47 protein-coding genes, 1 pseudogene and 1 riboswitch are annotated in these 49,746 nt (G+C 51.5%); of the genes and pseudogenes, 15 read left to right on the plus strand and 33 right to left on the minus strand.

The genetic code is table 11. The features are described from left to right. From ACJAZW_RS06540 to ACJAZW_RS06565, 6 genes and pseudogenes are all read right to left on the minus strand, one after another. Positions 1-540: pseudogene (locus tag ACJAZW_RS06540) on the minus strand (glycine dehydrogenase); the annotation flags it as partial. A 19-nt stretch (positions 541-559) separates the two neighbouring features. Next, positions 560-931: a glycine cleavage system protein GcvH gene (gene gcvH, locus ACJAZW_RS06545; RefSeq protein ID WP_415156269.1), complete on the minus strand. Its 372-nt coding sequence runs from the start codon at positions 929-931 to the stop codon at positions 560-562. 27 nt (positions 932-958) lie between these two features. Continuing rightward, positions 959-2,095 carry a glycine cleavage system aminomethyltransferase GcvT gene (gcvT, locus tag ACJAZW_RS06550; RefSeq protein WP_415156271.1) on the minus strand — a complete coding sequence of 379 codons (1,137 nt, stop codon included), beginning with the start codon at positions 2,093-2,095 and terminating at the stop codon, positions 959-961. 160 nt (positions 2,096-2,255) lie between these two features. Continuing rightward, positions 2,256-2,341: riboswitch (glycine riboswitch) on the minus strand. Positions 2,342-2,384: 43 nt separating this feature from the next. Next, complete coding sequence (locus tag ACJAZW_RS06555) at positions 2,385-2,960, minus strand: hypothetical protein (protein ID WP_415156273.1); 576 nt, start codon at positions 2,958-2,960, stop codon at positions 2,385-2,387. 26 nt (positions 2,961-2,986) lie between these two features. Continuing rightward, positions 2,987-3,499: a redoxin family protein gene (locus ACJAZW_RS06560; RefSeq protein WP_415156275.1), complete on the minus strand. Its 513-nt coding sequence runs from the start codon at positions 3,497-3,499 to the stop codon at positions 2,987-2,989. 44 nt (positions 3,500-3,543) lie between these two features. After that, positions 3,544-4,404 (minus strand): protein-disulfide reductase DsbD domain-containing protein, encoded by an 861-nt coding sequence (locus tag ACJAZW_RS06565; RefSeq protein WP_415156277.1) that lies wholly within the window; start codon positions 4,402-4,404, stop codon positions 3,544-3,546. A gap of 125 nt (positions 4,405-4,529) precedes the next feature. Here ACJAZW_RS06565 and ACJAZW_RS06570 point away from each other — a divergent pair, with 125 nt between their 5' ends. Further along, the gene (locus ACJAZW_RS06570) at positions 4,530-5,111 is read left to right on the plus strand and encodes a YqgE/AlgH family protein (protein ID WP_415156279.1); all 582 of its coding nucleotides are present in this window, start codon (positions 4,530-4,532) and stop codon (positions 5,109-5,111) included. Between the two features lie 2 nt (positions 5,112-5,113). Here the strand turns inward: ACJAZW_RS06570 and ACJAZW_RS06575 are convergent, their stop codons facing one another. The 11 genes from ACJAZW_RS06575 to coxB all read right to left on the minus strand — a co-directional run bounded on the left by ACJAZW_RS06575 (position 5,114) and on the right by coxB (position 17,524). Then, a complete protein-coding gene (locus tag ACJAZW_RS06575) occupies positions 5,114-8,029 on the minus strand; it encodes an EAL domain-containing protein (RefSeq protein ID WP_415156281.1) in 2,916 nt (971 codons plus the stop codon). A 74-nt stretch (positions 8,030-8,103) separates the two neighbouring features. Next, entirely contained in the window at positions 8,104-8,709 is a 606-nt protein-coding gene (locus ACJAZW_RS06580; protein ID WP_415156283.1) for a GNAT family N-acetyltransferase, read from the minus strand. 18 nt (positions 8,710-8,727) lie between these two features. Continuing rightward, positions 8,728-9,990: a M16 family metallopeptidase gene (locus tag ACJAZW_RS06585; protein WP_415156285.1), complete on the minus strand. Its 1,263-nt coding sequence runs from the start codon at positions 9,988-9,990 to the stop codon at positions 8,728-8,730. Between the two features lies 1 nt (position 9,991). Then, on the minus strand, positions 9,992-11,395 hold the full coding sequence (gene thrC, locus ACJAZW_RS06590) for a threonine synthase (RefSeq protein WP_415156287.1): 1,404 nt from the start codon (positions 11,393-11,395) through the stop codon (positions 9,992-9,994). A gap of 31 nt (positions 11,396-11,426) precedes the next feature. After that, positions 11,427-12,206, minus strand: coding sequence for an SURF1 family protein (locus tag ACJAZW_RS06595; RefSeq protein WP_415156289.1), 780 nt, complete (start codon positions 12,204-12,206; stop codon positions 11,427-11,429). Positions 12,207-12,278: 72 nt separating this feature from the next. Next, entirely contained in the window at positions 12,279-13,115 is an 837-nt protein-coding gene (locus tag ACJAZW_RS06600) for a cytochrome c oxidase subunit 3 (protein WP_415156291.1), read from the minus strand. Between the two features lie 17 nt (positions 13,116-13,132). Beyond that, a complete protein-coding gene (locus tag ACJAZW_RS06605) occupies positions 13,133-13,678 on the minus strand; it encodes a cytochrome c oxidase assembly protein (protein WP_415156293.1) in 546 nt (181 codons plus the stop codon). Positions 13,679-13,688: 10 nt separating this feature from the next. Further along, positions 13,689-13,844 (minus strand): hypothetical protein, encoded by a 156-nt coding sequence (locus ACJAZW_RS06610; RefSeq protein WP_415156295.1) that lies wholly within the window; start codon positions 13,842-13,844, stop codon positions 13,689-13,691. Beyond that, on the minus strand, positions 13,844-14,776 hold the full coding sequence (locus tag ACJAZW_RS06615) for a heme o synthase (protein ID WP_415156297.1): 933 nt from the start codon (positions 14,774-14,776) through the stop codon (positions 13,844-13,846). Before ACJAZW_RS06615 ends, ACJAZW_RS06610 begins: the two co-directional genes overlap by 1 nt. 70 nt (positions 14,777-14,846) lie before the next feature. Next, on the minus strand, positions 14,847-16,502 hold the full coding sequence (gene ctaD / locus ACJAZW_RS06620; protein ID WP_415156299.1) for a cytochrome c oxidase subunit I: 1,656 nt from the start codon (positions 16,500-16,502) through the stop codon (positions 14,847-14,849). A 77-nt stretch (positions 16,503-16,579) separates the two neighbouring features. Then, positions 16,580-17,524, minus strand: coding sequence for a cytochrome c oxidase subunit II (gene coxB, locus ACJAZW_RS06625; RefSeq protein WP_415156301.1), 945 nt, complete (start codon positions 17,522-17,524; stop codon positions 16,580-16,582). Between the two features lie 514 nt (positions 17,525-18,038). Between coxB and ACJAZW_RS06630 the strand changes: the two genes are divergently transcribed. Then, entirely contained in the window at positions 18,039-18,383 is a 345-nt protein-coding gene (locus ACJAZW_RS06630) for an invasion associated locus B family protein (protein WP_415156361.1), read from the plus strand. A 128-nt stretch (positions 18,384-18,511) separates the two neighbouring features. Beyond that, entirely contained in the window at positions 18,512-19,894 is a 1,383-nt protein-coding gene (locus ACJAZW_RS06635; protein WP_415156303.1) for an MATE family efflux transporter, read from the plus strand. A gap of 70 nt (positions 19,895-19,964) precedes the next feature. Here ACJAZW_RS06635 and ACJAZW_RS06640 read toward each other — a convergent pair whose 3' ends face one another. Continuing rightward, a complete protein-coding gene (locus tag ACJAZW_RS06640) occupies positions 19,965-20,234 on the minus strand; it encodes a hypothetical protein (protein ID WP_415156305.1) in 270 nt (89 codons plus the stop codon). 131 nt (positions 20,235-20,365) lie between these two features. Here ACJAZW_RS06640 and ACJAZW_RS06645 point away from each other — a divergent pair, with 131 nt between their 5' ends. Beyond that, a complete protein-coding gene (locus ACJAZW_RS06645) occupies positions 20,366-21,238 on the plus strand; it encodes a LysR substrate-binding domain-containing protein (protein WP_415156307.1) in 873 nt (290 codons plus the stop codon). On the opposite strand, the gene ACJAZW_RS06650 is transcribed toward ACJAZW_RS06645, so the two are convergent. Further along, positions 21,235-21,915 (minus strand): DUF4386 domain-containing protein, encoded by a 681-nt coding sequence (locus ACJAZW_RS06650; RefSeq protein WP_415156309.1) that lies wholly within the window; start codon positions 21,913-21,915, stop codon positions 21,235-21,237. The genes ACJAZW_RS06645 and ACJAZW_RS06650 overlap by 4 nt on opposite strands. A 100-nt stretch (positions 21,916-22,015) precedes the next feature. On the opposite strand from ACJAZW_RS06650, the gene ACJAZW_RS06655 reads away from it, so the two are divergent. Next, entirely contained in the window at positions 22,016-22,903 is an 888-nt protein-coding gene (locus tag ACJAZW_RS06655; protein WP_415156311.1) for a LysR family transcriptional regulator, read from the plus strand. On the opposite strand, the gene ACJAZW_RS06660 is transcribed toward ACJAZW_RS06655, so the two are convergent. Both ACJAZW_RS06660 and ACJAZW_RS06665 read right to left on the minus strand, forming a co-directional pair. Continuing rightward, complete coding sequence (locus tag ACJAZW_RS06660) at positions 22,900-24,270, minus strand: glutamate--cysteine ligase (protein ID WP_415156313.1); 1,371 nt, start codon at positions 24,268-24,270, stop codon at positions 22,900-22,902. The two genes, ACJAZW_RS06655 and ACJAZW_RS06660, sit on opposite strands and share 4 nt — an antisense overlap. A gap of 90 nt (positions 24,271-24,360) precedes the next feature. After that, the gene (locus ACJAZW_RS06665) at positions 24,361-25,113 is read right to left on the minus strand and encodes a 16S rRNA (uracil(1498)-N(3))-methyltransferase (protein WP_415156315.1); all 753 of its coding nucleotides are present in this window, start codon (positions 25,111-25,113) and stop codon (positions 24,361-24,363) included. Between the two features lie 72 nt (positions 25,114-25,185). Between ACJAZW_RS06665 and ubiA the strand changes: the two genes are divergently transcribed. Then, positions 25,186-26,115: a 4-hydroxybenzoate octaprenyltransferase gene (gene ubiA, locus ACJAZW_RS06670; RefSeq protein WP_415156317.1), complete on the plus strand. Its 930-nt coding sequence runs from the start codon at positions 25,186-25,188 to the stop codon at positions 26,113-26,115. A gap of 41 nt (positions 26,116-26,156) precedes the next feature. Here ubiA and ACJAZW_RS06675 read toward each other — a convergent pair whose 3' ends face one another. Next, complete coding sequence (locus ACJAZW_RS06675) at positions 26,157-26,666, minus strand: DUF6101 family protein (protein ID WP_415156319.1); 510 nt, start codon at positions 26,664-26,666, stop codon at positions 26,157-26,159. Positions 26,667-26,911: 245 nt separating this feature from the next. On the opposite strand from ACJAZW_RS06675, the gene ACJAZW_RS06680 reads away from it, so the two are divergent. Genes ACJAZW_RS06680 through ACJAZW_RS06690 form a run of 3 tightly spaced genes read left to right on the plus strand, consistent with a single transcriptional unit; the run spans position 26,912 to position 28,707 of the window. Continuing rightward, positions 26,912-27,724 carry a 3'(2'),5'-bisphosphate nucleotidase CysQ gene (locus ACJAZW_RS06680; protein ID WP_415156321.1) on the plus strand — a complete coding sequence of 271 codons (813 nt, stop codon included), beginning with the start codon at positions 26,912-26,914 and terminating at the stop codon, positions 27,722-27,724. 29 nt (positions 27,725-27,753) lie between these two features. Beyond that, complete coding sequence (locus ACJAZW_RS06685) at positions 27,754-27,984, plus strand: DUF4170 domain-containing protein (protein ID WP_415156323.1); 231 nt, start codon at positions 27,754-27,756, stop codon at positions 27,982-27,984. Between the two features lie 6 nt (positions 27,985-27,990). Next, positions 27,991-28,707 (plus strand): lysophospholipid acyltransferase family protein, encoded by a 717-nt coding sequence (locus tag ACJAZW_RS06690; RefSeq protein ID WP_415156325.1) that lies wholly within the window; start codon positions 27,991-27,993, stop codon positions 28,705-28,707. On the opposite strand, the gene ACJAZW_RS06695 is transcribed toward ACJAZW_RS06690, so the two are convergent. The 3 genes from ACJAZW_RS06695 to xseA are packed head-to-tail and all read right to left on the minus strand — an operon-like array spanning position 28,704 to position 31,605. Beyond that, a complete protein-coding gene (locus ACJAZW_RS06695; protein WP_415156327.1) occupies positions 28,704-29,840 on the minus strand; it encodes a hypothetical protein in 1,137 nt (378 codons plus the stop codon). The genes ACJAZW_RS06690 and ACJAZW_RS06695 overlap by 4 nt on opposite strands. Positions 29,841-29,852: 12 nt before the next feature. Then, complete coding sequence (locus tag ACJAZW_RS06700) at positions 29,853-30,068, minus strand: DUF2093 domain-containing protein (protein ID WP_415156329.1); 216 nt, start codon at positions 30,066-30,068, stop codon at positions 29,853-29,855. A gap of 46 nt (positions 30,069-30,114) precedes the next feature. Continuing rightward, the gene (gene xseA, locus ACJAZW_RS06705) at positions 30,115-31,605 is read right to left on the minus strand and encodes an exodeoxyribonuclease VII large subunit (protein WP_415156331.1); all 1,491 of its coding nucleotides are present in this window, start codon (positions 31,603-31,605) and stop codon (positions 30,115-30,117) included. A 105-nt stretch (positions 31,606-31,710) separates the two neighbouring features. Here xseA and purD point away from each other — a divergent pair, with 105 nt between their 5' ends. The 4 genes from purD (at position 31,711) to ACJAZW_RS06725 (ending at position 36,594) form a co-directional block, all read left to right on the plus strand. Next, positions 31,711-32,979: a phosphoribosylamine--glycine ligase gene (gene purD / locus ACJAZW_RS06710; protein ID WP_415156333.1), complete on the plus strand. Its 1,269-nt coding sequence runs from the start codon at positions 31,711-31,713 to the stop codon at positions 32,977-32,979. A 151-nt stretch (positions 32,980-33,130) separates the two neighbouring features. Next, entirely contained in the window at positions 33,131-34,780 is a 1,650-nt protein-coding gene (locus ACJAZW_RS06715; protein ID WP_415156335.1) for an AMP-binding protein, read from the plus strand. After that, positions 34,770-35,546 carry an enoyl-CoA hydratase-related protein gene (locus tag ACJAZW_RS06720; RefSeq protein WP_415156337.1) on the plus strand — a complete coding sequence of 259 codons (777 nt, stop codon included), beginning with the start codon at positions 34,770-34,772 and terminating at the stop codon, positions 35,544-35,546. The genes ACJAZW_RS06715 and ACJAZW_RS06720 overlap by 11 nt, the downstream gene beginning before the upstream one ends. A gap of 175 nt (positions 35,547-35,721) precedes the next feature. Then, positions 35,722-36,594 (plus strand): patatin-like phospholipase family protein, encoded by an 873-nt coding sequence (locus ACJAZW_RS06725; RefSeq protein ID WP_415156339.1) that lies wholly within the window; start codon positions 35,722-35,724, stop codon positions 36,592-36,594. On the opposite strand, the gene ACJAZW_RS06730 is transcribed toward ACJAZW_RS06725, so the two are convergent. Continuing rightward, positions 36,557-37,012, minus strand: a complete 456-nt coding sequence (locus ACJAZW_RS06730) for a nucleoside deaminase (RefSeq protein WP_415156341.1) — start codon at positions 37,010-37,012, stop codon at positions 36,557-36,559. The two genes, ACJAZW_RS06725 and ACJAZW_RS06730, sit on opposite strands and share 38 nt — an antisense overlap. 100 nt (positions 37,013-37,112) lie before the next feature. Here ACJAZW_RS06730 and mutL point away from each other — a divergent pair, with 100 nt between their 5' ends. Both mutL and ACJAZW_RS06740 read left to right on the plus strand, forming a co-directional pair. Further along, positions 37,113-38,963, plus strand: coding sequence for a DNA mismatch repair endonuclease MutL (gene mutL, locus ACJAZW_RS06735; protein WP_415156343.1), 1,851 nt, complete (start codon positions 37,113-37,115; stop codon positions 38,961-38,963). Positions 38,964-39,248: 285 nt separating this feature from the next. Beyond that, positions 39,249-39,740, plus strand: coding sequence for a GFA family protein (locus tag ACJAZW_RS06740; protein WP_415156345.1), 492 nt, complete (start codon positions 39,249-39,251; stop codon positions 39,738-39,740). A gap of 311 nt (positions 39,741-40,051) precedes the next feature. On the opposite strand, the gene ACJAZW_RS06745 is transcribed toward ACJAZW_RS06740, so the two are convergent. The 7 genes from ACJAZW_RS06745 to ACJAZW_RS06775 form a co-directional block, all read right to left on the minus strand. After that, positions 40,052-43,510 carry a chromosome segregation SMC family protein gene (locus ACJAZW_RS06745; RefSeq protein WP_415156347.1) on the minus strand — a complete coding sequence of 1,153 codons (3,459 nt, stop codon included), beginning with the start codon at positions 43,508-43,510 and terminating at the stop codon, positions 40,052-40,054. A gap of 30 nt (positions 43,511-43,540) precedes the next feature. Next, positions 43,541-44,233: a DsbA family protein gene (locus ACJAZW_RS06750; RefSeq protein WP_415156349.1), complete on the minus strand. Its 693-nt coding sequence runs from the start codon at positions 44,231-44,233 to the stop codon at positions 43,541-43,543. A gap of 106 nt (positions 44,234-44,339) precedes the next feature. Next, positions 44,340-44,894: a 16S rRNA (guanine(966)-N(2))-methyltransferase RsmD gene (gene rsmD, locus ACJAZW_RS06755; RefSeq protein WP_415156351.1), complete on the minus strand. Its 555-nt coding sequence runs from the start codon at positions 44,892-44,894 to the stop codon at positions 44,340-44,342. A 21-nt stretch (positions 44,895-44,915) separates the two neighbouring features. Continuing rightward, positions 44,916-46,619: a pseudouridine synthase gene (locus ACJAZW_RS06760; RefSeq protein WP_415156353.1), complete on the minus strand. Its 1,704-nt coding sequence runs from the start codon at positions 46,617-46,619 to the stop codon at positions 44,916-44,918. 45 nt (positions 46,620-46,664) lie between these two features. Then, on the minus strand, positions 46,665-47,291 hold the full coding sequence (locus tag ACJAZW_RS06765; RefSeq protein ID WP_415156355.1) for a hypothetical protein: 627 nt from the start codon (positions 47,289-47,291) through the stop codon (positions 46,665-46,667). 81 nt (positions 47,292-47,372) lie between these two features. Then, a complete protein-coding gene (gene lspA / locus ACJAZW_RS06770) occupies positions 47,373-47,846 on the minus strand; it encodes a signal peptidase II (protein ID WP_415156357.1) in 474 nt (157 codons plus the stop codon). A 4-nt stretch (positions 47,847-47,850) separates the two neighbouring features. After that, the coding region (locus tag ACJAZW_RS06775; RefSeq protein WP_415156359.1) for an isoleucine--tRNA ligase at positions 47,851-49,746 on the minus strand (1,896 nt) is incomplete at its 5' end.

The following is a 49,746-nucleotide window of genomic DNA, read 5'->3' on the forward strand; positions in this document are numbered from 1 at the left end:
AAAGCCTTCATCGTCGCCCATATAGGTCGCAACGGTGTCGCGATATTGGGGGTGAAGGCCACCAGATATCACAATGCCCGGGCGACGTTTCAAACGACGTGCCATCAACACGGCTTCAACCGTGGCGGTCGAGCCGTCATACATTGAAGCGTTTGCCACTTCCATGCCGGTTAGGTTGGCCACTTGTGTTTGAAACTCAAACAGCATTTGCAGCGTACCTTGAGAAATCTCAGGTTGGTACGGCGTATAGGCGGTCAAAAACTCAGAGCGTTGGATCAAGTGATCCACGCTGGCTGGCACGTGGTGACGATATGCGCCAGCGCCGACAAAAAACGGGCCATCACCTGCCGCGCGGTTTTTATTGGCGAAGCGACGAATAGTCGCCTCAACCACAAATTCGGGCTGATGGTCAGGCAAGTCAATCTTGGCGTTGTTAAACACCTTGTTTGGCACTTTTGCGAACAGTTCGTCGGACGACTGGATGCCAATGGCATCCATCATCACTTTTCTGTCTCTGTTTGAATGCGGCAGGTAGCGCATAGAATGTCCCTTAGAAAAATTAAGCGTCTGTGTGGGCTTTGTAAGCGTCTTCGCTCATCAAGCCTTCAAGGTCACCAGCATCATCAATTTCGATTTTGAAGAACCAGCCATCAACGTCTGGGCTTGAATTCACAAGACCCGGCTCTTCAGCAAGTTTTTCATTTACCGCGATCACTGTGCCAGAAACTGGTGCGTAGATTTCCGAAGCCGCTTTAACTGATTCAACAACTGCAACTTCGTCACCTTTGGCAAACTTTGCGCCAACTTCAGGCACGTCCACAAACACGACATCGCCGAGCTGGTTTTGTGCATAGTCGGAAATGCCAACTGTGCCAGTTGAGCCTTCAACTTTGATATATTCGTGGTCTTCTGTGTAATGTGTACCGCTCATTTGGTCCCCCTTGTTCCGATATCTGTTTTACAAACGCACATAGTTTGCTGGTGTAAATGGAAGTTTTTCGACAACGCCAATGACCGCTTTACCGCGCACCATGGCTGTTATTTCTGTGCCCAATTTGGCAAATTCTGCAGGCACATAAGCAAAGGCAACCGGCGCGCCGATAGTTGGGCCAAATGTGCCCGACGTCACCACGCCAATTTTGTTGCCGTTAGCGTCAACAATCTCTGCGCCTTCACGTACCGGCAAACGGCCCGTAAAACGAACGCCTGCGCGTTTTTCAGTTGCACCGTCTTTGATGATTTTTTGAATTGTTGATGCGCCGGGAAACCCACCTTCGACACGACGACCTTTACCAATGGCAAAGATCAAGCCAGCGCTAATCGGATCACGTTGATCGTCCATATCGTGGCCGTACAAGCATAGTCCTGCCTCAAGGCGAAGGCTATCACGTGCGCCAAGTCCGGCTGGTTCAACTTCATCATTGCTGACGAGCAATTCAGCGAGTTTTACAGCGTCCTTAGCCGCAACAGACAATTCAAAACCATCTTCGCCCGTATAACCAGAGCGCGACGCATAAACGTTGATGCCTTCGATTTTTGTCGCACCAGCATTCATGAAACTTAGCTTTGAAGGGAGATCGCAATAGCGGGCCAACACTTCAGCCGCTTTTGGGCCTTGCAAAGCCATCAGCGCTTTGTCCCAAAAGGTTTCGACTTTGATGCTTGGATCAAGGTTGGCGCGCAAAATTGCCACGTCATGGTCTTTGCGACCTGCGTTAAAGACAATCATCAACACACCGTCGGTGCCCGCTTCAATCGGGCGTGTGACGATCAAATCATCTTCGATGCCGCCTTGGTCGTTAAGCAAAAGCGTGTAGCGCATTTCACCCGGGTTCAAACCAACCAGATCACCCGGCATCAAGCTTTCAAGGGCTTGCGCGGTGGTTTCATGGTCTGGACCGGTTACAATGACCTGCCCCATGTGTGAAACGTCAAAAAGGCTCGCAGCAGAGCGAGTGTGCTCATGCTCGGCAATGACGCCCTTATATTGTACTGGCATTGAGTAGCCAGCAAATCCAACCATGCGACCGCCCCATGCAATATGGGTGTCGTTAAGTGGTGTGGATAGAAGATTTTCGTTTGAAGCCCCAGCCATCAAATCCCTCATTAAACTCGACAAAAGGTACCAGCGCGACCTACCAGTGTCGCCTTGGCGCCCCCTCTGTCGGATTACCTGAGAGATTTCCCGGGGGATATTTTCCCGGCTACGTCCTTCGGTGGGAACTAGGGTGACCTGTTCCGCTTTCCAGAGTTTTGTTTGCTTAGCGGTCCTTTTGCCTGAGAGTTTCCGGGGCGGTTGCTCCTTCGGCGCTGGAAGACCAGTCTCTCCCGCTAATGCAGCGCCAAATTAGCTTTCAATTTGGCGTAGGTCAATCAGTTTGAGCTTATCCCTTTGGATCAAACCCAACCCAAATGATAATTTCTTCGCCGCCAACATAGGGAATTGCTACATTTTCGACGACTTTGATGAATTCTTCGGCCTGACTTGGCGGTGTAATTGTGATGGGGATATCATACTTTTGCGAGAAGACAGACAGCCCATCGCGCTCTACGGCGAACCGAAGCGGTACATTAACCGTGTCATTGCTTCCCTTTGGCCCCGTTAGCAAACGGCCAACCACGCCCATTTTAACGGTGATCAAGCCGTTGGACACCAAGCAGTTTCGCGATTGTTTATCAATGACGGCTTGGTAGCGCAATTCTTTCGCATTGCCTATTTGGCCCTTGGTGTAAACACCAAAAGATTCACCGCCAGAGCGAACGCGAATCTGAGGACATTCGCTGGCAACAATTGGAAAAGCGGTGGGGGCAGAATTGGCGATTTCAGTTTGTGTCGCAGATTTGTTTTGCAGTTGGTTGGTATTATTATTGCCGCCGGCGAACGACCCAATACAGGCGCTCAATGACAAGGACGCGGTTGCCACAACCGCTATTGCTCTGCCTATTTTCAATGACAACATTCTAACACTCACTCTTTTATTCACAATCACGCAGACTGCGCCGCATTCATTTTTTCAATCGCCTGCAAAAGATTGTCCGCGCCCGTTTGCGCGGTCGAACCTTTAGCTGTTTCGACAAACACGTCAGCAACTACCCCGTTTTTAACGATATAGGCCAACCTTGCAAAACGTGTCCCCATGCCACCCGCTCTGGCATCAATCTCAGAGCGCACCGCAATCGCCAATTCGGCGTTGCCATCAGCAATCATGTCAATTTTACCCAATGCCCCCGTTTGCTCTGCCCATACGGACATCACAAAGTGATCGTTGACCGATAAACAGGCTACACGGTTTATACCCAATTTTGCAAATTTTTCTGCATTGGCAATGTAGCCTGGAAGATGATTATTGTGACAAGTAGTCGAAAATGCGGCAGGCACACAGAACAATACACTTGTGCCATTTGCTGCATATTGAGCGAAATCGACATCCTTGGCCCCTAAGGGGGTAATAAGTTTGATCGAAATTGAGGGCAGTTTGTCGCCAATCGCCAGAGGCATAGTTTGAACTCACTTTTACAAAGGCAATCGCGCCAGGATATTTTTTACTTAAAGACCAACCCACCATCGACCTTTAACAATACTTCAACTTGGACCAATTTGGTAAAAGGCCCCTCAGCGCTGTCATAGGTGAGACGTATATTTTGATTGACCAGCGTCGATAGATCATAATTGACCAAACTAGCAACAGTCATAGTTCCCAATTCTGGTCCAGATTGAGGCATATCGAACAAAAGCGCTGTTTTAGGTAAATCCAATATTAACGTTGCGTTGCTCAACGGATCCGCAGAAGCAGCAAGGACCAATTTATCAAGTTCAGCACTATATCCAACCCGCGCAAACGGTGCGCCTGAACGATCGTCCAGAACCGGTACATAGGCATAGGCTGCTGTCACCCGGAAAGCGTGGCCCGCAGAAGGCTTGTTTAGATCGATTTCCAATTGCCCATTCCACAGCACAGGCACACAAATGTCTGAACATATGCCAAGGACTAGCCGGGCATTCAAAATCGCGCTCTTATCAAGATCAGCAAGCGTGATTTTAAGTGGAATGGTCAGGTCACCCTCAAACACGTAATCCATGACCCCATAATCAAGTGTTCGCTTCGGAATGGGCCATTGCAATAAACTGGTGTTGATATTTGTTGAGCCATCCCAACTTGCCGTCAGCGGAATGCCCGATTCACCGGGGATGCGCCAGTAGGTTTTCCAACCTGGCTCCATACGCAGCTGAATGGCGGCGTCCACATACCCTTGTTTGGAAAGCTGGTTGGATGAGATCAGCCGCAATTGGGCACCCGGCGCCACATCTTCCCAAGCTGTCTCACCTGCAAAGACAGTTTGTGCAGAATTGAGCAACAATAATAGGCCCAATAGGGCGAAGTAGCAGGAATAACGAGTGTTCATGGGCTCTTGATAACTTGTTTAGATTAAAAACAAAAGCTTAACGCGATCAGCTTTTGGTGATCGAAAGTTTACCTCTTGCGCGTAATCTGAAAAAGTCGAAACTTGAACATTGTAGGAGTTTTCAAGTGAGTTTTTCTCTTCGTGGCCAGTTTTTGGTCGCCATGCCAGATATGCAAGACGAGCGGTTCGCCCATACCGTTGTCTATATCTGTTCGCATAGCGAGGAGGATGGCGCGATGGGATTGGTGGTCAATAAGCTGATGCCGGACCTGCACTTCGCAGACCTGATGGCGCAGTTTGACATCAAGATTGAAGAAGACGACGCGCCAGAAAACTCAGCCTATGATCAACCGATTGTTGTGGGTGGACCGGTCGAAACCAGCCGTGGATTTGTGTTGCACACGGCCGATTTCGTAACGCCTGAGAATTCGGTCAACATCTCAGGAGAGCTTTGCCTTTCCACTACCATGGATGTGCTTAAATCTATCGCTGATGGGCACGGACCTTCACACGCACTGTTGGCTTTGGGCTATTGCGGGTGGGAACCCGGGCAGTTGGAAAATGAAATTTTTGACAATGGATGGCTTACGACACCAGCGTCCACCGATTTGATATTCACAACACCAATGGACAAACGCTACACACAAGCGCTGAAAAATGCTGGCATCGATATTGCATTTCTGTCAAGCACCGCTGGCCACGCCTAAACCTACTCGACCTTGGTGATAAAGCTCAACTTCGAGTTGCGCTTCAATAGCTGAACAATTTCTGGTCCAGTCACCGGCTTTGAAAAAGCAAAACCTTGCACATAGCGACATTCAAGCGACTTCAGCCGCTCCACTTCTTCAGGCGTTTCCGCGCCTTCCGCGATAACTTTCATGTCGAGTTCTTTTGCCAGATTTATCACAGCCCGCATGATGGGCATTTGGGTTTGCGATATGCCGTGACGTTCTTCCATTTGAACGAATGTCGATGGAATTTTGACAAAATCGAACGGGAAGCGGTGCAAATAGGACAAAGAAGAGTGCCCAACACCAAAGTCATCGAGCGCCAGCCGAAAACCCATGCCTTTGAGCGCATCAAGAATGTAGGCCGATTGCTCGGGGCTTGCCATTACTTGGCTTTCGGTCACCTCCAAAAGCATTCTTTCAACCAGCTCGCCATGGGCAGAAATCAGCGTACGCATCTCATTGAGCAGGTTTTCATTTCCCAACTGCTGCGCTGATAGGTTTAGCGACACAAAAAACTTCTCAGGTAGCTCCGTTGCATTCATCCACGAGCGCAATTGGATCGCCGTTTGTTCGATGACAACTTGACCAAGCCGTTCGATCAACCCACTGCGTTCGGCAAGCGGGATAAATTCTTCCGGGCTAATGGCCCCCCGATTTGGATGGTTCCACCGCATCAGAGCTTCAGCACCCGCCAGCTCGCCGTTTGCCAAATCGATGATAGGTTGGAAATGCATTTGCAATTCACGCTGATCGATTGCCCGTTCAAGATCAACATCTAAGGTACTTTGCGAAACGCCCAATTCGCTGGTGTTTGCACGATAGGCTTCAATTCGATCACCGCCCATGCGTTTTGCATACATCATGGCCAATTCGGCATTGCGCAAAACATTATCGGACGAGTTGGGCTTGTTGTCGTAAATCGTCACGCCAATCGAAGCGGAAATTGACAGCTCGTCGCTACCAAACTTGATCGGCTCGCGGATCGATTTGCGCATTTGTTCGGCAAACGATGCGATTTTTGTTGCACTCTGCTCTGAAACCAACACCACCGCAAACTGGTCTCCATTGATACGTGCCAATGTGTCCAGCGGACGCATCAAGCGCGCAAGACGGCGCGAAATAGCCAACAGCACCGAGTCAGCCGCCACATTGCCGATACGCTCATCAAGATTGGTAAACCCATCTATATCGATCAAAAATACCGCGGGCTTGTTTTCTTTTTCTTCACGCGAGCGAACAAGGGCGCGTGCCAAGCGATCCAGCAGCAATTGTTTGTTGGGCAATCCTGAAAGGCTATCGTGCACCGCGTCGTGCATCAATCGATCACGCGCGCTGCGCTCGTCGGTTACGTCTTGTAACGTGCCAACGCACCGTGTCACGTCGCCATTGCTGCCCAACACGGGTTTTACACGAAGGCGGAAATTTCGATAACTGCCATCATGGGTGATAATCCGGAAATCGCTCGATACTTTGCCGCGCTTCAACTCAACAAGGGTGTCCAATGCTGTGCGGAAACGGTCACGATCTTCTGGGTGCACGCGGTCAAGCCACCCTTTGATCGCGCCTTGAAGATGTTCGTTGGATTCGCCAAGACGCACCGCAAGCGATTCTGAAACAGTAACCCGATCTCGATCAATATTCCAATCAAAGACAAAGTCTCCAGAGCCGATCAAGGCGAGCGCTTGGCGCTCAACATCGGTCACTTGTCCGACCGACACCTGCCCGTCGGTAAAGGCGTGCTGAATTGCGGTGAAGCCCAACAGCATGACGATGAGCACAAGCCCGCCAGCGACCGCAGATTGCGCAATATCATTGCTTATGCCGCCCGAGACCACCATGTAGGCAAAGACCAACCACGCCACGGTGATGATCCATGTGGGCACGATCATAATGGCGCGGTCGTAGCCGCGAATGGCCAAAAATCCAACCACTAGAATGCCAAACAAACCCACTACAGCAAGAATGGTGCGGGCGATGCCAATGGACAATACCGGTAGGAAGAAGGACAGCACCATCAAGGCGGCAAGCGCCACGCCGATCGCCAACGCCAAATGCATAAATCGCAGGTGCCAACGGTGCAAATTGAGGTAGATAAACAGATATCCGAACAGGGTTGTTGCTATGGCCGCCTCAGCGGTGGCGCGGGACGTGCGCAATTGATCCGGGGACAGTTCAAATATTATGCCGATCAAGCCAAAATCAACCAGCAAATAGAACAGTACCGCCCACGCAAACATGGCAATTGCGGGGAACATGCCGCGCCCCTTGACCACGAACATGATCGTTAGGAATACCGCTAACAGACTAGAAATGCCCAACAACGTACCCCGGAACAGGGTGAACGAGTTCACATAGTCGCGGTAAGCGGCGGGCTCCCACATATAGAGCTCGGGAACAATTGCGCCCTCCAGCTCCATGATCAAAGTGACCGTGGCACCGGGATCTACCGTGATGGAGAATACGTCGGCTTCCCTATCGTCAATGCGCTCTGGCCGAAAGCCTTGGCTCGGGGTGATAACATTTATGCGTTTGCCGCCCAAATCTGGTGAAAACACACCCGAGCCTGGCAACCGGAAGTGCGGGGCGACCAAAAGCCGTTCCAATTGCACATCGTTTTGGTTGGTAATGGCGATCAGCGCCCAATTGGGATTTGTGCCTTGCTCAGTTGCCTGCACTTCAATTCGGCGCACGATGCCTTCTGCGTCGGGTGCGGTGGACAATTGCACACGCCCATCGCTGCCGTCGCGGTGCTCTAACGCTGCTGACAGATCAAGTGCGCCAACATTTTCGGGGATGGCAACCGTTTCAAGCGCCCATGCATTTGCCGAAGCAGCGGCAAACATAATTTGCACGACCAACACCAAAATTGCGCGCTGCAACCGCTCAAAACGCATATTACTACTCCCAGTGATCTTTTTCGTAGCGAGAAACAGCCTCAGCATCAACCAGATAAGTCCGATAAATACAATTAACTGGCAGCTCTATTGCTTTCAAATCGTTCTTTTGTAAGGCCAAACAACAAATGATCTTGCCATTTTCCATCTATTTTCAAATAGCCCTCAGCATGCCCTTCATGCATAAATCCGTTCTTTTCTAACACCCGTATTGACCGCTGGTTGCCCAACAAGCACGCCGCATTGGCGCGGTGCAAATCCAGCTGATCAAAAACAAAAGGTAAAGTCATGCCCAAAGCTTGTGTCATGGTGCCTTTGTTCGCGTTTGTTTCGCCCATCCAATAGCCGATATTGACGGACTGCGCGACGCGGCGACGTATGTCTGACAGGTTTATGCCACCGACCAGTTTGGTGTCCCCGCCACTGACTTCGTGGATAAAGAGGGCGAAAGCTGAGCCATCTATCGCTGCGCGTTCGGCCTGACGCACCCGCTCACGAAATGATGACAGGGTGAGTTCTGTTTCACTCCATTTGGGTTCAAACGGCGTCAAATAGCTTCGGCTTTCATCGCGCAATGTGCGCCATAGTTCAAAATCGTCAAGTGTTGGTGTGCGCAGCAACAAAGTCTTGCTGGTCAATTCGACGGGCTGTCCTTTGCCAAAAAGGGTGCGCAACACCATAACGTTCCTTGCAGTGAGCTAAAACTTAAGTTGAGCCTCGATCTTGTCATAGTCTGCCAGATTCGACATGGGGCCAATACCGGCGACGACGGGTTTTGCACCATTGAACAATTGTGCAGCAACTTCCATCACCCGTGATGCATCAATATTGTTGATGCGCTCAACGGTTTCTTCAAGCGGAATGGGGCGACCCCACAAAAGCTGTTGGCGCGCCAACTGGCCTGCGCGCGACGAAGGGCGCTCCAACGACATCAACAGCCCGGCGCGGATTTGATTGCGCACCCGGACCACTTCTTCTTCAGTTATGTTAAGCGTTGCTTGCTTAAGCTCGTCAAGAACAACCGGCACCAATTCGCCAAGATCATCGTCGCCCGTTGCGGCTGATACGCCAAAAATTCCACTATCTGCAAAAGCCCAGTGGAAGGCATAAATTGAGTAGCAAAGCCCGCGTTTTTCGCGCACTTCTTGGAACAAGCGGGAACTCATGCCACCACCCAAAATGCTGGCCAAAATCTGGCTGGCATAAAATCCATCCGAATGGTAGGCGCGCCCTTCAACACCAATCAAAACATGGGCTTGTTCGTGGTCACGGTCTAGGCGGATATCACCACCATCAAAACGCGCAGCGACAGGTTCTGGTGCGCCGGTTGCTTTCAGGCCGTCGAATTTTTTCGCTGCGATATCAACCAACTGATCATGGTTGACGTTGCCGGCCGCAGCCATAACCATTGAATCACCAACATAGGTGCGTTCCATATAGTTTCGGATCGCATCTGGCGTAAAATTTTCAACAGATTCAACTGTGCCTAAAATGGATCGGCCAATCGGTTGATCCTGATAGGCGACGTCTTGGAAGAGGTCGTAAACATAGTCGTCGGGCGCATCATGGCTGGCACCGATCTCTTGCACGATCACATGTTTTTCGCGTTGTAGCTCTTCTGCGCTGAACAGCGAGTTTTGTAAAATGTCAGAAAGAATGTCAGCGGCTAGACCGACATCTTCCTTTAAGATACGAGAAAAATATCCGGTATTTTCCACGCTCGTTGCGGCATTAACATCGCCGCCGACATTTTCAATTTCTTCGGCAATTTGGCGTGACGAACGGGTGTGTGTTCCCTTAAACGCCATATGTTCCAACAGATGCGAAATGCCGTGTTCTTCTTTGGTTTCACAACGCGAACCGGCTTTGGCCCAGACGCCGACTGATGCGCTTTCAAGGCTTGGCATTGAATGGGTAATGACGGTCATACCGTTATCAAGAGTGGTTGAACGAACTGGCAAATTATTGTTCCTTATTGGCGCGGGCATGAGTTTTGATAAACCCTTCAACCGCGGATTGAGAATTCTCCAAGACCTCAAAACGCTCTTCGCGTTCGTAAAGATCAGATAGCCAAGCTGGTAGCGGAGCATCTACGCCCGTTGCAGACTTAACTGCTGCCGGGAACTTGGCTGGATGCGCTGTAGACAAGGTCACCATCGGTGTCGTTGCATCAGCGCGTTCAAGAGCAACTTTGTAGGCGACCGCTGTGTGCGGGTCCATGAGATATCCGGCATTGTCGAGCACGTTTTGTTGAACCGCTGCGGTTTGCGCCTGATCTGAGGTGCCAGCGGTAAATTTTGCTTTGATCGATTTTAGGGCTTTTTCGGAAAGCGCAAAGCTGCCGGATTGCTTTAAGCCATCCATTTGCGCTTTGGTTTCTTCTGCGTTGCGATCATTGGCTTCAAACAATAAGCGCTCAAAGTTCGAGGATATTTGAATGTCCATCGATGGGCTGGTGGTGGCGCAAACGCCGTCCATCTCGTAGCGACCAGTGTCCATCGTGCGGCGCAGAATATCGTTCTCGTTGGTGGCGATGATCAATTGTTTGATCGGTAGGCCCATCTTTTGCGCCACAAAGCCAGCGAATACATCACCAAAATTGCCCGTTGGTACAGTAAAGCTCACTTCGCGATGTGGTGCACCGAGCGCTACCGCTGAGGTGAAGTAATAAACAACCTGCGCAACGATGCGGCCCCAATTGATGGAGTTAACACCAGAAAGGTTCACGCCGTCACTGAAATGGTGGTTGTTGAACATATCTTTGACGATGGTTTGGCAATCATCAAAGTTTCCTTCAAGCGCGATATTATGCACATTCTTGTCAAGCACGGTGGTCATTTGTCGCTGCTGCACCGGCGACACCATGCCTTTTGGGTGCAAAATGAAGATGTCTGTGTTGTCGCGTCCTCTAAATGCTTCAATCGCTGCAGAACCGGTATCGCCAGACGTCGCCCCAACAATGGTGGCGCGTTGATCGCGCTCACCCAAAATGTGATCCATCACCCGGGCCAAAAACTGCATCGCTACGTCTTTAAACGCCAATGTGGGGCCGTGAAACAGTTCAAGGACAAAGTGTCCCTCGTCTGTTTGCACCAATGGAGCTACCGCTGAATGGCGGAAGGTGCCGTAGGCTTCATTGAGCATTTGGCGCAACTTATCCGCTGGGATTTCCCCATCAACAAAGGGCGAAATCACCTCAAACGCGACATCGGCGAAAGGCTTGTTGGCCATCGCGCCAATTTGCGTATGATCGATTTGTGGCCACGTTTGGGGCAGATAAAGTCCACCATCTCGCGCAAGCCCCGCAAGGACAGCGTCACAAAATCCCAAGCGCGGCGCGAGGCCGCGTGTGCTGATATAATGCATTATTCAATCCGTGAAATTAGTCGAGCGCACACTAGTGCGCACTTTGATCAGTTGCAAGTTTTTGAATTTTCTTGCGGCGCACGAGCCAGAATATCAGTAAAATCGGGGTCATTGCCGCCAATGCAAACCACGTCAAAGCATATTCGAGATGTTTGTTGGAAAATTCAATCTCACCGATCAGCACAGGCTGTGGCAATCCGATCTGCTCAGCTGGCTGCCAATTGACATAGAATGGTGCAACGTCTCCATAGTCTTTGAATAGAATCGTCGTTAGGCGTTTTGGGTTGATGACCCAATCAACATTTTTTGCCAAATCCGGCTCAAGGGTTGCGGCCCCGACACGCGCGGGTCTACGCAAGACGCCAACAATTTCCATTTGGCCCTTTGGTGCCACACTATAGCCAGCGTTGAAGGCCAACTCCTGGGGGACAAAACCACGGTTGATATAAACCACGCCGCCATCGGTCAGCTCAAAAGGCGTGACAATCCAATATCCTGGCCCGCTATATCGACCTCTTTTCATGGGCAACGAGATGAATATCCGCGCCTCGCCACGCTCTCTAAACTGCCCACTGAGTAAAACTGGCTGGAAATCAATTGTTTGCGGGTCGAGTGTGGCCCAAGTCGATGCGGCGGGTATTTGCACGGGCACATTGCCTGCACGTTGTGTGGCGGATGCGATCAATTGTTCTTTCCAGCCCAACCGCTCCATCTGCCAAAAACCAAGCACTGCAAACAACAAAGCAGCGCCCAACATTACGGCGACAAAGAAGGCGGTACCCAGAGCTGAATTGCGTTTGGTGGCAGACATTGATGAATTTCCATTTTAGCAAACAAAAAAGGCGCGGGAGGTCTCCCGCGCCTTAAAATCAAATTTATCGGCTCAACCGTGAGCTCCGGCAACGCCCCATGAGCCCCATACATAGATGGCGGCAAACAGGAACAACCAAATCACATCCACAAAGTGCCAATACCAGGCGGCAAACTCGAAACCAAGATGCTGTTTGGGTGTGAAGTGACCGTTCATTGCGCGGAACAAGCAGACCAACAAGAATATAGTTCCCACAAGAACGTGGAAGCCATGGAAGCCTGTGGCCATGAAGAAGGTTGCGCCATAAATGTTGCCTGAGAAACTAAAGCCAGCTGCCCCATATTCAAGCACTTGAACAAAGGTGAATATAGCGCCCAGGATACAAGTTAAGACCAAGCCCCATTTAAGCCCTTCGCGGTCGTTCTCTAGCAAAGCATGGTGCGCCCAAGTCACCGTCATGCCCGAGGTGACCAACAAAAGTGTGTTGAAAATCGGCAGGTGCCAGGGATTGAACAGTTCGACGCCGGTAGGTGGCCAATTGCCGCCCGTTGCCGCGATCCGGCCGATTTGTTGGGCCTCGTCATAATAGAAAAACATATCAAAATATGCCCAGAACCATGCGACAAAGAACATCACTTCTGAGGCGATAAACAAGATCATGCCATAACGGTGGTGCAGTTGCACAACCGGCGTGTGATCGCCAGCGTGCGATTCTTTGATCACATCGCTCCACCAGCCAAACATTGTATAGAGCACACCTGTGAGGCCAATGAGGAAGACCCACGGCACGTCCGCGCGCATCCAGTAGATACCGCCGACCGCCATAATAAATGCAGAAATCGAACCGATAAATGGCCATGGGCTTGGATCGACCAAGTGATAATCATGATTTTTAGCGTGTGCCGCCATTAAGCTTCTCCCAATCTTTACGAAGCATAGAATGCGTAAAAGAGCGTGACTTGCTTGATCGTATCAAGCTCTTTGTCTAAATCCAACTCCGGGTCCAAATAATAGACAACCGGCATTTCCTTAACTTCACCCGGTGCCAAAACTTGCTCGGTGAAGCAAAAACATTCAATCTTGTTGAAATATGATCCCGCAATGGCCGGGGCCACATTAAAGGCCGCTGTTGTTGCCAACGGCTTATCGCTTAAGTTCGTTGCGGTATATACTATCTTTACCTTCGAACCGATTTTGTCGATCGACATTTTTGCCGGCTTCACGTCAAGCGCCAAACTCGCGTCAACGCTGGCGGTAAAGCGCACAGCCATTTCACGATCAATAATGCTGACAGCGTTATCATCTGTGCGCTTCGTGGTACCGCCATAGCCGGTGACCTGGCAAAAAATCTGATATAATGGCACTGCGGCATAGGCCATGCCCACCATGCCAGCCACAACGAGCAGCAGCGCAATCGCAACTCGTTTGTTGCGAACATCTTTTGTTGGAGCTGTCAGGTTTAGATTGGCCACGTGCGGAACCCTACAAAGGCCGTTGGAGGATGGCTGGGCCGATCTTCACAATGGTTACGGCGTAGAACAGAATAGCAAGTGCGCCAAGCACAACCGCCAGCGCAATCGAACGTCTGCGGCGACGCTTTTTCAGCTCTTCGGTTTGCTCAGGTGTGAGTTCTGACATTATGTTATGCTCCCAAGCAATTTGGTTGCGCCAATATCGGCAGCTAATACAAGAAAAATCGCGAACAAATAGACCAGCGAAAAAGCAAACAATTTACGTGCCGCTTTTTTCATTTCGACCAAGTCTTTTTGCCGCCACAGCTTTGTCGCATAAAACACAAAGCCAGCGCTCAAGAGAGCTGCTGCAACACCATAAGCGATGCTGGCAAAACCGATAATTGTCGGCGCGAGCGCAATAGCGGCAAGCAATAGCGAGTAAATGAATATCTGATTTTGCGTGGCGCGTTCACCGGCGACATTTGGCAACATGGGGATGCCTGCCTCTTGGTAGTCGCCTTTTTTATACAGCGCCAAAGCCCAGAAGTGCGGAGGAGTCCACAAAAAGATAATCAAAAACAGAATGACACTTTCAACGGTAATTGTGCCGGTAACCGCAGCCCAGCCGATCATTGGCGGGAATGAACCTGCCGCTCCGCCAATGACAATGTTTTGCGGTGTCCAACGCTTGAGCCACATTGTGTAGATCACGGCGTAAAAGAAAATCGTGAAGGCCAACAATCCGCCAGCAACCCAATTGACCAACAGCCCCAGCGTAAACACTGAAAACGTGGAAAGAATCAGCCCAAAAGCCAACGCCTCTTGCTTGGTGACGCGACCGGATGGAATTGGGCGGGTGATGGTGCGACTCATGATGGCGTCAATGTCAGCATCGTACCACATGTTCAGTGCACCCGAGGCCCCTGCCCCAATAGCAATGCACAAGATGGCGGTAAAGCCAATCAGGGGATGAATTGTGCCCGGCGCAACCAACAACCCCACAATCGCTGTGAAAATCACAAGCGACATAACGCGCGGTTTGAGCAGCGCAAAATAGTCTTCTACATCCGCAGAAGAATAAAGAGGCCGTTCATTTTCGTCGCTGACAACTGCCATTATTGGATCATGCCTTGATCTGTTTTAAAATCCCGCCGCACGATTGCGCGACGGGAGGAACTCACATTCACTACTTAATTTTTGGTAGTGTTTCGAACTGGTGGAAAGGTGGTGGTGAAGGCAATGTCCACTCCAGAGTGGTTGCACCTTCGCCCCATGGATTATCCCCAGCTGGACGTTTTTTAATGACTGCTTCAACGATGGTGATCAAGAAAATGATCACCGCGATCATGGTCACGACATAGCCCCAAGACGAGACTTGGTTCCACCAAGCAAACGCTTCAGGATAGTCGATGTAACGCCTTGGCATGCCGTTCAACCCCAGGAAGTGCTGCGGGAAGAAGATCAGGTTCACACCAATAAACATCACCCAGAAGTGTATGGTTGCTAGTGTTTCTGAGTACATGTGGCCGAACATTTTTGGATACCAATAATACCAAGCCGCAAAGATCGAGAACACCGCACCAAGTGAGAGCACATAATGGAAGTGCGCAACCACATAATAGGTGTCGTGCAATGAACGGTCAGCACCAGCATTTGCCAAAACAACACCTGTCACGCCACCAACGGTGAACAAGAAGATGAAGCCGATGGCCCACTGCATTGGTGGACGGAATGACAAAGAGCCACCCCACATGGTTGCAATCCACGAGAAGATTTTTACGCCCGTTGGCACCGCAATCACCATCGTGGCGAACACGAAGTAACGTTGCGTATCAAGCGAAATGCCCGAAGTGTACATGTGGTGCGCCCACACGATAAAGCCAACGAAGCCAATCGCCACCATCGCGTAAACCATCGCCAAGTAACCAAATACTGGTTTCTTTGAGAAGGTTGCCACGATCTGCGAGACGATACCGAAGCCTGGTAGGATCATGATGTACACTTCAGGGTGACCAAAGAACCAGAACAAGTGCTGGAACAAGATCGGATCACCCCCGCCTTCAGGCGAGAAGAATGACGTGCCAAAGTTGCGGTCTGTCAAAAGCATGGTGATCGCACCAGCCAATACAGGCAATGAAAGCAACAACAAAAACGCCGTGACAAGAATTGACCATGGGAACAATGGCATTTTGTGTAACGTCATGCCCGGCGCGCGCATGTTGAAAATCGTTGTGATAAAGTTGATGGCACCAAGGATTGACGACGCACCAGCAAGGTGAAGCGACAGGATCGCAAAATCCATCGCTGGGCCAGGCTGTCCGGTTATCGATAATGGTGGGTAAACGGTCCAACCGCCCCCTGTCCCCATGCCGCCCGGAGGGCCTTCAAAGAACATGGACATCAACAAGAGGATAAAGGCGGGTGGCAACAACCAGAAGGAAATGTTGTTCATACGCGGGAACGCCATATCAGGCGCACCAATCATCAACGGAACGAACCAGTTCGAGTAGCCCCCGATCAATGCAGGCATCACAACGAAAAACACCATGATCAGACCGTGGGCCGTGGTGAATACGTTATACATGTGCTTGCCAGCGTCTAGTGCAGCAGCACTTTGCCATTCAGCGCCATAAACGATTGATGCAAGTCCGGGGAATATTTGAATGCCCGGCTCGGCCAGTTCCCAGCGCATAAAGCCTGAGAGAGCCCCACCAATAATCCCCGCGAAAATGGCAAAGAAAAGGTACATTGTACCAATATCTTTGTGGTTTGTTGAATATACATAGCGCTTCCAACCCGTCGGGTTTGCGTGCGCGCCTTGGTCAGCAGTTGCGGTTGCCATTTGCTTTCCTTGCCTCTTTCCCATTCAACTCTTGGTCCGTATAGAACCCAGAGCCCCTAAATCTTTAATTTGATGCTCTAGTTCAAGCTTGCCAATGTGGTGTTTGCGACTTCAACGTCATCTTCGGTTTTTAGCTTATCAGACCAAGCTTTGAATTCTTCTTTAGACACAACGCGCACAGCGATTGGCATGAAGGCGTGATCTTTTCCGCAAAGTTCTGAGCATTGACCGTAATACATGCCTTCTTTGCGGGCATTGAACCAAGTCTCGTTGATGCGGCCCGGCACTGCATCGGTTTTAATACCGAATGCAGGTACTGCAAATGCATGGATAACGTCTGTTGCTGTAACCAAAACGCGCACGGTTGTGTTCACTGGAACGACAAGTTCATTGTCAACAGCAAGCAATTTCGGCTGGTTCGGCTTCCACTCAAGGCGACCTTTAGTGTTGCCGTCTGTGTCTTCCTTCAACATGTAGGAATCATAGGTTGCATCATTCAGGTCGTTATATGTGTATGTCCAAGACCATTGAACACCAGTGACCGTTACGGTCACTTCAGGCGCTGGTATTTTTTCACCATTTTCGCGCGAGAAGATTGAACTGCCCAAATATTTGCGTTCGCCATCTGGTGTTGTCATTTGATCGGTCAAAACGCCAAATGAGGGAATTGCGATCACAATCAAGATCAAAATCGGCACCACAGTCCAAACGATTTCGACCAAAGTATTGTGCGTAAAGCGCGCCGGCTTTGGATTTGATTTTTCATTGTAGCGCAACATGACCCAGATCAATAACCCAGTGACAAAAATCACTATGATCGTAATGATTGGCATCAACAGGCCGTTGTGAAACGCTGTTATGCTGTCCATGATGGTGGTTACCGATGGCTGAAAGCCAATCGCACCGTCCGTCGGTTGCCCAGTAATTCGCTCCCCAGCTTCTTGAGAAAAAGCGGCGACGGGCATAGCCCAAGCGATGAATATTGATGTGACTTTTGCCAGACGTGCAAGAAGTTTGCTCACGTCAGTCTCCCTTTGCGACATGTTTAACGCCTAATTGTTGAGCATACGCATAAGTGGAGTACACTCCGCTTGTCAAATCGCCTATCCCCAAATTCGGCAGAATCTCATTGTTGACGTAAATCATATCCGAACAATTTGCGCAATTCCAATTGCGCCTTATCGGTGCGACAATTTCCCGTAAGTGTACAAAAATGTATCGTTTTTGAGTGTTTATGCTCAAATATGCACTTGAGCCACGATGATGCCGCAATCCCAATATCAAGAATTAAACGTGTGAAACGCCTTGGCCAAATTGACTATTGGCTTTGTAACGCGCAAAAACGTGTCAAATCTGAATTATTAGCCTCGGGGAATCATTTTGCTCGCTCGTATTGTCGCTCTCATATCGCTTATTAGCTTCTTTGCACTGGCAAATGGCGCTGCATTCTCCCAAGGCATCTTGAAATCTCGGCATGGCGATTGGGAATTGACGTGCGAAAATCCACCGGGTGCAAAGTTTGAGCAATGCGCACTGGTGCAAATTGTGTCCGATGACTCGCAGTCTGGATTGAAACTCAATATCTATGTGATCAAAACCGCTGACGCGAAATACACGCTGCTGCGCGTATGGGCACCGCTTGGTGTGTTGTTGACCAAGGATTTGGGCGTGAAGATTGGCGAACAAGAAATGGTTTGGATGCCGTGGGTACGTTGTTTACCAAGCGGCTGCGTTGCAGAAGTTGCGCTAGATGATGCCAGTCTTGAACAATTGCGGAGCAACAAAAGTGCTTTGTTTGTCATCTTCAAAACCCCTGAAGAGGGGATCGGCATTCCGATTTCGCTTGTTGGACTGGGTGAAGGCTACGATACCCTTCCATAATCTCACAATCTGCTATTCTCGTTTTAGTGATCCTTTGATGACTTGATTTTTTGGTTTCAAAAGACCATTTAGAGTGCCTGATCAGATCGGGCGGACATTTGTGTGGCCTGAATTTAGAAAGCCAAACTATGTCCAAGCCGAGCACCAGCGGCATGAAAGCTACGTTTACACAAGGTTCAACCATGCGCCATGTGGTTATTATGACGACCACATCGGCAATTGGCTTGATGGCCATATTTTTCGTCGACGCGATCACCTTGTTCTACATTTCTCAACTCAACGACACGGCGCAAACTGCAGCCGTTGGTCGGGCTAGCTATGTGTTGAGCTTTGTTATGGGCCTGTCCATTGGCTTTATGATCGGCGCATCTGCGATGGTGGCGCGAACAATTGGCGCAGGTGACGAAGAAAAGTCCCGTTCCTACGCAGGAACCTCGCTAATATCGGCCTTCGCGTTTGGGGTAATTGTCGCCATAATTGGTTACTTGATGACGGATTGGTTGATGAGTTTGCTAAAGGCCGAGGGCCCGGCCTTGGACTATGCCCGCCAATATTTGTACATCGTATTGCCAAGCATGCCGTTTTTGAGCGTTGGCATGGTCACCATGGGATTGTTGCGGTCAAAAGGCGACGCAAAACGGTCGATGTATTTACCTTTGGTCGGCGGCGCGCTGACAGCGGCGTTGGACCCGATTTTCATTTTCGTATTCGGGTGGGAAGTCATTGGCGCTGCAACTGTTTCTTCGATCATGCGGGTCACATTTGCCGGCTTGGGTCTGTATTTTGTGATTGGCACACACAATATGGTTGCGTTGCCGACGCGCGAACGGTTCGTGCGCGACTTGCACAATATTCTCAAAATTGCGCTCCCCACGGTGGCCACCAACCTTGCAGCGCCCGTTGGCGCCTTTTTGATCGCTCAAGCGATTGCAAACTATGGCGATGCGGCAATCGCTGGCCAATCCGTGGTTGACCGACTGATCCCACTGACATTTGGTGTAATCTTCTCACTGTCGGGGGCCATTGGCCCGATAATTGGCCAGAATTTTGGCGCAAATTTAATGACCCGCGTGCGCAGCACCCTACTTGATGGGATCGTATTCAATCTGGTCTATGTGACGCTGGCGTGGAGTGCGTTGTACTTTGCCCAAGACTACATCGTGTCAACTTACAACGCTACAGGCGAAATGGAGAGGGTGATCAGGCTTTTCTGCACGATCATGGCCGGTTCGTTCTTCTTCAACGGCTTTTTGTTCATATCGAACGCTGCTTTCAACAATTTGGGCAGGCCCCTCTATGCAACATTGTTCAATTGGTTGCGCCAGACTGTCGGCGTTATCCCCTTTGTATATTTTGGCGCACAATGGGGCGGCCTTGATGGCATATTTTGGGGTGTGGCGGCAGGTTCTGTTGTGTTTGGCGTCGTACCGGTTATTGCCGCGCTTGCGTTGATCAAGAAACTTACTGTCCAAAACGATCAAGGCATCGAAGCGGTCCCAATCGCCTCATAAAAAAAGCCGAACCGACAGGCAAAATCTGCATGTGGGCTCGGCAAAGTTTAGGGGGGTAGAAAATACTGCGCTAGAGTTTGCTCGCACGTTTGCGGGCAATTGTTAGCCGCCAAAGTGCCTGGTCGTGGCCGACTTCCACCATTTCATGAACATCGGCTTTGGTCAGCCCTATGTCAGCCAATTGGTCGGCATTCAGCGCATTCAAAACGCTAAATGTCTGCTGCTGGCGAATTGAACGCAATACGCGCTCTGCAAAAAGTGAAAAGTTTGTCGCCAGTGTCCGCAGCTGAGAATTAGAAAAGCTGAAGCCTGTACGACGGCTTGTTGAAACAAACGCCATATCAAATCTCCAAAGATGTGTGAAATGCCAAAAAATGCGGCAAAGATCGTTTACAAGACAGAAGATATTGACAAACCCGACATTCGTCTAACAAATAGAAATCATAAGTACGATCAATTTTGGTGATGATAATGGCGACGCCCCTCGACTTGGATCAATTACAAACTTTTGCGGTTATTGCGGATTGTGGCAGTTTCACGGAAGCGGCAAAACGCGTCTTTAAGACCCAGAGTGCGGTTTCGATGCAAATCAAACGGCTTGAAGAGAGATTGGGCACCCGATTGTTGGTGCGCGATGGCCGCCGGGTCACGGTGACCCACGCTGGGGAAACGCTGTATCACCGTGCGCGGCGCATGCTGCAAATCAACGCCGACATAGTTGACCTATTTTCAAAAGAGGATTTGTCCGGCACCATCCATATCGGCATTCCCGATGATTATGCGGTGCGGGTTTTGCCGTTGCTATTGTCCTCGTTTCAGCAATCCCACCCAAAAATCCAAATTGATGTAAAATGCCAGCCATCAGAGGAATTGCTGGATGGCGTGCGGACCGGCAAATTTGACATGATCATTTTCACCCAAGGCACCAGCCAGAAATTTGGCGAATTGCTGCGCTCGGAGCCCATGCATTGGATGGTGGGTAAAGATTCAAAGGCGCATGAGTGCACCCCCCTGCCGATCGCGTGCGGCAACAAAGATTGTTGTTGGCGTTTGTCCGCTGAAGACGCATTAAACGATGCTGGCGTTGATTTCCGGATTGCCTACACGTCGTCCAATGCCACCGCGATCACCAGCGCTGTCAATGCCGGGCTTGCCGTGGGGGTGTTGTGCGAAAGTTCGATTACTTCGGACATGCGTATCTTGGGGGCAAAAGACGGTATGCCGCCATTGCCCGATGCTGATATTGCAATGCTGCGGGCGAGCAATGCCTATGGCGGCATTTATAATGCGCTCGCCGAGCATATCAAAGGGAGCTTGGAAATGGTGATTGAGAATGCAGCCTAAGCTGTGCTTTTTGCGTTCACATGGCTATAATCGAAGCCTTTAATTATCAGCCATAAGCTAAGGGCAAGCTCAAATAGACCGCCTGGCAGTGAAAGTGTTACGCCAAATCCGCTGCCGTAAAACTCTGAAACTGTGCCAATCACAAAGACGCAATATCCGACCATCCCCCAAACGGGCAGCCAAGTGGGCACCAGTTTTGTGCGCAACAACACGATGCACATCAAAAATCCGCCAACGCCCCAAATAGTCATACCCGCCTGATAAAGGTAGAAATTGCCTTTGTGCAGCAGCGCTACGTGCTCGATAGTTTGCTCTGGGCCAAATGTTTGGTTGCCACTTAAGGGCAAAGCCAGTGCAAGCATTGCGCCGCCAACAAGCAGAGCAGTTGTGGCGATGCCGGCGAACGCCAGATAAGCCACATGCAAGAATCGACAGAAGGGCTGCAAGATTTTAAACATGATCACCGCCAGCGTCATGTTTGCGATAGTGTGAACGATCACGGTCAAAATGATCGAACTGACAAAAATTGTGCTTCCAGCCTCAATAACGGCAATCGGATCTGGCGCAGTAAACATCCCATCCAGCAGGGCTGTGCCAACTCCATAGGCTAAAAACGTAGAGATGAAGGCGAGACCGTAAGTTCTTGCAGCGACGATATCGTTTGTTTGGTAGGTCATAGCTTTCGTTTCCTTGCATGAGCAATTGTTGTGCTGCACATACCACCCACCTCCCCTCAACGTAATTGACGAATTTTCTTGATCTGATATGCATTAATGCATGGAATGGAAATCGACGAAATTTGATTGGAACCGGGCGCGAGCGTTTTTGATCGCCGCCGAAGAAGGCTCACTTTCAGCCGCGGCGCGGGCGATGGGCGTGGCACAACCAACGCTTGGCAGACAAGTTGAGGCTTTGGAGGCCGAACTTAGCCTCACCCTATTCGAGCGCGATGGTAGGGGCATACAACTTACTCCCTCTGGGATGGCGCTGCTCGAACATGCGCGAGAAATGAACGCTGCCGCCAATCGCTTTTCACTTTGTGCATATGGCCAATCCCAAACCATTGCAGGCAAAGTCTGTATCGCCGCCGCTGAGACACACGCAGCGGTGGTCCTGCCGCCGATTATTGCCAAGCTGCGGCAGTTAGAGCCCGGCATTGAGATAGAAATCGTCGTCTCGAACCATGCGAGTGATTTGCAACGTCGGGAAGCTGACATTGCTATCCGCAACTTCCGTCCATCGGAACCTGACCTTTACGCCAAAAAAGTGCGCGACATGCACACGCAGCTCTACGCCTCCCCCGTCTATTTAGAGCGGATCGGCCACCCGACAACAGCCATGGATCTGTCCAACGCAGATTTCATCAGTTTGGATCACGCAAATATGGTGATGCAAGGTTTGAACGCTGTCGGGTTCAATCTGACCGAAAAGAATTTCCCGGTGCTGACACAGAGCTATTTGGTGATGTGGGAATTGGTGAAACACGGGGTGGGAATCGGCGTTTTGGATGCTGCGATTGGCGACCTCGATCCACAAGTGCAAAGGGTTTTACCAGATTTCAAACCCCTAAAATTCCCGGTTTGGTTGGTTGCACATAGAGAACTCAAAACCAGTCGGCGAATCCGACGGGTTTTCGACTTTTTGGCTGAAGAGCTTGCTGATTAAAACAAGTGCTCGGTGAAGATTCTGTCGATATCACCGCCCCAAATGGAGCGATATGCTTCGAGCATCACTTCGGCCGGGCATTTTTCCAGTTTAAGTGCACGTTCAACCGGATGAAGGAATACGCCTTCGTCAAAGCCTTCCCAGTTTTTCCGGCTTCGCGCAGCCAAACCAGCGCGGGAAATCTCGAGCATGTCGCGGGCAACTTCGCCGACTTTTCGCCCTGCAATTTCCGCCTGGAATGCCGTTTTTGCAACATCGACACGCAGTTGATCGCGTTGTTCTTCTGTCCAATGTTTAACCAAATCCCACGCAGCATCCAAGGATGTTTGGTCGTAAAGCACACCCACCCAAAGCGCTGGCATGGCACAAATGCCTTCCCATGGGCCTGAATCTGCGCCGCGCATTTCCAAGAAACTTTTCAATCTAACTTCGGGGAAAATGGTCGTCAGATGATCTTCCCAATCGGCTTTTGTTGGCAATTCACCCGGGCGTTGTGGCAATTTTCCGTCCAGGAAGGCACGGAAACTTTCGCCCGCGCAATTGATATACTCATCGTCGCGGATGATAAAATACATTGGCACATCAAGTGCATAGTCAACATAGCGCTCAAAGCCCATACCGTCTTCAAAAGCGAAAGGCAGCATGCCGGTGCGGTCTTTGTCTGTGTTTTGCCAGATATGGCTGCGATAAGATAAGTATCCAGATGGTTTGCCATCAACAAATGGCGAGTTGGCAAAAATCGCTGTGGTGATGGGCTGCAATGCAAGGCTTGTGCGCAGCTTTTTCACCATGTCTTGTTCTGACGAAAAATCAAGATTGACCTGAACTGTGCACGAGCGGAACATCATTGATGTGCCCAGCGTTCCCACTTTTTCCATATAGGGTTTCATGATGGCATAGCGAGACTTTGGCATCATCGGCATGTCGTCAAGTGACCATGTTGGTGCAACACCCAATCCCAAAAATTCAAGCCCCATATCGTCCGTGATGGAGCGCAGCATTTTTAGGTGATTGCCGGTTTCCATGCAGGTGTCGTGCAAAGTCTCCAGCGGAGCGCCGGATAATTCCAACTGTCCGCCCGGCTCCAGCGAAACTGAACCGCCATCTACTGGATCTTTAAGGCCTATAATATTGCCCTTGTCCATTAATGGCGTCCAGTTTGTTTTTTCCTGAACGGCTTCAAGAATCGCTTTGATTCCGCGATCACCTTCATAAGGCACTGGCAGGCGCCGTTTGCGGCCAAATACAAATTTTTCGTGCTCTGTGCCAATACGCCAGTCTTCTTTTGGCCGCACACCTTTAGACAGGGCTTCGATCAAATCCGCTTTAGATTCGATCAATGGGCTGGCGACAGGTGAAGCTGACATAAAAAATCCGTTTGTTATGAACGGGCGTCAACCCGAATTTATCCAAATGTGCGCCCGACAATAGCGCGCAAAATTTATGTTTCAATCCTTTTATCGTAAATCACCGATATTTGATTGAATGATGGCTAATGCCGCAACCGCAGCCGTATCTGCGCGCAATATGCGTGGCCCAAGGCTAATCGGCACACAAAACTCTTGGCTGAGTAAGAGTTCACGTTCGGCGCCCGAAAATCCACCTTCAGGCCCTATCAGCAAAGCGATTGGCCGGTCTTTGATGTCCAGCAACCTTTGCGACGCGCCCTCTGCGGGCGCGCTTTCATCCGCAAATACCAGTTTGCGACCTTGGTGAACTTGTTCCCATTGCTCAATCAGTTGCACCAGTGATAACTGGTCATGCACTTTTGGCACATTAAGAACTTCACATTGTTCTGCGGCTTCAATCGCGTGTGTGCGCATCTTGTCGATCTTTAGCGCACCAACTAACTGTGTATGTTGAGTGATGACGGGCTGTAGGTGACCGACCCCCATCTCAGTGGCTTTTTGCACCATATAGTCTAGCCGTGCAGACTTTAATGGCGCGAACATATACCATAGATCAGGCGCGGGCGTTTGAGCTGCGAGCACTTTAATGGCCGCAACGGTTGCACCTTTGCGGTGTGCTTCGGCAATCTCTGCCAAAAATGCACCATCTCGACCATTAAAAAGAACAATTTGGTCGCCTTGCTTTTTGCGCATAACATTGAGCAAATAATTTGTTTGCGGCTGATCCAATTTGAACGGCTTGCCGACACGAAGATCGACTTCGATAAATAAGCGATTTAAATTCTTGTGATGACGGGGCATAGCATTCACGCTTGATTGACAAAAGTTCAACGCCTATTAGCGTTCCTATTAGCTGATACAGAAAATGTGATTATGAGTGAACAAAAATCTGATCGTGTTGCCGATGCTGCAGCGAAAAACTGGGTAGACTTGTTTGCACCTCGTGCATTGCGACCCTATTTACGCATGGCGCGGCTGGACCGGCCAATCGGCTTTTGGCTGCTATTTTGGCCTTGCGCCTTTGGTCTTGCACTTGCCGCGGTTGCGCGGCCACAAACCGGATTTTCGTGGTATTATCTGGCACTGTTTTTTGTCGGCGCGGTGGCCATGCGCGGTGCTGGTTGTACGCTGAACGATATTGTTGACCGCGATATCGACGATAAAGTTGAACGCACCCGCTCCCGTCCGATCCCCTCTGGGCAAGTTAGCGTTAAACAAGCGGTTGTTTTTCTGGTCATTCAATGCCTAATTGGTCTTGTTGTGCTGCTGCAATTCAATGATTTCACCAAACTTTTGGGCATTTCTTCGCTCATTCTGGTGGTGATTTACCCGTTTATGAAGCGTATCACCTATTGGCCGCAGCTATTTTTGGGGCTTGCGTTCAATTGGGGAGCATTGATGGGGTGGGCGGCCATGTTTGGCACCCTGCACTATCCGGCCTATTGGCTTTATGCAGGGTCGATTTTGTGGACCATTGGATATGACACGATTTACGCCCTGCAAGACCGCGAAGACGATGTGCTGATTGGGGTCAAATCCACCGCACGATTGTTTGGCAAATATGCGCGTGAAATCACTGCTGCATTCTATGTTGGTGCATTGATTTTGTGGTGGTTTGCTGTGGATGGTGCGGGGGTTGGCAAAATATTTCTTTATGCTGCCTGGGCTGTTCCGTTGTTGCTGGCGTGGCAAATTGCAACGCTAAAACCGGACCAAGGCTTGAACTGCCTCGTCCGGTTTAAAGCAAATCATTGGGTCGGGCTGGCACTGGCACTTAGCTTATTCATCGAATATAGGTTTTGAATTTGGAGTTTCAAAACCTCGACCCAAAGTGCTGTAATACTCTAGCCTGATACTAAACCCAATTTACGTTTATTCAAGAATTGTGGGCGACGGTTCGCCTGCTGAGCGAGTTGACGACGGTTTGTTTGGTTGCCCAATAGAACACCACCAACATGCTGGGTGTAAGGCACCAAATCGCCGTTCCCGGCCCGGATAAACAAAGGCAAGAGGAGTTTTTTGCCCCAGTTTTGCCATTCAGCAACCACAGCGTGGTTACCTTCTTCTTCAAACACCCGATAATTCAAATCGCTGTCTGAATGAACCAACTCAATCGAACTCGTCAGAATGCCCTCGTCCGAGATGGTTGTTGCAATCGCAACCCCCACATACTCAGAAACGGGAACCTTCATTTTGATAGGGACACCACTTTTGGACAATGTTTTGCGGACCGTTACAGTCTTCACATCTTCTTTAGGTGCGTTATCATTAGCCGGTCGGAGTGCAGGCAGGTTTTGCCCGTTCTTTCCGCTCAGGATCACATTGGACCCTTTAACTGTTGTGCCTTGCAGCATGTTCTTGTGCCTTCCTGTTAACTCGAGAGCTGTTTTTAATTTTTCGCTTCTCGTTGTTGAGGCTTAACCTACAGAAGAGTTTCTCCAATCCGCTTAAAAAATGCGGTTAAATTTTCGTTGTTTCAAAGAGGGTTAGCAGGTTATGACCGGGTATAACGGCTGATTAACCGAAACGGCATGCTTGCGCCTTATATAAAGGTCACATATCAGTCTCACCGGGCACTATTGCCCTTAAGGAGCCATGGATGCCGCACGAAGTCGCGCTCGAATTTGAAGATGATTTGGAATTAATCCGCAGCGCGGCGGTAAGCGCTGGTATCATCGCGACTGGTTTTTTTCGCCAAGACGTAAAAACCTGGACGAAAGAAAATGCCTCCCCCGTCTCTGAAGCTGACTATGCGGTTGACCGATATCTTAAAGCGACTTTGTGTGCTGAACGCCCAGACTATGGCTGGCTGAGCGAAGAAACGGCAGACAATCTGGAGCGCCTGAACAAGGATCGGATATTTGTTGTTGATCCAATTGATGGCACACGCGGTTATTTACAGGGCGACGACGGCTGGACAGTGTGCATTACTGTTGTGGAAAAAGGCCGACCGGTGGCTGGGGTTGTTTACGCACCAATTCGTGACGAACTTTATGAAGCAATTGCGGGCGGTGGCGCGTACTTAAATGGTGAACCGATCCGCCGACGTGCACGCCTTGGCAATATTGGACCAATCATGCCTGCGCCGGGCGCGGTTCATCGCGAGTTGGAAGCGCGCGGCATTTCGTTTGTACGCGGTCCTGCGATCCGCTCGCTGGCGCTTCGTCTGGTGCAAGTGGCCACTGGTGTACTGGATATTGCTGTGTCGCGTCGCGGCGCGCAGGATTGGGACATTGCTTCTGCAAGTTTGATCTTGCAAGAATGCGGCATAAGTCTTGAAGATGTGTGCTGTGGGCCGCCGACCTTTAATAAGCAAGAAATTCGCCATGGTGCTATTGCAGCAATGGTTGAGGACAGTCTAAAAGACGACATTCATGAGGTGCTGCGTTCCATTTATGGATGCCCAGCATAAAAATAGCTTTTAAGTGAAGTGGAAACTTTGTGAGCGAAGAAAACAAACAGCTTTTGCATTTGGTCATTGGTGGTGAACTCAAAGACCTTGACGATATGACATTTCGCGATCTTGACGAAGTCGACATTGTTGGCGTTTATCCAAACTATGAGGCTGCGGCGGCGGTTTGGAAACAAAAAGCCCAAATGACTGTGGACAATGCGCATATGCGCTATTTCGTTGTGCATTTGCACCGCTTGCTCGACCCAGGCAAGAAATAGTCCTCCATGAGTACCGACGTCCACCAACCTGAAAAAGCAGGGTTTTTCGAAAGCGAGGGATTCCGTCGTTTTTTGGGTTGGCACGTCCTTGGTGGCTATTTGCGGTTTACCTCCGCTTCCTCCAAGTTCGTTTACGACCCACCCAACGCCCATGACATCTCTGCTGACTTGATGCCGGCCATCTTTTGTTGTTGGCATGGGCAAGGCATGATGGGCATGAAATTGGTGCCCGTCGCCAAACAACTCTCCATTTTGACGTCACGCCACCCTGACGGGCAAATTGTTGCCGCAGCGGCTGAGAGCTTTGGCTGTTCGTCAATTGATGGGTCTGGTGCCAGCTTCAAGCAAGATGAAGGCACCGGCGGCATGGCCGCGATGCGCGCAATGCTACGCGAAATGAAGCGCGGTCAATCAATCGGCATCACGGCTGACATTCCGCCCGTTCCGGGCCGAAATGTAAGTGATGGGATTGCGCTGCTGGCGCGATTTTCGGGTCGGCCGATTATCCCTTACGCCGTTTCAAGTTCTCGGCGCACGGTTTTGGACAAAGTTTGGGACAAAATGCAGATCAACCATCCGTTCTCGCGGATCACAGCCTGTATTGACGAGCCAATTTGGGTGCCAAAATCTGCAAAAGATTTAGAGCCTTTTTCAAAAGAGCTCGCGATGAAGCTTGATCGCACCACAGCGCGTGCGTTTGAGTTGGCGGACCAAAAGGCTTAATTCGCAGACCCTGCAATAATCCGCACGGCGGCGTCTAGCGCGCCGGGTGGTCCCATGCGCTCAATGCCAATTTTGCCGCGCCGTTCTGCTTCCTTGGCGTCCTTGAGCAATGGTTCAAGCTTATTTGCGATTTGGTTTGCATCCACCGGCGACGTGATGCGGCTCTCCCCCATCAGCCGCTCGTTACGGCGCACACGTTGGGGACGCGCGTCTTCTGGCACTAGCGCAATAACCGGAATGCCTAAACCCGCACTTTGAAACCCTGCGGTGCCCGCCTGTCCCACAACTACGCGGGATTGGCGTGCCAGTGTGCCGATACCCTTTTCAAAGAAATGCACTTCAGTTTGGTCAAACGTGGCTGCAATGGCCAAATGCTGTTCGCCGAGCAAGTTCTGATCAATAAGATTTCGCAAACCTGCCTTTTGGATCAAAGTACCGACGTCAACACCTTGCGCCACCGGCACAAACAAAATCAGTGGATGCTTTTGCGATAAGCGGTTGATCGCTTCCATTTCCACTGCAAACAGTTTTGGTGCATGTTCACGACTGCCCGGCAACAGCGTTATCGCAATCTTGCCGGTCATTAGCGACGCAATGTCCAAATCCAATTCAGGAACGGTGTCCATCATCAAGTTGCCAGCAAAACCAGCGTCGATATTCAATGCGCGCAGTGAGCCCGCCAAAATGTCGTCGCGGCACAAGACTTTGCACACACATCGCTTCAACGCCTGTTTTTCAGCCACCGAATATTGCCGCGCATAACCCGAATTATAAACGTCGAGATGCAAATCAACTTTATGGCCACCTGCAAAAGCCAAGAGCGGGCCAATAATATCGCCGACGGTGACCACTTTGTCCCAACGGCCACGATTGTCGCGCATGAATTTGACGTGTTTTACAGCAGTAAGCGCGAGACCATGTTGAAAATCTTTGAACAGCGAGCCCACCTTACGGTGACCTTCACTCGCCAATTTCCCCCGCGGCCCAACTGTTTCACAAACCCCTTCATAGGATTTACCAGCACCAACCGTTGGCAGCGCTTCAACTAGATCAACATGGTTGGAAAGTTCTCGTGCGAGAATAGCGGCCATTGCATCTTCGCCATAGCCGTTTGAAATAACCAGAACACGCACTATTTTGCCAGACTATTTGCTATCGCCGGAATTGGCTTTCATAGATGCAACAGCATCAATATATGGCTCTTGTTTATCGACGCTCCAATAGTTCAATTCTTCGAGCGGGATTTTTTGCCCCGTCACGGCACAGGTCACATAATGGCCCGGCTCGATGACGGAAAAGTCGGCGTCCAAGTAGCGCAGTTTTGCTTCGCGCTGACCAAATGTTGGTTCAAAAATATTCATCTTATCCTCTTGTCTGGCTCACATATAAGTGACCCCGAACAAAAAATCAAAATAAGCTTTCTTGCCCGTTGTCTGTTTTTTTCGGGCTTGGCTTAGCGGTTTTCTTTGTTTTTGTCGGCGGTGCATCCGCAATAATCGCGGCAACATCGCCGTCGTGCAGACGCAGGGTAACGCCATCGCCCTTCGCAAACGCAGTAGCGGAGCGCGCAACCTGTCCGTCAGCATCAAGCACCAGCGCATAACCCCGGCTCAAAACACCTTTATAGCTCAAAGAGTTGAGGAGTTTTGCATGACTTTCGAGCACTGCTTTGCGTTTATCAATCAGCCTTTGAAACGCAGGTGCCATGGCCTTCGTCATTGGATCAAGTTGCAAACGAGCACGGCTGGTGGGTTGCTTTAGGCCCTGATCCAATCGCGCGCCTAAAGTGCCCAACCGCTCATGCAAGTTTTTGTGCCGCTGCTCAATTGCATTGGCCGAAACCCGGGGCGCAAGCGCGCCGAGTTGTGCGCGTTTTTGCTGCACGAATTGTGTAAGCGCGTTGCCGAGCCGCAGCGTCGCCATGTCTTGGCGCTGACGGGCAGTAGCTGTCAGTTCCTGCGCCTTTGGCATCGAGGCGGCAATGGCTCGCATCCGGTCTTTAAAATTCGACAGGGTGCGCAATTGCGCATTGCGGGTGCGTGAGCCCAAATCTTCGACATAGTTGACCAGTTCAGCCTTAACCGGAACGGCCATTTCAGCCGCCCCGGTGGGCGTGGGTGCGCGCTTATCTGAGGCATAGTCGATCAGCGTAATATCAGTTTCGTGCCCCACCGCAGAGATCAGTGGAATTTGCGACGCTGCAGCCGCGCGCACCACCACTTCGTCGTTAAACCCCCATAGGTCTTCAATCGAGCCGCCGCCACGCGCGACGATCAATAGGTCTGGACGTTTGATCGGCCCATCCGGGGTCATGGCGTTAAAGCCTTCAATGGCGCGGGACACTTCAGCCCCGCATGTATCGCCCTGCACGCGTACGGGCCAAACAATCACATGGGTTGGAAAACGGTCGTCTAATCGATGCAAAATATCGCGAATAACGGCACCTGTTGGCGACGTGATCACCCCAATGGTTTGCGGTAAATAGGGTAATTCGCGTTTGCGATCCGCATCAAACAGGCCTTCGGCAGCCAGCTGTTTGCGGCGCTGTTCGAGCAAAGCCATCAAAGCACCAGCGCCTGCTGGCTCAACATGTTCGATAACAATTTGATATTTCGATGAACCGGGGAAAGTCGTCAGCTTGCCCGTCGCAATAACTTCCATGCCCTCTTCGGGCTTAATCGCGAGTTTGGAAAAAACACCGCGCCAGATTACAGCGTCGATTTTGGCTTTTTCGTCTTTCAAAGCAAAATAAGCATGCCCCGATGCGTGGGGACCGCGATAACCTGAGATTTCGCCGCGCACACGCACATGGCCGAACTTATCCTCAACGGTCTTTTTGACCGATTGCGAGATTTCGGTGACGGTGAATTCGTGGGCGTTGGTTTTCGTATCTTCCATAGCTTCCTCGTGCAACGGATATTTGGTGGCGTCAAGGGTGACGCAACTCCATCAACATGATATGGGAGCGCCAACGGGCAATTTTTTAGATATCTGGACAACAATATGAACATTTTGCTGATTGGTTCTGGCGGTCGTGAACATGCTTTGGCATGGGCAATTTCAAAGTCGAAACACACCGACACACTTTTCATCGCGCCGGGCAATGCGGGCATGGAAGAATGCGGCAAACTGGTTCAGGTGGACGTTGAAGACCATGCAGCGGTTGCCGAGTTTTGCGCCGAGGAAAATGTGCAATTTGTGGTGATTGGTCCAGAGCAGCCGCTGGTTGATGGCCTAGCCGATATATTGCGCGAATGCGGCATCAAGGTTTTCGGCCCATCTCAGGCAGCAGCGCAGCTTGAGGGCTCTAAATACTTCACCCACCAATTGTGCGACGAGATGAATATTCCGGCCGCAAAATACAAAAAGTTTGACGCGCTAGAGCCAGCCCTCACCTATTTGACCACGCAAGGCGCACCGATTGTCATCAAGGCCGACGGCTTGGCTGCCGGTAAAGGCGTGACGGTTGCAGAAACCATAGAACAAGCCGAAGCCGCCGTGCGCGATTGCTTTGATGGTGCTTTTGGCGACGCTGGTGCGTCGGTTGTGATCGAAGAATGCATGGTTGGCGAAGAAGCCAGCGTGTTTGCACTAAGCGACGGCAATAACGTTGTGTTGCTGCCTTCTGCCCAAGACCATAAACGCGCGTATGATGGCGATAAAGGCCCGAACACAGGCGGCATGGGCGCCTATTCCCCTGCCCCGGTGATGACGGCTGAAATGATGGAGCGCACCCGCAAAGAGATCATCGAGCCAAGTATTAAGGGGCTTGCCGCCAGAGGCACGCCCTTTGCAGGGGTCCTGTTTGCTGGGTTAATGATTACGGCTGAAGGCCCAAAATTGATTGAGTATAATGTGCGGTTTGGTGACCCTGAATGCCAAGTGCTGATGATGCGGCTGCAATCTGACATTGTGGAACTGTTGACTGCTTGCGCGGATGGCACATTGGACGAAGAAACGCCAGTGTTCGACAATGGTGTTGCCCTTACTGTGGTGATGGCAGCAAAGGGTTATCCTGGTTCTTACGAAAAGGGCACAGAAATCAAGGGGCTCGACACGATCGACAATGACAATGTCAAAATTTTCCATGCGGGCACCAAGCGTGATGGCGACAAACTCGTTTCCAGCGGAGGCCGCGTGTTGAATGTCACCGCCAAAGGCGCAAATGTGCAAGAAGCCCGCGACCGCGCCTATGCAGCCATTGACAAAATTGACTGGCCCGAAGGCTTTTGCCGCACAGATATCGCTTGGCGGGCAATTGAGCGGGGTTAGGCCAATTTCAAGACCAAAGCATCATCTATGGCCTGCTGCATTACAGCGGCCATTTTTCTTCATTGCACCACTTTCATTTTCCAACAAACTGAGGTTACTGTTATTGGCAAATTGAAAGAGCTGCCGTTCATTTGCGCCTTGGGAGAAACGAATGCTGATTAATAGAGATGATATCGAAACGACACGCGATGGGTTCAAATGGGATATCCCGGTCTTTTACAATATCGGCGTGGATATCTGTGATCGCATCGCGGAAAAGTCGCCCGAAAAATTGGCTATAATCGATATTGCAGAGGATGAGAGCTTTGAGGAGTTCACCTACGGACAATTGCGCAGTTTTTCCAACCAACTTGCCAACGTCCTAACGCCATTTGCCCAACTAGGTGAGCTGATCGGTATTTTGTTGCCGCAAAGCTTTGCCACAGCTGCCGCCCACGTTGCAATTGCCAAAATGGGTGCCGTTTCCCTGCCCCTGTTCACGCTTTTCGGCCCGGATGCGTTGCTGCATCGGTTGCAGGATTCTGGTGCAAAAGTAATCATTACCAATGCGGACGGCGCAAGAGTGATCGCCAAAATTCGCGCTCAGCTGCCTGATTTAGAGCAAGTCCTAAGCGTTGACGGTGAAACAGAGAATGCAATCGACCTCCTAAAAGCCTGCGCGGCACAATCCAGCGATTTTACAGCTGCGGAAACCAAGGCCGATGAACCGGCGATCCTGATTTATACATCTGGCACAACAGGCAAACCAAAGGGCGCATTGCACGCCCATCGCGTTTTGCTTGGTCATTTACCCGGTGTTGAAATGAGCCACAACTTTTTGCCCCAAGAAGGCGACCGGATGTGGACCCCCGCTGACTGGGCATGGATTGGCGGATTGCTGGATGTTTTAATGCCCGCGCTACATCATGGCATTCCAGTTGTTGCGCGGCGCTTCAAAAAGTTTAACGCCACCGCCGCATTTAAGTTGATGCAAGACCACGGGGTCCGCAATGTCTTTTTGCCACCCACTGCGCTTAAAATGATGCGCCAGGACCCAAATGCGGACAAGTATCGACTCAATTTACGATCTGTTGCAAGCGGCGGAGAGACGCTGGGCAAAGAGCTAATTGACTGGGGCCACGCGGTTTTTGGCACCACTATAAATGAATTCTATGGCCAGACCGAATGCAACATGGTGATCTCAAGTTGCGTGGCACTTGCCGAAGCGGAACCGGGCGTGATGGGGTTTGTCGTGCCAGGACATGACGTCAAACTGATTGATGAAGAAGACCTTCAGTTTTTAGGATATGGCGAAGAAGGCAGCATTGCGGTTCGGGCGCCCGATCCAGTCATGTTTTTGAAATATTGGAACAACCCCACAGCAACAAAAGAAAAGTTCATTGAAATTAATGGCCATCAATGGATGCTGACTGGCGATAAGGGCCACAAAACCAAGAGCGGTCGCATTCGGTTCGTTGGTCGTAATGATGACGTGATCAGCTCCTCGGGATACCGGATTGGTCCGGCTGAGATTGAAGATTGCCTACTCACGCACCCCGCCGTCAAACTGGCAGGAGTGGTGGGTATGCCTGACCCCGTCCGCGGCTCAATTGTGGCAGCCTACATTGAATTGGCCGACGGCTTTGCGCCGCACCCTGATTTGGCAAACGAAATTGCGGCACAAGTGAAGAACAGATTGGCCGCCTACGAATATCCTCGCGCCATCCGGTTCATAAACGATATGCCGATGACAACCACAGGCAAAATTATCCGGGCAGAACTGCGGCAGCGCGCCGAGGAAGAAATGTCAAATGCGCCCTGAGCCGGTGATTTTATTGGAACACCAAGATGGCGTAGCAACGATTACGTTGAACCGGCCAGATCAACGCAACGCTTTTGACGTTGAAATGTGCAACGCGCTGCGGCATGCGGTGGACGAGGTGGAACAAAATCCATCGATTCAGTGCACAATATTGCGCGCTAACGGCCCGGTGTTTTGTGCGGGTATGGACCTAAAAGCTTTTATCGCTGGCGCAGGCGACAATATCTTGTTCGGGGAATATGGCTTTGCTGGCTTTGTAAAGCGCCAGCGCACCAAACCGGTGATTGCGGCCGTGGAAGGTGCGGCGCTTGCAGGCGGATTTGAACTGATGTTGGCTTGCGACATGGTGATTGCTGGGCAAAGTGTCAAATTCGGGCTGCCGGAAGCCAAACTGGGTTTGGTGGCGGCTGGCGGTGGTGCCATTCGGCTGGGTCAACGTGTGCCGCGGGTTATTGCCAATCAAATTCTGCTCACAGGAAAACCATTTTCCGCCAGCGACGCCCTTGCTTGGGGGCTCATCAATCAGATCGCCGCAGATGGCACCAGCGCACAAATTGCGCACGAATTGGCGCAAGAAATTGCCCAAAACGCCCCCTTGTCCTTGCTTGCCAGTCTGGCCTTGTCTGACTTGGCTGCTAAAGCAGCAGAAACGGCATTGTGGGTTGAAAATGACCTCCAAATGGCCAACATCGGCAAAACGGCCGACGCAAAAGAAGGCCCCACAGCTTTTATCGAAAAGCGCGCGCCCGTTTGGTTGGGGCACTAAACCAATAAACATCGCGGTATAGTGAAGCACTCAGCACTTATTTTGCGCACCAGCAATTGAATTTACCACAAAAATCCACCAACTATGATGTTGGAGGGTTTTTTGCAGCACTTCGCAAAATTGTTAACCTGACTGTGATAAGTTCAGGGCAGTAAAGTAGAGTTAGGTGACGAAGATGACGACCTTGTACGGTCCTCGAATTGGCGTCGCTCTTGGTGGCGGCGCAGCACGTGGTTTAGCCCATATTCCCATTATTGAAGCGATGGATGAAATGGGGCTCAAACCGAGCCTTATCGCAGGTACATCCATTGGCGCATTTATTGGCGCCGGCTGGGCATTTGGAATGTCGGGCCGCGAAATTCGTGAGCACGCATTGGACGTTTTGGGTTCAACCCGGGCCTTGAGTTCTCGGCTTTGGAAAACCCAAGTCTATGATATTAGGGAGATGTTTCAGAACGGCATTTCGATGCAGTTTGACGCTCTTCGCGTTTTGGGCGCTTTTTCGCCAAAACCATTCCCAAGGCGGTTCAGGAATTTAAAAATTCCGTTGCGCGTGATCGCGACAGACTATCGTTCTTGGCACCCAGCGGTTTTTCATGAAGGGCGGTTGGACAAAGCGCTTGCCGGATCAATCGCTATTCCAAGCCTATTCAAACCCGTCATCCATGAAGGCCGCATGCTGGTCGATGGCGGCGTTGTTAATCCGCTGCCACTTGATTATGCGTCGCAAGATATGGACATCGTTATCGGCGTTGACGTGAATGGTGATCCGCTTCTGACCGACCCAAGCTTAACGCCGTCAACAATTGATATTGGCATGGGCGCGGCCCAAATCATGATGCATGCGCTCACCGCGCAAACGCTTGGAGCATATCCGCCCGATATTTATGTGAAGCCCAACGTGCGTAATATCGATGCTTACGAGTTTTGGCGCGTTCGGGAAGCCCTTGCGGCTGGTGACGAAGTCAAAGATCGATTTAAAGCGCAGCTTACCGAAAAGATCGACATATTCATCGCCGCGCAAGGAAGAACCGCTGAAGCAGGGTAGCGCTCTCAACTTCGTTTAGACCTGCAATCACTTCAGGCTGATGGTGACACGTTGGCTGGTTGAAAAACCGGACGCCATTTTCCACCGCCCCGCCTTTTGGATCATCCGCGCCATAATAGACCCGACGCAATTTTGCATGGGCAATCGCACCGGCGCACATGGTGCATGGCTCAAGCGTTACATACAGATCGCACTGGGCCAATCGCCCCGTTCCCACAACGCTTAACGCCTCGCGTATCGCCAGCATTTCCGCATGGGCGGTCGGATCATTGAGCGCTTTCATGCGATTGGCGACTTTGATGATTACTTCGCCATCATAAACCACCACCGCGCCAACAGGCACTTCGCCGCTGTCAGCCGCTATTTGCGCCATTTTTAACGCCTGTTGCATGGGGGTGGGTTTGTCAGTTGTGGTCATTACATCACTTTGCTTGTTGATGAAGCTTTGCCACAACAAAAGCAAAGATGCAAAGCCTGATCGTTAGCGCTAGGTTAGGCGCGAAGGAGAATCACGACCTATGCGCATTCGGCAATTGCCCGACGATTTGGTGAATAAGATTGCGGCGGGCGAGGTTATTGAGCGCCCGGCAAGCATCGTCAAAGAATTGGTGGAAAACGCGCTCGACGCGGGCGCGACACGCATTGTGGTGACCACGGCTGCGGGCGGTAAATCGCTGATCCGGATCGAAGACAATGGCTTTGGCATGGGCGAAGATGATTTGCGCCTCAGCGTTTCGCGGCACGCAACCTCAAAACTAAAAGACGATGCGCTAGACGACATTCAAACGCTGGGCTTTCGCGGCGAAGCACTCGCGTCCATCAGCGCCGTTGCGGAGCTGAGCATTGCGACACGCCCCAAAGACGAAGAATTGGGCCTCAAACTGAGTTTTGACGGGCCACGCCTTGTGATTTCCCCCAACCCAATGCCGCACGGCACTGTTGTGGAGGTGCAAAGCCTGTTCAAAAACGTGCCTGCCCGGCTGAAATTCCTCAAATCTGATCGTGCTGAAGCCAACGCCACAACGGACATTATGCGCCGCTTGGCGATGTCTGAGCCGCATGTGCAATTTATTTTGCAAGGCTCGGATCGGCAGACCATTAATTGGCCCGCCCAAACTGGGGAAAACGCCGCTAAAAACCGTCTCGGGCAGATCATGGGCAATGATTTTGCCACCAACGCGGTGCCGATTGATTATCACCGAGGCCCTGTGCATGTAACGGGCATGGCAGCGTTGCCGACTTACACAAAGGCCAATTCGCTGGCGCAGTTTTATTTCGTCAATGGCCGCCCGGTACGCGACAAGGTTTTGATCGGCGGCGTACGCGGTGCTTACGCTGACTTTTTGCACCGTGATCGTTTTCCGGTGGTGGCGCTGTTCATCGATATGCCCTCTGCTGATCTGGATGTAAACGTGCATCCAGCAAAGTCTGAGGTACGGTTTCGCGACCCCGGCTTTATCCGCGCGGCGGTGATCCGGGGGTTGATGAATGCGCTGGACGAAGCGGGTTTTCGCGCATCAAAAACCGTGTCAGACGCTACTCTGGCGGCGTTTCAACCCGGTGTCGCCGGGCAACCAGCACCGCCTTCTTATGGCTTGGGTGAAACGGGACAACCCTCGATTGATCCGCAGGTCAATCGCACGATGCAATATCAGGGTGACTATGGTTATCGCCCCTCGGTTTTGTCACCAAACATGCCGCGCATGGATGGGCTGAATACCCCGAGCGCCCGGATGGAAGATTTGGACAGCGCGGACTTGTCCGCCACCCAAAATATGATGAGCGACGAGCACCCGCTCGGCGTTGCGCGTGCGCAATTGTTTGAAAATTATATTGTTGCGCAGTCTCGGGACAGTTTGATCGTGGTTGACCAGCATGCCGCGCACGAACGGCTGGTTTATGAGCGGTTCAAGGCAGAATTGAACAATGGCCCCGTTCCAGCGCAAAAACACCTGATCCCTGTCGTGATCGATTTGCCGGAAGAAGACTGCGCCCGTTTGGAAGATGCATCCGAGGCGCTGTCGCATGTGGGATTGGGCCTAGAACGTTTTGGCCCTGCTGCCGTTGCGGTTTATGAGACCCCTGCCCTTTTGGGCAATTCAGACGTGCATAAGTTGGTCCATGACGTCGCCGACCAGCTGGCTGAATGGGACAATATTTCCATCGTCATGGAACGGCTTGAGGAAATCGCCGCCCGCATGGCCTGCCACGGTTCGGTACGTTCTGGCCGCCGCCTGCGGGCCGAAGAAATGAACAAGCTTTTGCGCGAAATGGAAGCAACGCCGCATTCAGGCCAATGCATTCATGGCCGCCCAACCTATGTTCAGCTGAGTAAGGTGGATATTGAGAAATTGTTTGGACGACGGTAACCGAGTTTGCGGCTTTTCCTGCTGTTAAGATGACCCCGGATCAGCCTGCGTGGCGTGAACGCCACTTAGTTGTCCGGGGAAACCAAGGGGAAAAGTGGGAGCTAGCCCATCAGGCATTCCCGCACTCGATGCGGGATCGCCCTAAACACCCTAGGCGGCATTCCCGGCCCTGAGCCGGGATCGACCAAAACCGGAAAAACTTCATTACCTGACGAAGATTGCGGTTCACATTGACATTGGTGGCACGATCCCACTTACTTTGAAAAGCTTTTGGAGGAGCACACCATGTCGGATAAAGAGACAAGTTTTGAGGGCGGCTGCACCTGTGGCCATGTGCGGTACAAAATGCTGTCTGAGCCTTTGATTGTACACGGATGCCACTGCACGTGGTGCCAACGACAAACTGGCGGAAGCTACGCGGTTAATGCCTTGATTGAAGAAGATCGTGTGGAAGTGACAAAAGGCGAGGTCAACGAAATCTTGGTCCAATCACCAGGCGGTAGCGGCCAACGCATTGCCAGATGTCCCAAATGCCAGGTTGCTGTGTGGAGCAACTATCTTGTCATCGGCGACCTTGTTCGCTTTGTAAGGGTTGGCACGTTGGACAATTCAGCCAAATTCCCGCCCGATGTCCACATCTACACAAAAACCAAACATCCATGGGTGATCTTGCCCCCCGACACCCCGGCGGTTGAAACATATTATGATGTGAAAACAACTTGGCGCCCGGAAAGCATAGAACGGCGAAAAGTTCAACGCGAAGCGGCTCAGGGTTGAAGTAACTGGCTTTGCACTACTCCGTTCGGCTTCATGTGGGCTCTGCCCATTCAAACACAAAGCTCCCACCTCACCCTGAGCTTGTCGAAGGGTGCAAGTGTGTTTCACCGGTGTGGTTCGACAAGCTCACCATGAGGGCTTTAGAAATACGCCCACGCGCGCCCATTCCATGGGGCATTCCCGGCCTTGAGCCGGGATCAGGTTACAAGGAAAACAAACCGACCCCGGATCAAGCCGGGGCAGCCAAGGGGAAAGTGGGAGTTAACCCCGCAGGCATTCCCGGCCTTGAGCCGGGATCAAAACCAAATAGTTTAAACCGCCTCCAAAAAAGTCTCAGCTGTCGTTAGATCAACCGAGACCAAATTAGAAATGCCGCGTTCGGCCATGGTGACGCCGAACAAGCGGTCCATGCGGGCCATGGTGATCGGGTTGTGGGTGATGACCACAAAGCGGGTCTCTGTTTTTTCGCGCATTGAATCCAAGAGATTGCAGAAACGTTCAACGTTTGCATCGTCCAAAGGCGCGTCAACTTCGTCAAGGACGCAGATGGGTGCGGGGTTGGTGAGGAACACCGCAAAGATCAGCGACATGGCCGTCAGCGCTTGTTCGCCACCCGAAAGCAGGGTCATGGTTTGCGGTTTTTTGCCCGGTGGGCGGGCGATGATTTCAAGTCCTGCTTCCAGCGGGTCATCGCTTTCAACAAAGGTCAGTTCTGCGGTGCCGCCGCCAAATAGTTGGGTGAATAGTTCGGTAAAATGCGCATTGACCTTGTGGAAAGCTTCAGTCAGCCGAGCGCGGCCTTCGCGGTTCAGGTTCGAAATGCCGGTGCGCAATTTGGCAATGGCGGCAATCAGATCGTCTCGATCCGCGACCATCGTGTCGAGCTTTTCTTGGGTTTCAATGCTTTCTTGCTCGGCCCGCAAATTGACGCCACCCAAACGTTCGCGCTCGCGTTTTAACCGCTCCAGTTTTGCTTCAATGGCACTTTCAGTGGGCAATTGATGTTCTGGTTTAATGCCTGCAATTTCAGCGGTGCGATTGGCGCTGACATTGAGAGTTTCAATGACGTTCTGTTCAACTTGCAGACGCTGTTGCCCAAGCGATTTGAGCCGTTCCTCGATGCGGGCGATTTCTTCGCGCACTCTGGATAGGGCAGCTATAGCATCCCGCGCATCGCGGTCCTGTTCGCGGTGCATTTGTTCAGCTGACGCCACCGCGTCAGCGGCGCGTTTTCGGGCCTGCTCCGCATCGTCGATTTTGTCCTCAAGCGCTAGTCTTTGGGCCGCGAATTGATCCGGTGCGCTATTGAGCTCAACCAATTGCGTGTCGATTTCCTGCTGACGCGAGGTCAATGACGCCAAGTGCGCTTCTGCATCGGTTAAGCGCTTTTGCCAAGATCCGCGTTCGCTGGCAATTCGAACCAAACGCTGTTCGCGCATTCGTGCCGCATTTTTGAAACCTGCGAGCCGAAGACGCGCTTGATCCGCTTGCTCACGCAAACGAGACAGGTTCATGTTTTCCATTTCAATTGTGCGGGCAAGTTCCTGATCATCTTCGATGGTCGTAAGTGCGTTCTCTGCATCCTTGACCATCAAGACCACATCGTCGCGGCTCGATTTGAGGCGAATGTTTGCTTCTTCTAACGCGCTGCGGCGCGATGTGAGGTCCACAAGGCCCTTTTGCGCGGCTTCCACGGCTGCTTGTGCGGCGCTGATGGCGCGTTGGGCATCTTTGTATATATCACGGCACTGGCGCTCTTGCTCGCGGCTTGCAGCCAATTTTTCGGACTTGGCTTGCACCTTGGCGCGAATATCATTCAGAGAACGGGTTCGCAAATTCTTCTCTGCGTCAATATCGGATAAGCGATTGCGCTGTGCCAAACGTTGCGCAGCGGCAGTTGGAGCATCACCACGGGCCACAAAACCATCCCAACGCCACAAGTCACCGTCTTGGGTAACCAAAGTCTGTCCCGGCTTCAAAGACCGCATCAGCCGTTCGCCGTCGGCTTTGTTAACAACGCCGATTTGGTTGAGGCGTCTTTTCAGCAATTCTGGACCGCGCACAAATTGGCTTAATGGGTCGGCTCCGGCAGGCAACGCCGCATCTGCATCATGATCGCCCGGCTGCGACCAAAATAAAGGGGCCGCCTCGTCGGACGACGCATCAAGATCGTCGCCAATGGCTGCGCCTAGTGCGGTCTCATAACCTGCATCCACCTGGAGCGCATCAACAATAGCGGGCCACAAAGACTGGTCGTGCAGCTCCAGCATTTTGCTGATCGCCTGGGCTTCCGCATCTAGCTTGGTGATTTCGGCTTCCATCGCTGTGAGTGCTGGGCGCGCTTCATTCAAATCTGCTTCGGCTTGCCGTGTTGCAGCTTCTGCTTTGTCCGCATCACCCTCAGCGCGTTCGGCTTCAGAGCGCGCTGCCGTTAGAGCCTGTTGGCGGGCTTGCAGGGTTTTGTCTTGTGACAAGGCTTTGATGATTTTCTCGGCTTCGTCGGCCACATCGGCCAATTGCTGATTTAATTTTTCCAGCCGCGCATTTGCATCGTCCAATGTGCGTTGAGTTGACGATTTGTGGGCCCGGATTTCGCTGAGTTTATCGGCCTTCTCGCGAAGAGTGATTTCTGCCGCGCTCACCAACATCTTGGTGCGCTCAGCATCCGCTTGTGCTTGCTCATTATCAGCTGACGCATTCGCTGCATCGCTGTTCAACTGCTTTTCTTCATCGGCAAGGTTTGCCACCAATTCGCGACTTTCGCCAATCAGGTCTGTGTCGCGTGCGGCGTCAACTTTGACTTGCACCAAGCGGCCTTCAAGCTCGGCTTTGCGTTGGTTCGCGCGTTTGGCATCTTCTTCCAGTTGGGTCAGCGCAATGCGGAAACGCTGCAACGTCGCCCCGGCTTCAGCCTCGGCCAACCGTAGCGGCTGTAATTGTTCTTCGGATGCATCAAGGCGTTTCTTAGCGGCCAAGTCCAAATGGGTTGCGTCCGCCAGCACATTCACCAACCGAGTGTGCTCGGCTTCGGTCTGTTTTTCCTTCACCTTAACCGCCACCCATCTCAGGTGTAGCAATGCGGCTTCGGCTTTGCGGATATCGCCGGAAATATTGCGATAACGTGTTGCTTGGCGGGCTTGGCGTTTTAGGTTCTCGAGCTGAACATCAACAGCTGTAATGATGTCATCGACACGTTCAAGATTGCTCTCTGCGGCGCGTAGCCGCAATTCTGCTTCATGACGACGCGAATGCAGGCCGGAAATACCCGCAGCTTCTTCCAAAATCAAACGACGTTGTTTCGGCTTGGCTGAAATCAGCTCGCCTATTTGCCCTTGGCGCACCATGGCGGGCGATCGCGCGCCGGTGGACGCGTCTGCAAATAATAGCTGCACGTCACGGGCACGCACTTCCTTGCCGTTGACGCGATAAACAGAGCCATGATCGCGCTCAATACGGCGGGTGACTTCCAGTTCGTCTTCGTGATTGAGAATGGCAGGTGCGGTGCGGTCTTTATTGTCGAGGAAAAGCGTGACCTCAGCGCTGTTGCGCGCCGGGCGATTGGAATTGCCTGAAAAGATAACGTCGTCCATGCCCGAGCCGCGCATATTTTTGTATGAGCTTTCGCCCATCACCCAACGCATGGCCTCAACGAGATTGGACTTGCCGCACCCGTTCGGCCCCACGACGCCCGTAAGCCCCGGTTCAAGATGAAGATCGGTAGGATCAGTAAAGGACTTAAAACCGGTGAGCCGCAGACGCGAAAATTTCATCGCGTCCCCCGTTTCAGGTGGCGATCAACGCTAGAGCAGCAGTTCGATCTCCTTGGCGAATTGTTCAACCGATATTACCCCAGCTAGCTTCTTGCCATTCACATAAAAGGTTGGTGTCGCTTCCAAGCCAAATTCTTCCACAGCTTGATTGCGCGCCTTCTCTAGTCCCTTGAAAAGGTCTTGGTTTGTCAAGCAAGCTTCGAAACTTTCCTGTGTAAATCCACTATTTATCGCCACTTTTGCCATTTCCGCCTTGGAATTGGCGCTTTGCGACCATTGTCGCATAGTTTCGAAGTAAGACGTTATTATGGGGTAATAATCCGCCGCAGGGTCGTCGCAAGCTGCAACCATGAACACCACGGCGTCCAAAACTGAACGGGTAAGTGGACGCATTGTAAAACGCACTTTGCCCGTATCGATGAATTGTCGTTTGAACTCTGGGAACACGTTGAGATCGAAGTTTGCACAATGCGGGCATGTAGGTGACGCATATTCGATGATCGTCACTTTGGCGTTTTCATCACCCAACCAATGATCTTCAAAACCCAAAGGTTTCATCAGATCGCCGGTGCGTGTGATCTCTTCACCACTGGACTTCGTATCGTTGGATGACACACTTGTTTGATTGTTAGCTTCGCTATTTGCGGCGTTTTCGCAACCTGCAAGCAATAATGCTCCAAAGCTTGCGCCTGTAACCAGGGCTGTTCTGCGGTTAAATTTCACGTCCCCAAACTCCTCAATAAAATCGGTTGTGCGATGTTACATAAGTGAAACGTTGCCGCAAGAGGGCAAAATGCGTCCCTTTCCTTACATTGACGTACGTTGTTGCCTATCCACACCGCAAAATGGCGATTTGTGTGTCGCCATAATTGCGGCTGTCGAGTTCGGTCAACTCATCAGGAATTGTGAGCTCTGCTGACTTCGCCTCTTCCCAAACAATAATTGCTTGGTCCGCAATCCAATTGCCATCAAGGGCTGCGCGCAACGCCTTTTCGCCCAAGCCCTGATTGTAGGGTGGGTCGAGAAACACCAGGTTGCACGGCGGGATGCGCTGCACTTGCCCCAAATCGGTCGCATCACGGCGCAACATACGGGCCTGGCCAGCCACACCAAAATCTTGAATATTTTCACGCATCAATGCACGGGCTTCAACGCCCGTATCGACAAAGGTTGCGTGTTCTGCTCCACGCGACAGAGCTTCTAAGCCGAGCGCGCCGGTTCCGGCGAACAAATCCAAGACCCGCACTTCATGAAACGCCGGGCCAAAATGGTTGGCCAAAATGTTGAACAGGCTTTCGCGCACCCGATCCGACGTGGGCCGAATCTCATCGGTTTCGGGCGAGTGCAGTTTCTTGCCGCGAAATTTTCCTGCTACAATACGCATCAAAAGCCCTATGACCTGCCGCTATTTGCGCGACTTTGGTGGCGCAGCACGCCGATTTGGATTGGCGTTGGGATTGCTCGAACGCGAACTTGCTGGACGACCTGTGGGTTTGCCCGCAGGTTTGCCAGTTGGTTTGCCACCGCCTGGTTTGCCAGCAGATGGACGTCCACCACTGCGTGGCTTGCCGTATCCGCGGCTATCATCGGGTTTGGCCGACACAAAGGTTTTGTTTTTGCCGCCACCTGAGCGGCTCGGTGGACGTGAAGAGCTGGCACCGCGTGCGTCATCACGTGATGGACGATCTTCGCGTTTTACAAACGCGCCACGGCGGTCATTCGATGTGCGATCATCACGGCGTGGGCCACTTGATTTGCCTTTTTGTGGACGGCCACCACGTTCTTCAAAAGACTTGTTGTCGCTAGACGGACGGCGGTCACGATCACCAAACGGCTTTTTCTCACCAAAGGATTTTTTATCGCCATACGGTTTTTTGTCGCCAGATGGTCGACGATCTGTGTTCGCGGGTTTGTTGCGGGCGTCTGACTGTCCACGGCTTGGCTCGCGGCGACCTGGGCCACCGCTTTTATCGCTGTAGGCTTTCTTGTCACCAAAAGACTTTTTATCGCCAAAGGATTTTCCGCCACGGTCACCGCCGCCGCGTTTGCCATCATCCCGGCGATTGCCGCCACGACGATCATCATCGCCCTCTTCGCGTTTCACAGGCGTATCGATTATTTCGGTACGGCCATCAGCAAAGAACACTTTAGATTTTGGGCTAACTTCTTCAGGGCGATTATCTTCGTATTTTTTGCGTACTGGGCGAAGAGGTCGATCAATGCGGCCAATTGGCTTGCCCGCTGGTTTTACAGGCTCTTGTGGCTTTCCGCGCGATTGGAATTGATTACGCGTTGGCTTTTTGATTTCGACTGGCACGATTGGCCCTTCAAAATCAACGCCTGCATCTTTGGCCAGTTTTGCGCTCAGCTGATCTTTGAGCATCCGGGTTTTCACCGCAACGATTTCGCCGACCTTCATTTCATTTAGCTGGAACGGACCATAGGAAAGGCGGATCAATCGGTTTACGTCCAACCCGAGGGCGGCAAGCACGTTTTTGACTTCGCGGTTTTTGCCCTCTTTCAGGGAAATCACGATCCAAGCATTGGCACCCTGCTGACGTTCAAGCGTTGCTTCAATCGCGCCGTAATGCACTTTATCAACCGTAATACCGTCTTTGAGTTCGTCTAAACGTTCTTGGGTGATGCGACCATGCGCGCGCACCCGATAGCGGCGCGTCCAACCGGTAGATGGCAATTCAAGCACCCGCTTGAGCCCACCCTCGTTTGTCAACATCAACAAACCCTCGGTGTTGATGTCCAAGCGACCAATGGTTAGTACACGCGGCAAACCCACTTTTTCAAATTCGTCAAAAACCGTTGGGCGGCCGTCGGGGTCGCTCTCGCTGACCACCAGCCCCGCAGGCTTATAATAAAGCCACATGCGCGTGGCTTCTTTTTGCGCCAATCGAGCGCCATCGACGGTGATTTTGTCTTTTTCGGTGACATTGAAGGCTGGGGTTCTGATGACCTTGCCATTGACCGAAATCCGGCCCTCTTCAACCCAAGTTTCAGCCATACGGCGAGAACAGTGGCCCGACCGAGCAATAACTTTGGCGATGCGCTCGCCGTCGCGCGGTTTGTGAGGCGCGCCTTTTTTGTCAGTCGCCATTTTTGGCTCCGATTAAAATAAGTGTTGGCGCGGTGTAACGGTTTGTTAGTTGCCTTGCAATGCCGCTTTTATATCTGGCGGACATAATGGGCTATCCAACGGCACCAAATCGCCATTATCGGCCAAGCAAATCAAATCCTGCCCACCAACTTTGGTAAAATAGCGCTCAGGTGGCAAATATAGCGGACGATTTTTGCCCGATGTTAGCGCCTTGGCGTAGGATTCTCGCTGTTCGCGGAACCGTCGGGCCACTTCTGCCATTTCCTCGGGGGTAAAAGGACGCCCCTTTACAGCACTAAGATCGACGACCCGCGCGCCGCGCAACAGGCGAATTTCGTTTTCTGTCAATTTGGACGTATCAAGCAAAACCTTGTCGCTGTCTTCAGGAAGTGCAGCGTTTTGCGTGCTCTTGGTCGGAATGGGCAAAACTGCCGAATCTTTTGGCAATACGAGGGGCGCGCGTTCAGACTTCAGGTCATCTTTTTTCTCGCGTTCAAGCAGACCAATACCTTGAGCAGTCGCGGTTAACACTTCGCGCTCGAACGTTTCACCATCTTTAAACGCGTTGGTGCCTTCAACCGTGGTGCAGGCTGCAAGCGCAAAAATTGATACACCAAGTAGTGCAAATTGGATGGGGCGCATTGCCGAGCGATTGAAAACTGAAAAACTCATGGTTGCGTCCTTAACTCCAACTCACCGAAAAAGCGGCTTCTTTTGATCGTTTGAATTCGCTAAACGTGAAATCAGGCGATTTTAGGCCTTTTCGCCTTTTGATGTGAACATATCCCACACTAACGCGGCAAGGCCAAGAGCAATTGCTACATCTGCAAGGTTAAAAATGTACCAGTTATAACCAAACGCATGGAACGAAAAGGAGTCAGCCACCGCGCCATAGAACACCCGATCCAATATATTACCCAGAGCTCCGCCCAGCGTGATCGCCAAGCCCCAGCGGACAAGGTTTGCGGTGGAAGTCGCCCACCAATAGGCCAATCCAGCACTGGCAATCAGCATTATGGCAATTAGGCCCCACGCCGGAATCGCTGCAAAAAGCCCATATGAGATGCCGGTGTTCCACACCAGAACATAGTCAAAAAATGGCGTGACAGGCACGTATTCACCACCTTGCCAGCCGACAATTTTAATCACGTAGAACTTATGCAGCTGATCGACCAGCGCCGCCAAAATGAAGGCAAAAATCGATTTATGTGCGAAATTTGCCTTCATTGTTTTATGCTCCAGCCAATTCGCGCAACGCTTGCGCGTCACGCAACGTCACGTCTGGATATTCAGGATCGGTGCCAACTTCTGGCAAAACCTTCCACGAGCGCTCGCACTTTTTACCCGTCGCCATTTTCGGTACCACAGCAACACCCGTTACCTCGTCGAGGCGGAATGCATCGGCTGGGCCTTCACTTTGCAGCACATTGGCTTGGCTGGTGATCGCGATTTCGGCGACATCTTGGCCCTGCAAAGCTGCAAAAAGATCGGCATCTGCCACATAAATATCTGGCGCAGATTCAAGCGACGAACCGATACGTTTTTCGCGGCGTTCTATTTCTAGCGCGCCATTAACGACACGACGGACTTTGCGAATTTTCGCCCATTTGGCTGCCAATTCATCATTCAACCAAGTTGCAGGGATGGTTGGGAACTGGCGTTTGTGCACAGATGAGCCCTCTTCTGGGTTCCGCTCCAACCAGACTTCTTCCATGGTGAAGGCCATGATGGGCGCAAGCCAAGCGGTCAAGCATTCATAAAGCGTGTTCAACACTGTCAGCGACGATTTGCGGGTATTGCTGGATTTTGGATCGCAATAAAGCGCGTCTTTACGGATATCAAAGTAAAGCGCTGATAGATCAGCCGTCATGAAATTAAACAGGGTTGCAAATACCCGCTTAAAGTCAAAATTGGCATATGCGTCACGCACTTCTTTGTCGAGTTGGGCGATACGATGCAACATATACTGCTCAAGCTCTGGCATATCCGCCGCGTCGACTGTTTCAGCCGCATCGAAATGCGCCAAGCTGCCCAACAAGAAACGTAATGTGTTGCGCATTTTGCGGTAGGCATCAACAGTGGTTTTGATCGCTTCGTCACCCACACGACTATCTTCTGTGAAATCGATAGAGGCAGACCAGAGGCGCAAAATATCAGCACCATATTGTTTGATCAGGTCTTGCGGCGCGACGATATTGCCCAAAGATTTGGACATTTTGCGGCCATCTTTATCCATCGTGAAACCGTTGGTGATCACGGTTTTATAGGGCGCAACGCCACGTGTGCCACAGGCTTCAAGCAATGATGATTGGAACCAGCCCCGGTGTTGGTCGGATCCCTCAAGAAAAACATCTGCAGGCCAAGCGTGGTCTTTGCGTTTTTCCAGCACGAAGGCATGGGTTGACCCACTGTCAAACCAAACATCCAAAATGTCAGTAACCTTGTGCCACTCGCTTGCATCATAGTCGCTGCCAAGAAAACGCTCACTCGCGCCCTCAACATACCAAGCGTCTGCGCCTTCAGCTTCAAAAGCATCGGCAATGCGTTTGTTAACCGCTTCGTCTTTAAGAACAGTGCCGTCTTCTTTTGCGAACACGCAAATTGGCACGCCCCAGGTGCGCTGACGCGAAAGCACCCAATCTGGGCGACCTTCAACCATTTTGCGCAAGCGGTTTTGGCCGGTTGCTGGTTCAAAACGTGTTTTGTCAATGGCGTTCAATGCGCGGGTTCGCAACGTATCGCCCTCGCCGCCAATATCGCGGTCCATGTAAACGAACCATTGCGGCGTATTGCGGAAGATGATCGGTTTTTTTGAACGCCAAGAATGCGGATATGAGTGCTTCACGCGACCACGGGCAACCATATTGCCACGAGCGGCAAGTTCGGTGATCACCTTTTGGTTGGCATCGCCCTTTTTGCCCTTGTCATCAATAATGCGCGCGCCTTCAAAGCCCGGTGCATCCTTGGTGTAATAACCGCTATCATCCACGCAGAACGGGATGTTTGGATCGATGCCACGCGCTTCAAGGTCGCGCGCATTGTTCATCCAGATTTCAAAGTCATCTCGGCCATGACCGGGTGCCGTATGCACAAATCCTGTACCTGCATCGTCGGTGACGTGCTCACC

It is taken from the genome of Maritalea sp. (assembly GCF_047634455.1).
Classification (GTDB): Bacteria; Pseudomonadota; Alphaproteobacteria; order Rhizobiales; family Devosiaceae; genus Maritalea.

Bases quoted from the DNA above. Each gene is read 5' to 3' on its own strand.
- ACJAZW_RS06575 (WP_415156281.1), bottom strand. From the start codon at position 8,029: ATGCGTTTTGAGCGGTTGCAGCGCGCAATTTTGGTGTTGGTCGTGCAA.
- ACJAZW_RS06675 (WP_415156319.1), bottom strand. From the start codon at position 26,666: ATGCTGCAAGGCACAACAGTTAAAGGGTCCAATGTGATCCTGAGCGGA.
- ACJAZW_RS06720 (WP_415156337.1), top strand. From the start codon at position 34,770: ATGCGCCCTGAGCCGGTGATTTTATTGGAACACCAAGATGGCGTAGCA.
- ACJAZW_RS06635 (WP_415156303.1), top strand. From the start codon at position 18,512: ATGTCCAAGCCGAGCACCAGCGGCATGAAAGCTACGTTTACACAAGGT.
- ACJAZW_RS06610 (WP_415156295.1), bottom strand. From the start codon at position 13,844: ATGTCAGAACTCACACCTGAGCAAACCGAAGAGCTGAAAAAGCGTCGC.
- ACJAZW_RS06615 (WP_415156297.1), bottom strand. From the start codon at position 14,776: ATGGCAGTTGTCAGCGACGAAAATGAACGGCCTCTTTATTCTTCTGCG.
- ACJAZW_RS06700 (WP_415156329.1), bottom strand. From the start codon at position 30,068: ATGAATATTTTTGAACCAACATTTGGTCAGCGCGAAGCAAAACTGCGC.
- ACJAZW_RS06690 (WP_415156325.1), top strand. From the start codon at position 27,991: ATGAGTACCGACGTCCACCAACCTGAAAAAGCAGGGTTTTTCGAAAGC.
- ACJAZW_RS06600 (WP_415156291.1), bottom strand. From the start codon at position 13,115: ATGGCGGCACACGCTAAAAATCATGATTATCACTTGGTCGATCCAAGC.
- mutL (WP_415156343.1), top strand. From the start codon at position 37,113: ATGCGCATTCGGCAATTGCCCGACGATTTGGTGAATAAGATTGCGGCG.
- gcvT (WP_415156271.1), bottom strand. From the start codon at position 2,095: ATGGCTGGGGCTTCAAACGAAAATCTTCTATCCACACCACTTAACGAC.
- ubiA (WP_415156317.1), top strand. From the start codon at position 25,186: ATGAGTGAACAAAAATCTGATCGTGTTGCCGATGCTGCAGCGAAAAAC.
- gcvH (WP_415156269.1), bottom strand. From the start codon at position 931: ATGAGCGGTACACATTACACAGAAGACCACGAATATATCAAAGTTGAA.
- ACJAZW_RS06595 (WP_415156289.1), bottom strand. From the start codon at position 12,206: ATGTCTGCCACCAAACGCAATTCAGCTCTGGGTACCGCCTTCTTTGTC.
- ACJAZW_RS06650 (WP_415156309.1), bottom strand. From the start codon at position 21,915: ATGACCTACCAAACAAACGATATCGTCGCTGCAAGAACTTACGGTCTC.
- ACJAZW_RS06560 (WP_415156275.1), bottom strand. From the start codon at position 3,499: ATGCCTCTGGCGATTGGCGACAAACTGCCCTCAATTTCGATCAAACTT.
- ACJAZW_RS06715 (WP_415156335.1), top strand. From the start codon at position 33,131: ATGCTGATTAATAGAGATGATATCGAAACGACACGCGATGGGTTCAAA.
- ACJAZW_RS06745 (WP_415156347.1), bottom strand. From the start codon at position 43,510: ATGAAATTTTCGCGTCTGCGGCTCACCGGTTTTAAGTCCTTTACTGAT.
- ACJAZW_RS06660 (WP_415156313.1), bottom strand. From the start codon at position 24,270: ATGTCAGCTTCACCTGTCGCCAGCCCATTGATCGAATCTAAAGCGGAT.
- ACJAZW_RS06580 (WP_415156283.1), bottom strand. From the start codon at position 8,709: ATGGTGTTGCGCACCCTTTTTGGCAAAGGACAGCCCGTCGAATTGACC.
- ACJAZW_RS06730 (WP_415156341.1), bottom strand. From the start codon at position 37,012: ATGACCACAACTGACAAACCCACCCCCATGCAACAGGCGTTAAAAATG.
- ACJAZW_RS06765 (WP_415156355.1), bottom strand. From the start codon at position 47,291: ATGAGTTTTTCAGTTTTCAATCGCTCGGCAATGCGCCCCATCCAATTT.
- purD (WP_415156333.1), top strand. From the start codon at position 31,711: ATGAACATTTTGCTGATTGGTTCTGGCGGTCGTGAACATGCTTTGGCA.
- ACJAZW_RS06645 (WP_415156307.1), top strand. From the start codon at position 20,366: ATGGCGACGCCCCTCGACTTGGATCAATTACAAACTTTTGCGGTTATT.
- ACJAZW_RS06725 (WP_415156339.1), top strand. From the start codon at position 35,722: ATGACGACCTTGTACGGTCCTCGAATTGGCGTCGCTCTTGGTGGCGGC.
- ACJAZW_RS06555 (WP_415156273.1), bottom strand. From the start codon at position 2,960: ATGTTGTCATTGAAAATAGGCAGAGCAATAGCGGTTGTGGCAACCGCG.
- ACJAZW_RS06665 (WP_415156315.1), bottom strand. From the start codon at position 25,113: ATGCCCCGTCATCACAAGAATTTAAATCGCTTATTTATCGAAGTCGAT.
- rsmD (WP_415156351.1), bottom strand. From the start codon at position 44,894: ATGCGTATTGTAGCAGGAAAATTTCGCGGCAAGAAACTGCACTCGCCC.
- ACJAZW_RS06655 (WP_415156311.1), top strand. From the start codon at position 22,016: ATGGAATGGAAATCGACGAAATTTGATTGGAACCGGGCGCGAGCGTTT.
- ctaD (WP_415156299.1), bottom strand. From the start codon at position 16,502: ATGGCAACCGCAACTGCTGACCAAGGCGCGCACGCAAACCCGACGGGT.
- ACJAZW_RS06640 (WP_415156305.1), bottom strand. From the start codon at position 20,234: ATGGCGTTTGTTTCAACAAGCCGTCGTACAGGCTTCAGCTTTTCTAAT.
- ACJAZW_RS06565 (WP_415156277.1), bottom strand. From the start codon at position 4,404: ATGAACACTCGTTATTCCTGCTACTTCGCCCTATTGGGCCTATTATTG.
- ACJAZW_RS06740 (WP_415156345.1), top strand. From the start codon at position 39,249: ATGTCGGATAAAGAGACAAGTTTTGAGGGCGGCTGCACCTGTGGCCAT.
- lspA (WP_415156357.1), bottom strand. From the start codon at position 47,846: ATGAAGGCAAATTTCGCACATAAATCGATTTTTGCCTTCATTTTGGCG.
- thrC (WP_415156287.1), bottom strand. From the start codon at position 11,395: ATGCATTATATCAGCACACGCGGCCTCGCGCCGCGCTTGGGATTTTGT.
- ACJAZW_RS06680 (WP_415156321.1), top strand. From the start codon at position 26,912: ATGCCGCACGAAGTCGCGCTCGAATTTGAAGATGATTTGGAATTAATC.
- xseA (WP_415156331.1), bottom strand. From the start codon at position 31,605: ATGGAAGATACGAAAACCAACGCCCACGAATTCACCGTCACCGAAATC.
- ACJAZW_RS06760 (WP_415156353.1), bottom strand. From the start codon at position 46,619: ATGGCGACTGACAAAAAAGGCGCGCCTCACAAACCGCGCGACGGCGAG.